Source organism: Desemzia sp. AGC72 (assembly GCF_057334175.1).
Genome location: NZ_JBHFIG010000021.1, coordinates 403,700 through 460,105, shown reverse-complemented (window position 1 = coordinate 460,105; position 56,406 = coordinate 403,700). Strand labels below are relative to the sequence as shown.

The following is a 56,406-nucleotide window of genomic DNA, read 5'->3' as shown; positions in this document are numbered from 1 at the left end:
AAATTCTGCGTGAAATAATGTGAAAGACACTCCGGAGGGACAGTAGTGAAAAGCTGCTGCGTCACGAGCGTTAATCGTAAAGGAAAGCTACACAGCTTTCAAAACAAGGTGGTACCACGTGCTGACAAGTTCACTCGTCCTTATTTTGCTCATGGCAGAATAAGGACGAGTTTTTTTTGTATAAAAAAGTGATTTATATAAGAGGAGAGAGAAATATGGGATTCCAAAAACCAAAAGGAACAGCTGATTTATTACCAGAAAATACAAAACAATGGCAATATGTAGAGGATACATTTAGAGCCGTATTTGCAGATTACCAATTCGAAGAAATCCGCACACCGATTTTTGAGAGCAAAGATTTATTTTCAAGGGGTGTTGGAGAGACCAGTGATATCGTTTCGAAAGAGATGTATATCTTTAAAGACAAAGGAGACAGAGAATTAGCTTTACGTCCTGAAGGAACGGCATCAGTTGCTAGAGCATTTGTCGAAAACAAGTTATTCGGTCCAGAACACGCTAAGCCTTATAAAGTTTATTATCAAGGACCAATGTTCCGTTACGAACGTCCTCAAAGCGGGAGAATGCGACAATTCCACCAAATGGGTGTGGAAGTGTTCGGCAGTAAAAATCCAGCAACTGATGTAGAAACGATTGCATTAGCAATGGATCTGTTCCAAGAATTGGGATTAGAGAGCTTAAAATTAGTCATCAATTCATTAGGAGATTCAGAAAGTCGATTAGCTTATCGCGAAGCGTTGATAGCTTATCTAGAGCCTCACTTTGAAGAATTGAGTGAAGATTCAAAAACTCGATTGCACAAAAATCCATTACGTGTGTTAGACAGCAAAGACAAAAAAGACAAAAAAATCGTAGCGAATGCACCTTCGATTTTAGATTATTTGAATGAAACTTCTAAAAAACATTTTGAAGTCGTTAAAGAAATGTTAGACGCTTTGGAGATTCCATATGTTATCGACAGCAATATGGTACGCGGGTTAGATTATTACAACGATACGATTTTTGAAGTTATGACGGAATCTGAAGCTTTTGGAAGCTTGACAACGATTTGTGCTGGCGGACGATATGACGGCTTAGTAGAAGAAGTCGGCGGACCGGCTACACCTGGTTTTGGATTTGGAATCGGGATGGAACGGTTATTGATGATTCTAGAAGCTGAAAACATCGAACTTCTTGAAGAAGAGGAATTAGACGCTTATGTAATCGGTATTGGAGAAGAAACAAACTTGGAAACATTGAAAGTCGTTCAAGCAATTCGTGCAGCTGGAATGTCTGCTGACCGTGATTACTTGGACCGAAAATTAAAAGCTCAATTCAAAGCAGCCAACAAGAAAAATGCTCGTGTGGTATTGACGCTTGGTCAAAATGAATTGGAACAAGGCGTGATCAACTTTAAAGTCATGAAAACAGGAAAAGAGTCTTCTGTTGAACTGGAAGAAATCTACGACGGCGATTTTGAAAAAATATTCAATTTAAAAGTTGCCGATATGACAGCATTTAACGAATTTTTCAAAAAAGAAGACTAAAATGGACTTAAAGAAGAGAAGAATAGAAGGGTTGATTAAAATGGCTAAACGAACAGTATATTGTGGCAAAGTCACTGAAGAACTAGTTGGAGAAGAAATTGTTTTAAAAGGTTGGGTACAAAAGCGCAGAGATTTAGGTGACTTAATATTTGTTGATTTACGTGACCGCGAAGGAATCGTTCAAATTGTTTTTAACCCTCATTTTTCTAAAGAAGCTTTAGAAATTGCTGAATCTATCCGTAACGAGTATGTGATCGAAGTAAAAGGGACCGTTGTAAAGCGTTCAGCTGGAATGGAAAACGATAAATTACAAACGGGGCGTGTAGAAATCGAAGCGCATCAAGTTGTGGTCTTGAACGAAGCAAAAACAACTCCTTTTTATATCGAAGATGGAGTATCGGTTTCTGATGAAAAAAGAATGGAATACCGTTATCTTGACTTGCGTCGTCCGGAAATGACAAAAAATTTGATTTTACGTCACCAATTGACTAAAACAGTTCGAAACTTTTTAGACAACCAGAACTTTATCGACATTGAAACACCTTATTTGACGAAATCAACTCCTGAAGGTGCAAGAGATTATTTAGTTCCTTCTAGAGTACATCCTGGACATTTTTATGCTCTTCCTCAATCACCGCAATTGTTTAAACAATTGTTGATGGGTGCAGGATTTGACCGTTACTACCAAATCGTTCGTTGTTTTAGAGATGAAGATTTGCGTGGAGACCGTCAGCCAGAATTTTCTCAAATCGATATCGAAACGAGTTTCTTAGAGCCTGAAGAAATCCAAACATTTACAGAAGAAATGCTGGCTAAAGTAGTCAAAGAAACAAAAGGAATTGATGTAACTTTACCGTTCCCACGTATGTCTTATGACGATGCTATGAACCGTTACGGAAGCGACAAACCAGACATTCGTTTTGAATTGGAATTGATCGCATTAGACGATGTGGTAAAAGATTCTGGATTTAAAGTGTTCAGTGGAGCAGTAGCAAATGGCGGCATGGTAAAAGCATTGAATGTTAAAGGTGCAGCTGAAAACTATTCTCGTAAAGATATTGATGCTTTAGGGGAGTTTGTCGGTATTTATGGAGCTAAAGGTCTTGCGTGGTTGAAAGTCGACGAAGAAGGATTAAAAGGACCGATTGCTAAATTCTTTAAGGAAGACGCAGAAGCTTTGATGGAACGTACTCAAGCTGAACCAGGCGACTTATTATTGTTTGTAGCAGATAAAGCATCTGTTGTGTATGACGCTTTAGGAGCGTTACGTGTGAAATTAGGAAAAGAATTGAACTTGATCGATCAAAGTCAATTTGCTTTCTTATGGATCGTTGACTGGCCGTTAGTAGAATATGATGAAAATGAAGACCGTTATACAGCTGTTCACCATCCATTTACTATGCCTGAAGCAGATACAGTACAATTCTTGGGAGATCAGCCAGAAAAAGTAAGAGCTATTGCTTACGATATCGTATTGAATGGTTACGAACTGGGTGGAGGATCTATTCGTATCCACAAACGAGACATTCAAGAAAAAATGTTTAAAACATTAGGGTTCACCAAAGAACAAGCAGAAGAGCAATTTGGATTCTTGTTAGATGCTTTGGAATACGGATTCCCACCGCATGGAGGAATTGCATTAGGGTTAGACCGTTTTGCTATGTTGTTAGCTGGGGAAGAAAATATCCGTGAAGTAATTGCATTCCCTAAAAATGGTCGTGCAGTTGACCCGATGGCTAAAGCACCTAGCATTGTAGAAGTGAAACAATTAGACGAACTGTCTATTCAAACCACTCAAATCGAATCAGACGAAGAAGCAGCTGGAGAATAAAACGAAGTTCTTTTTCGTAGAAAGTCTTTATGGTAGAAATAAGTGTTTAGAAAAGGCAGGAGAATAAAATGGTTTTGATTGGATCACACGTTTCAATGAAAGGGAAAGAGATGTTGCTGGGAGCTGCTCAAGAAGCGGCTAGCTACAATGCCTCTACTTTTATGATTTATACAGGAGCACCTCAAAATACGCGTCGTAAAGCTTTGGATGAAATGAATATTCCAGCTGGAGAAGCCTTTTGCAAAGAAAATGGCCTCTCTGATATTGTTGTTCATGCTCCGTATATCATCAACTTAGGCAACACTATAAAACCTGAAAACTTCGGGTTTGCTGTCGAGTTTTTAAGAGCAGAAATCGTGAGAGCAGAAGCTCTAGGAGCTACTCAAATCACTATGCATCCAGGAGCTCATGTCGGAGCAGGAGCAGAAGCCGCTATCCAACAAATCGTCAAAGGGCTGAATGAAGTACTACATCCTGGACAAACAGCACAAATTGCATTAGAAACGATGGCTGGTAAAGGAACTGAAATCGGGCGTTCATTTGATGAAATCGCTAAAATCATCGATGGGGTCACATTGAATGAAAAACTGTCCGTTACCTTGGATACGTGCCATACAAATGATGCAGGGTATAATGTGAAAGAAGACTTCGATGGCGTTTTGAATGAATTTGACCACATTATCGGATTAGACCGATTGAAAGTCGTTCATGTCAATGATTCTAAAAATCCAATGGGCAGCCACAAAGACCGCCATGAAAATATTGGTTTTGGAACGATTGGATTTGAAGCATTGAACAAAATTGTACATCATGAAGCGTTGACAAAAGTACCGAAAATTTTGGAAACACCTTTTGTTGGAGAAGACAAAAAGAACAAAAAAGCACCTTATGGACATGAAATCAATATGTTCCGTAAACAAGAATTCAATCCAAACGTACTGGATGACATCTTGAACGAAAGAGCATACTAGATTTTCGAAAAATAAAATGATGAAAAAACTCAGACCGTTGTCTCAGCTGCAATTAAAAGCTGGAAACAATAGACTGAGTTTTTTTGTGTTTACTTATACAATTAACCTGTTGTCAATTGTATTCTTCTAAGTGATTGTGTTTCTTTTTATCTAATTTCAACGTGCTGACGATGATCGCAGCTGTTTCTTCAATAGAACGTTTCTCTACATTGATGACGAGACAGCCTAATTTTTCATACAAATCATTGGAGAATTGCAATTCTCTTTCAATGCGTTCTTTATTGGAATAAGGTGTTTCTGGATTCAATCCATAAGAAATCATTCGTTCTTGTCGGATAGAGTTGATCATATCTAAGTTATTTGTCAAACCTACAATTTTTTTAGGATCTACTTGCCACAATTGCTCAGGAATATGAGATTCAGGAACAAGGGGTAAATTAGCTACTTTGTAGTTCAAGTTGGCTAAGAACATACTTAACGGTGTTTTAGATGTTCTGGAGATTCCCAGCAGCACAATATCTGCTTCCAAAAAGCCTTTAGGATCTCTTCCGTCATCGTACATAACAGCAAATTCTATTGCTTTGATGCGATCAAAATAAGTTTCATCCATTTCGTGTAAAGCACCTGGTTTATTTAAGGGTTTTACACCTGATCTTCTTTGGATTTCTCTCATAATGGGACTCAATAGGTCAACACAGTAAATGTTGTGTTCTGCACAATAATCAGAAGCTATTTTTGTCAAATCATCCGATACCAATGTGTGAAGTACCATTGCATCTTCAGCAGCCGCTTTTTCAAGAATCGAAAGTAATGTATCTTCACCTCTGATAAAAGGGTACCCGTGTAACTTGATGTCGGCTGAAGGGAATTGAGACATGGCTGCTTTCCCTAATGAGTTAGCTGTACCTCCTACCGAATCTGAAACGATATAAATATTTACTGGATGGTCATTTTCCATATCCATCTCTCCTTATTCTGTTTACTATAGAAGTAAGCCTTATTTTCTATTCTCTTTCAGTATAACGGATAAACGGGATAAAGCACAGAAAGAACTTGATTTACTAGAAGAGAGTGGTATAATTTAAATCGAAACGAGTACGTTTTAAAGGAGGCAAGTATCCTGTGAATGAAGTAGAAAACGCTATTGGAATTTTAAAAGACCATGGGTACAAATATACGGACAAAAGAGAACGTATATTAAGCTATTTTAACAAAGAAAATCGTTACATTACTGCTAAAGAAGTACAGCAGACTTTAAAAGTTAAATACCCTAATATCAGTTACGACACGATTTACCGTAACCTATATACATTTGTAGAATTAGATATTGTAGAGGAAACAGAATTAAACGGAGAAAAACTATTCCGTTTGAACTGTTCTCATTCTGGCCATCATCATCATTTCATTTGTACAGTATGCGGAAAAACCAAACGAATTGAAATGTGTCCAATGAACTTCTTTGAAGATCAATTAAACGGCTGTCAAATAAACTCTCATCGATTTGAAATTTTTGGGCAATGTGAGCAATGCTTACAAGCCAGTTAAAGAGCATGCGAAAATAAAAGTGTTTTTTTATTGAATATAGTTAAAGTCATATTGACGTAGCGAAAACGTTTAGATATAATGTAGTAGGACAGTTTGTTAATTATGCATTTTGTGCATATGAAATAACGGTTACTTAAATAGCACGGAGGGGGGTAATTGAATATGTCAAAAACAGTCGTTAAGAACAATGAATCTCTTGATGATGCTCTTCGTCGCTTCAAACGTTCCGTTTCTAAAACAGGTACTATGCAAGAAGCTCGCAAACGGGAATTTTATGAAAAACCTAGCGTAAGACGTAAGAAAAAATCTGAAGCAGCTAGAAAACGCAAGCATTAATCCTTGCAAGTATTTAGAATTGAGGTTGAAGAAGCGTGACTCTATTAACTACGATCAATGAAGATGTTAAATCAGCAATGAAAGCCAGAGATAAAGAAAAGCTTTCTGTATTGCGTATGTTGAAGTCTGCATTGCAAAACGAACAAATCAAAAAAGGCATGGAATTGAATGAGGAAGAAGAATTGTCTGTTCTTTCTCGTGAAATGAAGCAAAGAAGAGATTCATTAACGGAATTCAAAAACGCAGATCGTCAAGATTTGGTTGAGAAATTGGAAAATGAGATCGTCATTGTGGAAAGTTACATGCCTAAACAGTTAACTGAAGAAGAACTTCAATCAATCGTTCAAGAAGTAATTGCTTCTGTGAACGCAACATCCACCAGCGACTTTGGTAAAGTTATGGGTGCTATAATGCCCAGAGTTAAAGGCAAAGCTGATGGCAATGCAGTAAATCGAATCGTGAAAGAACAACTTTCTTAAAAAAGTTTATACTAGCGATTTTTAAAAGATGGTTTCGAATATTCATTCGAAGCCATCTTTTTTTGTGCTAATAATTCTATTATTTATCTTTGAAAAGGTTTTCTTTCTTATGAAGACTGATCTAGAGGTTATAAAGATAAAACTAGCAAAAAAAAGCAGCTTTTCCAATCAAAATATAAAAACATTCGTTAGAATCTCTTGATATAGTTGTTAGATACCTTCTTTTTACCGTTAAAATATGCTATGATTTGTATAAATAAAAAAAAGGAAGTGTTTGCCGATTGTCTGAACTTACAAATGAAACTCGTATACTAGAACTAAAAAATCCTGATAAAGCCATTAATCTTTTCGGTTCACAAGATAGAAATTTGACATTGATCGAAGAATCTATGAATGTGGTCATCAATACTCGTGGAGATAAGTTAGAGATTGTAGGATCTAAAGAAAACGTAGATTTAGTAAGTGAAATGTTTATCCAGTTGCAAGAATTATTGAAGACAGGTATACAGATCGGACAATCCGATATCGTTACAGCTGTAAAAATGGCTAACCGAGGCAATTTATCAAAGTTTATCAGTATGTATGAAGAAGAAATCGGTAGAGATCATGATGGCAAACCAATTCGGATAAAAACATTTGGACAACGGCAATACGTCCATTCGATCCAAAAAAATGACGTAGTTTTCGGCGTCGGACCTGCTGGTACAGGGAAGACCTACCTTGCAGTTGTCATGGCAGTTTCTGCATTGAAAAAAGGAGACGTCAAACGGATCATTATCAGTCGCCCAGCCGTGGAAGCTGGAGAAAGTTTAGGTTTTTTACCGGGAGACTTGAAAGAAAAAGTCGATCCTTACTTGAGACCAATCTATGATGCTATGTACAGTATTTTCGGTGCTGAGCATACAACTCGTTTGATGGATCGCGGAGTCATTGAGATTGCTCCTCTAGCTTATATGAGAGGGAGAACATTGGATGATGCGTTTGTTATTTTAGATGAAGCCCAAAACACAACCGTTCCACAAATGAAGATGTTCTTGACTCGTTTAGGATTTGGATCAAAAATGATTGTCAATGGCGATGTCACTCAAATCGACTTGCCTAGAGGAACGACAAGCGGTCTAGTGCATGCTGAACGGGTTTTGCGTTCTGTTAAGGGAATTAAATTCAGTATCTTCGACGCTGCAGATGTTGTGCGTCATCCTGTAGTAGCGAGTATTATTGAAGCCTACAGCGAAGAAAAGAAAGAATCATTGATCAATCAAGATATAGAAACTAAGAAACAATAAACAACAGAGGAGAATACACATGATGAAAGTGTTCACTATAGTGAAAAACAAATTAGGAAGTTTTTTTATTCCTTTGATCATGTTGTTGTTCTCCTCTATTTTGTTTGTCTTAATGTACTCAGGATTAAAGCCGGATGTGTTGGACATTCAGTTGTATGAAGTAGCAGATACAACGATACGAGCAAATTCAACCGTTGAAGATACTGCTCAAACAGAGATCAATCAAAAAATTGCCGCAGAAAACGTTGCACCTGTTTACAGTTTCAATTCGGAGTTAAAAAGTAAACAGCTGTCAAAGGTCCAGCTGTTGTTTGTTGCTATTGAAGAGATCCAAAAGCAAGAAAAAGCACGGGCAACTAAACCCGAAGATACTGACGAAGAAAATGATCCTGTTACTGTGGTAGAGGAAGAACCATTTACGACAGAAGAAAAGTACAGTCTCTTTCAAGAAAAAACCAACAATTTAGAACAAGCTACCAAAGAATTCATAGCTGAAATACCTGAATGGATCATTATAGAATTGTTGAATACACCCTCGGATACGTTGACTAATCTAAGTGATATAGTCACTACGATTACTTCTGAAAAAATGTCTGAGCCAATACGAACCGATCAAGTAAAAGAAACGATTGAAGATGCACAGGACACGATCCAATACAGCGACCTCGGTAGTTCCTATCAGCGAATAGGGTATCTGATTGTGGATCAAGCTATTGTTGAAAATAATATTTATAATGATCAAGCAACTGAACAAGCTAGACAGCAGGCTATGGATAATGTGCAGCCGGTAATGATCTTGCAAGGGCAAGTGATCGTCCAAGAAGGGCATGTGGTAGATAGTACAGATATCCACCAATTAGAATTGTTAGGTATGCTGGATGACGAACCGTCATATCAAATGTTGTACAGTTTAGTTGTTTTATTAGCAGCTCAGATCATAGGGATTTATTACATTACAAAGATTGAAATAACTTCGTCTGAAAAGATGACGAAGATTGTCGTGCTGTATAGTTTATTGGTTGTTGTCAGCGTAGCAATGATGAAAGGTTTGCAGCTTCTGCAGTTAGCAGGTATCAAAAATGTTGCCTTTCTTTATCCAGCAGCATTAGCTCCCATGCTGGCAAATGCATTTCTATCCAGTCGTTTCAGTTATTTTTTAAACAGCTTCCTGCCTGTTTTTTCTATTTTTGTTTTTGCAGACTACAAAGGCACCACCAGTGCATTGATCATTGCTGTAGTTTACAGCTTGAATGGACTATTTGGTGCATTCATGAGACAGAAAAAAGAGCAGAAAATATCTGGCAACTTACTTTGGTTAATGATAATAGGAAATGGTATAGTAATGTTGTCGATGGTCCTTTATCTAAACCAGCCTGTATTTACTGTCCAAACGCTTATGATGATCATTTATTCGATTCTAGGCGGAATCTTGTCTTATGTATTTTCAATCATGTTGATCCCTTATATTGATGTTTATTATGATGATAAGGCTGTACTAATCATGAATGAACTATCTAATCCGAATCAGCCTTTATTGAAATTATTGCTCACAAAAGCTCCTGGAACGTATCACCATAGCTTGATGGTGGCTAACCTAAGTTCCAACGCCGTAAGTGCAATTGGCGGGGACTCTTTATACACACGTGTAGCTTGTTATTATCATGATGTCGGAAAGCTGATGCATCCATTGTTTTTTGTAGAGAACCTTCCGAGCGGTATGGAAAATCCTCATAAATTATTGTCACCATACGAAAGCAGAGACATCATCTTAAGACATGTTTCTGAAGGTGTGAGAATATTAAAAGAAGCCAATATGCCTCAGTCGATCATTGATATTTGTGCGCAGCACCATGGAACAACATTGGTAAAATATTTTTACGCGGAAGCTAAAAAATCAGATCCAGACGTTAAAGAAAGCGACTTTCGATATCCAGGTCCTAAACCCCAATCAAGAGAAGCAGCGATTATCAACATTGCAGACAGCGCTGAAGCGGCTTGTCGTTCGATGTCTAATCCGACAAAAAAATCGATTGAAGATTTCTTGCATTCTCTGATTGCAGAGCGCTTTAAAGAAGGCCAATTTAGCGAATGTTCAATCACTATGGAAGAGCTGCACATTGTTGAAAATTCTTTAGTGGAAAGTTTAGTAGGGACGTTCCATAGTCGGATCGAGTACCCACAGTTTGAATCTACTAATGAAAAATCTTAAAGAAAAAAGGTAACTGAGAAATTTAAGGAGTTGGTCAAGTTTTATGGAATTAGATTTATTTGATGAAACAAATACGGTGTCTTCAGAAAAAACAGAACTAGTACGCACGTTATTGGAATTTGCTGCAAAAAAGTTAGAGCTGCCGGAAAACACTGAGGTCTCTGTCACTTTTGTCACGAACGAAAGAATCCAAGAAATCAATCGCGAATATCGGGACAAAGATCAGCCTACAGATGTCATCAGTTTTGCTTTAGAAGATGAGATGGATGATGAACCGGATCTCTTTTTAGGCGATTTTGAAGGAATGATTCCGAAAAATATCGGGGACATTATTATTTCAATCGACAGAACAAAAGAACAAGCTATCCAATATGGACACTCATTTCAAAGAGAACTCGGTTTTCTTGCCTTACATGGATTTTTACATCTAAACGGTTACGATCATATGGAACCGGAAGATGAAAAAGAAATGTTCGGGCTGCAAAATGAAATACTAAAGGAGTATGGTCTTGGACGAGAATAAAAAAAGCACTAAAAACCGAAGATACATTGATTCTTTTAAATATGCCTTTATAGGAGTCACCACTGTATTTCGTGAGGAACGAAATATGCGTACACATGTAATGTTAGGTTTTACAGCTATTTTATTGAGTCTTTTTTGCAATCTTACTACGATAGAATGGCTTTGGATGTTGCTGTGTGTGTTTCTAGTCTTTGTGATGGAAATTTGGAATACAGTCATTGAAAATGTCGTAGATTTAGTAGTAGACCATCATTTTCACCCCATAGCTAAAAAAGCTAAAGATATGGCAGCGGCAGCGGTATTATTGACGTCATTATTTTCTCTGATTGTTGGCGGAGTCATTTTGTTGCCTAAGATTTTTAGTTGGTTTTTATAAAATTATGTTTAATCCTATAAAAAATACTTATTCAAGGAGCTATTATTTCATGAAACCAAATGACACTGTAATTGAAACACTTATCCATGATGCAAATGCTATGTTGAACCGTGCGTACGTCCCTTATTCTCAATTTCCAGTAGGGGCTGCTTTAGTTACTAAAGAGGGAGAAATTTTTTCTGGCTGCAATATTGAAAATGCCTCTTATGGACTTTCCAACTGTGCTGAAAGAACGACTATTTTTAAAGCTGTATCTGAAGGAAAAAAAGAATTCGACTATTTAGTAGTAACTGGTGATACTGAAGGACCGATTTCTCCATGCGGCGCATGTCGTCAAGTGATGGCTGAATTCTGTCATCCTGATATGCCGGTTTTACTAACCAATAAACAAGGACATAAACACGAAACCACCATCAAAGAATTATTACCAGGTGCATTTCGATCGGAGGATATGGATTAATGAGTAAAAAAAATTATAAATCAGGTTTTGTTTCTATCGTAGGGAGACCTAATGTAGGAAAATCAACATTTTTAAATCGAGTTGTGGGTCAAAAAATCGCGATCATGAGTGATAAAGCTCAAACCACTAGAAATAAGATCCAAGGTATCTACACAACAAAAGAAGAGCAAATTATTTTCATCGATACGCCAGGAATCCATAAGCCAAGACACCGTCTTGGAGACTTCATGGTAGATTCTGCATTGAGTTCTTTCAAAGGTGTGGAAGTCATTCTCTTAATGGTCAATGCGACTGAAAAACGTGGTCCTGGAGATAATTTCATTATTGAGAAATTAAAAGACAGCTCAACCCCTGTATTTTTAGTTATCAATAAAATCGATGAAGTTCATCCAGATAAATTATTAGCGATCATTGAAGACTATAAAACCACTATGGATTATGCAGAAATCGTTCCAATTTCTGCAAAAGAAGGAAATAATGTTCAAACGCTATTGGCACAAGTCAAAAAATACCTACCTGAAGGACCACAATTCTACCCAGAAGACCAAGTCACAGACCATCCTGAATACTTTATCATTTCTGAATTGATTCGTGAAAAAGTATTGGAATTGACTCGTGAAGAAATACCGCATTCTGTAGCAGTAGTGGTAGAAGGTATTGAACGCAATGAGAACGACAAAGTACAAGTTCACGCAGCGGTCATTGTAGAACGTTCTTCTCAAAAAGGGATCATTATCGGTAAAGGCGGTAAAATGCTGAAAGATATCGGAATCCGTGCAAGAAAAGACATCGAAATACTACTTGGAGACAAAATCTATTTGGATTTATGGGTAAAAGTGCAAAAAGATTGGCGAGACCGTCAAACTAATTTACAAGATTATGGATATAGAAAAGACGACTATTAAATTGAGTTAAAAGGGAGTGGATGAATTGTCTCAAATTGAAGAATTTGAAGGCATCGTTTTGTCTGTTAAAAAACATCGGGAGCAAGACCATTTAGTAAAAATCTTTACAGATCGGTTCGGCAAGTTGATGTTTTTTACTCGAGGGACAGGTAAGAGAAACAACAAGCTAAAAACAGCCATCCTCCCTTTTACAAAAGCAACTTATATTGGAGACGTTCGAACAACGGGGCTCTGTTTTTTGAACGATGCCAAAGACCAACAGCAGTATCAAAGTATGCAAACAGATATCTTTTTAAATGCTTATGCCACTTATTTGCTGAATCTAACGGATGTAGCATTAGAAGACAGACAACCCAATCCTGCTTTGTACCACAAATTAGCGGCCAGTTTACATGAAATCGATGAAGGATCTGATCCCGAGATCATCATGAATATTTTTGAAATCCAGCTGCTGCCTTATTTTGGGGTAGCTCCTGAACTAAGAGGATGCAGAGTCTGCGGGAATACGGAAGGGCCTTTTGATTATTCTCAGACATACGGAGGACTATTGTGTCAAAATCACTGGCATATGGATGAACACCGGTACCATGCGACCCAAAGAAGCATTTACTTCATTCGTCTATTTTCCAGAGTTTCTTTAGACCAGATTGGTTCTATCAGTGTGAAAGAAGAGACAAAAAAAGAGATACAATACGTAATCGACCAAATTTACGATGATTCTGTTGGGATCAAATTAAAAAGCAAAGGCTTCATCAAAAAAATGGATGAGTGGGGCAGCGTATTGAAAGATGCCCGCAACCCTGAAAAAAATGACAGAAATGATTGACAATGAGTTAGCAAAGAAGCTATTATAATAAAGAATTGAAGAAACAGCGTTGAAGGAAGAAGTAAAAATCTGAACCTTGTTTAAAGCGATTTTGGGATAGTGCGAGCCAAATAACAAGAAGATTTTGAAAGGCATCTGGAGCTGAGACCAACAAAGATGCTAGTAGTGTTTCGATAACAATACTAGAATTAGGGTGGAACCGCGGTTAGTGTATATAATCGTCCCTATGCTTAACGAACAGTGTTGAGCATAGGGGCTTTTTTTATTTCAAAAAAATTCTAGGAGTGATTCAAAAGATGAAAAAAGACAGTTTAACTTTTCAAGAGATCATTTTGACGTTGCAAAATTTTTGGTCTGATAAAGGTTGTATGCTGATGCAAGCTTACGATACAGAAAAAGGTGCCGGAACGATGAGCCCTTATACATTCTTGCGTGCTATCGGTCCAGAACCATGGAACGCTGCTTATGTTGAGCCTTCAAGAAGACCAGCAGACGGTCGTTATGGAGAGAATCCAAACCGTTTGTTCCAACATCACCAATTCCAAGTCGTGATGAAACCATCTCCTGAAAACATCCAGGAATTGTATTTGGAAAGTTTGGAATTATTAGGCATCAATCCATTAGAACATGATATTCGTTTTGTAGAAGACAACTGGGAAAATCCTTCTATGGGATGTGCAGGACTAGGTTGGGAAGTGTGGTTGGATGGAATGGAAATCACACAATTTACTTACTTCCAACAAGTGGGCGGATTAGAATGCAAGCCTGTAACCAGCGAAATCACATATGGTCTAGAGCGATTAGCTTCTTACATCCAAGAAGTAGACAGTGTATACGACATTCAGTGGACTCAAGGTGTAAAATATGGTGAAATCTTTATTCAACCAGAATATGAGCACTCTCAATATGCGTTTAACAACAGCAATCAAGAGATGCTGCTGCATTTCTTTGAAGAGTATGAAAAAGAAGCTCAAAAACAAATCGAAGCCGGATTGGTACATCCAGCTTATGATTACGTTCTTAAATGCAGTCACACATTCAACTTGTTAGATGCACGAGGAGCAGTTTCGGTAACAGAGAGAGCTGGCTACTTGGCTCGTATTCGTAACATGGCTCGTTCGATTGCAAAAGCATTCGTCAATGAGCGTGAAAAATTGGGATTCCCATTATTGAAAGAAGATATTACAGTGGAGGGAGCTGAATAAGATGAGTCACAATGTATTGCTTGAAATCGGATTAGAAGAAATGCCCGCTAACGTGATCACTCAAAGCCGCATCCAATTAATGGAGCGCGTGGAAAAATTTCTGACAGAAAACCGCTTATCTTTTAGACAAGTTAAATCTTATTCTACACCGCGCCGTTTGGCCGTTTTGATTCACGATGTAGCTGAAAAACAAGAAGACCAAGAAGTAACAGCGAAAGGTCCAGCGAAGAAAATTGCTTTAGACAGCGAAGGAAACTGGTCAAAAGCAGCTCAAGGATTTGTTAGAGGTCAAGGAGTAACACCAGAAGATATTTATTTCAAAGAGTTGAAAGGTGTAGAATACGTTCACGTAGACAAATTCATTCCTGGAAAATCTGCTATGGATATTCTTCCGCAATTGTCTGAAGTAGTAACTTCAATGACTTTCCCGGTAAGTATGCACTGGGCAGATCATTCTTTAAAATACATCCGTCCTATTCATTGGATCGCTGCTATGGCAGATGAGAAAGTGATTCCTTTCAAAGTATTGGATGTAGAAACATCAAATACCAGCCGCGGACATCGTTTCTTAGGTGAGGATGTTGTCTTCGAAACGGCATTGGACTACGAAGCAGCTCTAAGTGAGCAATTTGTGGTAGCTGACAACGAAAAACGTACTGCTTTGATCGTTAGTCAAATCAATGCGTTAGCTGAAAAACACCAATGGACGGTTCCATTAGACGAAGAGTTACTAGAAGAGATCACTAATATCGTAGAATACCCAACGGCTTTCTACGGAACATTTGATGAATCTTACTTAGCTATTCCAAATGAAGTCTTGATGACTTCGATGAAAGATCATCAACGTTATTTCTACGTGATGAATCAAGAAAAAGATATCTTGCCGTACTTTATTTCTGTACGTAATGGGAATGCGAACCACATCGAAAACGTAGCAAAAGGAAATGAAAAAGTATTAGTCGCTCGTTTAGATGATGCTCAATTCTTCTTTGAAGAAGACAAAAAAATGTCTATTGATGCATGTCTAGAAAAATTAAAATCTGTCACGTTCCACGAAAAAATCGGTTCATTGTATGAAAAAATGCAACGTACTGGATTATTCGCTGAAGTGATCGGAAAACAAATCGGGTTGACTGAACAAGAAATGACCGACCTAAAAAGAGCAGCAGAGATTTATAAATTTGATTTGGTAACGAACATGGTAGATGAGTTCCCTGAACTTCAAGGAATCATGGGCGAGAAATATGCCTTATTATTTGGTGAGACACCAGCAGTTGCTCAGGCGATTCGTGAGCATTACCAACCGATCTCTAGTGAAGGTGCATTGCCAACTAGTCATGTAGGAGCTGTTTTGGCTGTTGCGGACAAATTAGACAGTGTGATGAGTTTGTTTGCTGCTGGAGTTGTTCCAACAGGTTCAAACGATCCATTTGGTTTAAGAAGACAAGCTTATGGTATGATTCGTATCGTTGTCGATAAACAATGGTCATTCCCAGTCCGTACGATTTGGGCAAACATTTCTTCTCAATTGAATGAAAGACCTGAATTGGTGCTGAGCGGATACGCTGAGACACAAACTGAAGCATTAAGCTTCATCAAAGGAAGAATCCGTCAATTATTGATGAGTCTTCAATTGAATTATGGGGTAGTAGATGCTGCTTTAGGTTCTACTCAAGACGATATTTTGCAAATCATTGAGATCGCCCAAGTATTAGAAGCTGAAAGCCAATTAGAATCCTTTAAATCAACCATCGAAGCTGTTCAACGAGCAATCAATTTGGCTGAAAAAGCTTCTGATGAAACTTCTATCCAAACTGATAAATTTGAAACAGCTAGTGAAAAGAATTTATACGATGCTGTTCTTTCTGTTAAAGAACAATATGGTGATTTCACTGTAAGAGAACGCTATGCTGCTCTGTCTAACTTGGCGCCTTCGATCCATGAATTCTTTGAAGAAAACATGGTCATGGCAGAAGACGAAACAGTACGGAATAACCGTTTGTCTGTGCTTCGTGAGATCGCACAATTTGCGTTATCTTTTGCTGATTTAGACAAATTAGTGATCAAGTAAGTTGAATTACCTGCTCCATTAGGAAGAGTCATTTCTAGTGGAGTCCTTTTTTAACTGTCGTACTTGAATAAGGAAAAGGAGCTGTTCATATGTCTCATAAAGTGAAAATGAAACGAGTATATGAAGCTGTATCGTCGACAGACGGGTATCGGATTTTGGTAGACCGTATTTGGCCTCGAGGGATAAAAAAAGAAGCAGCAACTGTTGACGAGTGGAACAAAGATATCGCACCTACTACAGAAGCGCGGAAATCTTTCCAGCATGATCCGGATAAGTTTGATTCTTTCAAAGAGAAGTACCTTCAAGAATTAGACGCCAATCCAGAAGCACCGACTTTTATTCAACAACTAAACGACTGTTTAAAAACACAAGATGTGACATTGGTGTATGCTGCAAAAGATGAAGTGTATAATCATGTGGTGATCTTGAAAGAATACATTGAGAAAAAACTATAGCGACTAGGGATCGTTCATTAGGGGGACAACATGTTAAAACGATTTTTTGATTACTATCGACCATATAAAACGCTTTTTACCATCGATTTCATTTCCGCTGTAGTAGTAGCTGTTTTGGAGTTGGCATTTCCGATGGTTGTTAGTCAAGTAACAGATGAACTGCTGCCGACTGCTAATTGGACTTTGATCGTTGCAGCATCTATTGCCATGCTATTGTTGTACTTTGTCACGACCTCACTGCAGTTCGTAGTGACTTACTATGGGCATAAATTGGGGACGAATATTGAGACCGATATGCGTAGAGATTTGTATTCTCATTTGCAGCGCCAATCTTTTCGATATTTTGACAATCGCGAGACAGGCCAGTTGATCACAAGACTGACTTCTGATCTTTTTGAGATCGCAGAAGTCGCTCACCATGGCCCGGAAGATATTTTTATTACAATTTTCACTTTAACAGGTGCATTCTATATGATGCTTCAGATCCATACCGGATTAGCGATCGCGACCATTATCTTGGTTCCGTTTATTGCATTGGCATTAGCGTTTTTCAATAAGCGCATGACGAAAGTCAATACAGATATTTACAACAGCTTAGGGAACTTCAGTGCCGGTATTGAAGCTGCTGTTGGCGGTATCCGTGTGGTTCAAGCCTTTGCAAATGAAGCTCACGAAAGTTCTCTATTTGAAGGACTGAACCAATCGTACCGAAAGTCTAAAATTTTGTTTTTCAAAATGCTGGGCATCAGTCATGCCTACAATTACTTACTGATTCGTTTGATTAGTTTGTTCGCATTGTTCTTTGGCGCGTATTACACGATTCAAGGAGAAATCAGTTACGGAGACTTCATCGGTTTTATTTTATTAGCGAATGTCTTCGTTAGACCGATAGAGAAAGTAAACAATATGATTGAAAGTTATCCTAAAGGTATTGCCGGATTTAAGAGATTTTCTGAAGAATTGGATCTGGAACCGGATATCAAAGATAAACTAGGGGCAGTAGAAGTAAGTGGTCTTACAGGGAGTATTGAATACAAAAATGTGTCCTTTACTTACGAAGGCACAACTCCTGTATTAGATGGAATCAATTTAACGATTCATCCTGGAGAAACTGTTGCTTTTGTCGGACCGAGTGGGGCTGGAAAATCAACGATCTGTAACTTGCTGCCGCGATTTTACGAGATCGACTCAGGTGAAATCACGATTGATGGATACAATATCCAAGACATCTCGTTAGATTCTTTGCGTAATCAAATTGGTGTCGTCCAACAAGATGTGTTTCTATTCCCGGGAACGATTCGGGAAAATGTTCGTTATGGTAATTTAGAGGCTACAGATGGAGAAGTACGTCGAGCCATTCGTCTCGCTCATTTAGAAAGTGTGGTTCAAAATATGCCTGAAGGTCTCGACAGTATTGTTGGTGAAAGAGGCGTAAAACTTTCTGGAGGTCAAAAACAACGACTATCTATAGCACGAATGTTTTTAAAGAATCCGCCGATTTTGATTTTGGATGAAGCTACTTCAGCCTTGGATACAGAAACAGAAAAAGTGATCCAAGAGTCCTTGAATTCGTTAGCAGAAGGACGCACAACATTGATTATTGCCCATCGTTTAGCAACGATCAAACATGCGACTCGTATTGTGGTAGTCAATGAAGATGGGATTGCTGAAGAAGGAAATCATGAAGAGCTGATGGCATTGAATGGTGTCTATCGCAATCTTCACGACGCGCAATTTGCTGCGTAAACTACAAAATATAAAAGGATCCTCCATTGTATTGTGGAGGATCCTTTTTGTATAATGAATATATTAAGTACAAAAAGGATGGATAAGATTATGGATGCTGCTCAAAGAAGAGAATCGATCATTGCAACATTAAGACAAGAAAGTGAACCGTTCAGTGCGTCAAAGATGGCTAAACAATTTGGTGTCAGCAGACAAGTTATTGTAGGGGACGTTTCTTTATTGCGTGCTTCAGGAGTGGATATTATTGCTACACCACGTGGTTATGTATTAGATGCTGCTGTCCGTTCAAAAAATACGCACCGGAAATATACGGGCACCATAGCTTGTCAGCATACTGGCGACCAAACGAAACAGGAATTGTATGCCGTGGTCGACAAAGGCGGAGAATTGTTAGATGTCATTGTAGAACATCCAATTTACGGAGAGTTGGCCGGTCGGTTGAACATTGCTTCCCGAAAAGACGCAGACCGATTTACGAAACGGATGCTAGAAACTGAAACAGGATTGCTTTCGGACTTAACCAACGGAATCCATTTACATACCATTGCGTGTGAAGACAGCGAAACGTTTGAAGAAATTAAAGAAGAGCTGAAGCGATTAAATATTTTATACGTAAGCTGATTTTATGTTGACATTTCTTGGATAACTTATATAATTGTTTTACAAGTGTCAAGACACCTGTAAAACACATGTGAGGATTGTGAACAAATGAAAACAAAAACAAATCAGACGTTAAAACTAGCATTAACAGCTATATTGATCGCTATTGGGATTTTAATTCCGATGATCAGCCCAGTAAAAATCATTCTAGAACCAGCTTCATTTACTTTAGCGAGCCATGTCGCTATATTTATTGCAATGTTTATCTCTCCAGGGGTGGCATTTACTGTGGCTTTAGGAACGACTATGGGATTCTTTTTAGGTGGCTTCCCGATCGTTGTAACATTAAGGGCATTGACGCACGTAATATTTGTAGTTCTTGGTTCTCAACTATTGAAAAAGCGCCCATCTTTATTGAATAATAAAGGGCAATCGCTTCTTTTTTCATTAGGTATCGGTATTGTTCATGCTGTGAGTGAAATCGCAGTAGTTTCATTGTTTTATTTCGGAGGGAACATGACAGAAGGTTATTACGCACAAGGATTTATGTCTTCAGTATTATTGTTGGTGGGATTAGGCACAGTCGTACACAGTATGATCGATTTCACTATTGCTCAAGTCATTTGGTTAGGACTTGAAAAACGAATTAATATCGGTAAAAAAGTAGCTTCTATTCAATAAATAGAGAAAACATAAAGTAGATAAAAAGATCAGTTGATCTACTTTATGTTTTTTATTTATTATTCGCTGATACGATCTACAATTTGTTTTGCTTTAAGTAACGTCAACCCTTTTTCTTCGCGTAAGTATTTTACAGTACCGATCATTCCTAGAGAATCAATCCGACTTTTTGCTAAGTTGATCAAATCTTCATCACTTTCAGTAGAGTATTGCTTTTCAATAATAGCGCGTAAAGAGCTCAATTCCCTTGACTGACTGTAAAGCAGCAGAACTAAACTGATATTTAGCAATATAGAAAAAATAAAGAACCAATTGTATTCCATAAAAATACCTCCAAAAAATAGCGTTCGTTTTGTAATCATCATATTATCATAAAAGATAAGAATAAGCAGCTTAAACAAGGCTAGAGTTTAGAAGACTGATAATTATTTTGACTTTGTAATTTAGCGGCTTACATGCTATAATACATTATGTATTGTTGCGTGTAATAATAAATGAAAAATAATTGAGTCGCACTTATTTGATGAGTGCGACTCTTAGATACTTTTACTGTTTAATTTAGGAGACAACAGTCTTGAATGGATTGAGGTGGAGTATTTGGCAGTAAGGATTCCTGAAGAGACAATTAATGAGATTCGACAAAAAACCAATATTACGGATGTCGTCAGTCAGTATGTGCAGTTGAAAAAACAAGGAAAAAACTTGTTTGGCTTTTGCCCATTCCATGAAGAACGTACACCATCGTTTTCCGTTACAGAAGAAAAACAAATCTATCATTGTTTTAGTTGCGGGCGCGGAGGAAACGTTTATTCTTTTTTAATGGAAGTAGACGGATTGTCATTTCCTGAAGCGGTCATTAAAACAGCTGAGTTGGCTAATTTGCCTATAGATGATGAGTTGATGTCGCAGCAGAACGGTTTTCAAGCAGCAGGCGACTCTAAAAAAGATCAACTGATTCAGATGCATGAAGATAGTGTGGAATTTTATCACCATATCTTAGTCAACACGACTGCTGGTGAAGAAGCGTTACAATATTTACTTGATCGCGGATTGACCATAGAGACGATTGAAACCTTTAAAATCGGTTTTTCACCTAAGGAACGAACGATTTTACTGCAGTATTTGCAGGGTAAGAAATATACAGAGCAGCAATTGGAAGAATCCGGACTCTTTATTACCAGAGAAAATGGAGAAAAAATGGACCGGTTTTCCAATCGGATTTTATTCCCGGTAGAAAACCAGCAAGGAAAAGTCGTTGCTTTATCTGGCCGCTTATTCAAAGCGACTGAAAACCCACATTTTAATGAACCTAAATACCTGAATAGTCCAGAAACGTATTTGTTCAATAAGCGTAAAGTGCTGTTCAACTATAAGCGGGCGCGTTCAACGATTCGAAAAGAAAAAGAAGCTATTCTATTTGAAGGATTCATGGATGTCATTTCGGCTTATCAAGCCGGTGTGACAAATGCCTTGGCTACCATGGGAACCAGCTTAACAAATGAACAGATCCATATGCTGGATCGTATCACAGATAAAATTGTAGTAGCTTATGATGGAGATAATGCCGGCATTGAAGCAACTAAAAGGGCTACGGACCTTTTGACGGAAGAAACTCATTTTGATGTAGAAGTAGTCAGTTTTCCAGAAGGTCTGGATCCTGATGACTATATCAAGCAAAAGTCTCCAGAATCATTTGTTGAATTTGTCCGTCATGGACGAGATACGTTATTCAACTTCAAGATGCGCTATTATCGGAAATCGCTCAATTTAAACAATGAGAGCGAACGGTTGGGGTATATTGAAAAAATTCTCAATGAGATGCTGACAATTCCTTCAGCAGTAGAACGAGAAGTGTATCTGAAGCAGTTGTCTGAAGAGTTCGATCTGACTCTCGAGACACTGAAAGAGCAGTTCCAACAGACGTTCTATGCGTACCAAAGCAAGAAAAACAAAGGGAAACAAGCAGAACAGCAAGAGCCTCCTAGAAGAGTGGTCGCTCCTCAAGTTCAACAGCAAAGACGAACGATTGGGCCGATTGAACGGGCAGAAAGGTTATTGCTGAATCGCCTGTTCCATTTTGAAGCTGCTTGGGTACAGCTGAAAAGCATCGATGAACACTTTCACTTTATTCACGATGAGTACCAAATGCTGTATGTGCTGTTTGAGAGTTTTAAAGAGCAGACAGACAATCAAGGAACCGTAGAAGCTTTTATGGATTTCGTAAAGGAACCTGAATTAAGAAACCATATTGCGGAACTTGAATTGATGTTTGTGAGTGAAGAGATGTCTAACCAGGAAATTATCGACTGTGTAGATGTTATTTCTAGAAAATCCACTTTAGAAAATCAGCTCAAAGAAAAGCAGCAGCAAATAAAAGAAGCTTCCAGACAAGGTAACCGAGATCAGTTGCGTATCCTAATGAAGGAAGTCGTGGATCTATCTCGCTTATTGAAAAACAAGTGAGATATGGTAAGATCATAATTAATGGATTTAAGTATTTTTTAAATCATTCAGTTGGAAAAGGGGAGGCATTTTTTGATGGCAGAAAAACAAACTGCAAATAAAGAAACGTATGAACAAGCGGTAAAAAGAGTTATCAGCGGGTACAAGGCAAAAGGGATTATCAAGTACAATGAATTAGCTGATCAAATTGCAACGCCTTTCAGTTTAGACGCTACAGATATGGATAATTTAATCCAACGCGTTGAAGATGCTGGAATTGGTGTTGTTGGAGAAGATGGAAATCCTACTGAACGACAACTGAAAAAAGAAGAAGAGGAAGAAAAACCAGAAGATCTGACAGCTCCTCCAGGCGTTAAGATCAATGATCCTGTTCGCATGTATTTAAAAGAAATCGGTCGTGTAGATCTATTATCTGCCGGCGAAGAAGTTTCTTTAGCTAAACGAATCGAAGAAGGAGATCCTGAAGCCAAACAAAGTTTGGCTGAAGCCAACTTGCGTTTAGTAGTAAGTATTGCAAAACGTTATGTAGGACGTGGAATGCAATTCTTAGACTTGATTCAAGAAGGTAATATGGGATTGATGAAAGCCGTTGAAAAATTCGACTATACAAAAGGGTTTAAATTCTCTACGTATGCAACTTGGTGGATCAGACAAGCGATCACTCGCGCGATCGCTGACCAAGCGAGAACGATCCGTATTCCGGTTCATATGGTTGAAACCATCAACAAATTAGTACGTATCCAACGTCAATTATTACAAGATTTGGGAAGAGATCCTACACCAGAAGAAATCGGTGCTGAAATGGACTTGCCAACTGAAAAAGTACGTGAAATCTTAAAAATCTCTCAAGAGCCTGTTTCATTAGAAACGCCTATTGGTGAAGAAGATGATTCTCATTTAGGAGACTTCATCGAAGACCACGACGCAACTAGTCCTGAAGATAATGCTTCTTACGAATTGTTGAAAGAACAATTAGAGGATGTATTGGATACTTTAACAGACCGTGAAGAAAACGTATTGCGTTTACGTTTTGGTTTAGATGATGGCCGTACAAGAACACTTGAAGAAGTAGGTAAAGTCTTCGGTGTTACTCGTGAGCGTATCCGTCAAATCGAAGCAAAAGCTCTACGCAAATTGCGCCACCCAAGCAGATCTAAACAATTGAAAGATTTCTTGGAATAAAAGATAAATTATAAAGACACTTGCCACTTGGTGAGTGTCTTTTTTTGTGTTGAAAAATAAATTCCTTCCGGAATCAGGGATGCTGGGTAAAAGCCATGGGAACGCCTGGAGCCAAAAAACGTCTCCAGACTTGCAAGCTTTCAAAGTCAGCGTAAGGGCTGAAGTGCAAACGCTGGCTAATTCACATTGCATCCTTTACATGGCTACCAGCACACCTGATTCCTACAGGAATTTCTAGTTTTGAGGAATAGAGGAGGTTGGAGTGGGTATTCACTGTAAAAATTAAAAAAATTGACTTTACGTGACATTTGATTGATTTTTTAAACCAAAAAGGAATGCAAATTCGATTTGCGTTCCTTATATAAGGTAAAACTACCATTAAGGTAACAAAAGTTGATTTCGCGTTACCTATTTGTGCGCATAATTAGCACAAAGGTAACGCAAAAAATTATTGAAGTGTCAAAAGGTTGTGCTAAGTAAAGTTAGATGCCTTAGTATGGTGAAATTATAAAGAGCATGCATTTTTTGATTCATTAACTGATTTGATAAAGCATGTGATTTATTTAGATTCGTAGTGTAGAATGATATTATAATGAGATGTTACTGAGTTTTTTTATTTATTTTTTTAATTTTTTATGTTTTTCAGAAGTATGATTGATGGTATTAATAATACTTCTCTTTCTTAGCTATAAAATAAAATACTACAGTAGTCAATTTAATTAGTGGACAGCACTTCGTGGAAGGGAGTCTTTTATGATCTTAAATACACATGTAAATGGAGAAGGAGAACCGTTGATTTTGTTCCATTCATTTGGAAATACGAGGGATTCTATGTATGAGGAAGTCATGGAGTTTTTTTAGACAAAGGTTACAAAGTTCTGCGACCTGATTTAAGGGGGCATGGAAGATCTGTGGGAGAGATAAAGAATTATTTTAGTTATGCAGCAGGTGATGTGAAAGATACGTTGGATTCTTCCGGAATTGAAAAGTGTCATATCGCAGGTGTCTCCTATGGACGGGTTGTAGCTCTATTGTTTGCACAAAAATATCCTGAATATGTTAAATCTTTATCTGTAGCTGGAGTTTTTCCGATGAAATCTGAAGATTGGGGCAAAATTGAGAAAGAAGAAGCTAGGTGGTTTAAAGTTCTTCAGTCCAATAGCGAAATGGCTTCAGTTTTAAATGAGATGCGTGGCAACAGACATTGGAAAAAATTGTTTCAAGCCGCCATTGACGATGAACTTCCTTACCCCTTTAAACATAAGTGTACCCATGATTTGTATTAGTGGGGTATCTTCACAACATGAAATAGCTAATGCTGTAAATTTCAAAAATATAAATCCTGATATTCACATTGCTATTATTCCTTTTGCAGGGCATATCGTTTCTGGGGTACAGCCTTTACTATACTCTCATATACTACATGAGTTTATCTGTCGAGTAAGTAGTAACGAAGCCGTCATGTTATAAGTATTTTATTAAAAAACGTTTTTAGCCTAATATAGTTTAAGGTCACTTAACGAAACATGATTACCAAATAAAATGAGATAGGGGTAAGGCTATGCGGAAATTTAAAGATTTAGAATTTGAAGATCAACTACGGTTTTATCGATGGTTTTTCCAAAATCCTATGTTTGTTATTCTAGTATTCTTAATCGTATATGAAATAAATTATGTTGTTATATGTTATTTGTTTACAACAACCATCATTGGAGATTTAATCTTTTTTGGAATCCTAGATGACCAAAAAGGTTACAGTTATGTTGACTTGATACTAGATGCGTGCTGCTTATTTATAGCAACTTTTTTCGCAACTTCCTTGGCAGCTCCACCTCTGATTTCTTTCATTAGTCATATTAACCTTTTACCGGCTACCAATATATTGATCAATTATACAGCCACTGTAATATCGATTCTAGTTTTGTTTTTGCTTTGGTATAGTACGATTCGCATTCAACGGGTAATCAATCCGAATATTGGTACTTGGAAATGGAAACGTTCAGGACTTTTTAATTCAACAAGAAGACTTACGGTGAGATGAAATTCAAACAATATTGATTATGAAGTATTGCTCTAGGATAGAATAGAATGACTAGAGAAAAATAAAAAAATACCACAGAAAAAAACAGAATCGGAAATTTTGATGAGAGCAATGCATTTCGGCTGAATAAGCGTGACTATTGCCACTGCTATTGTAGGTGTTTTTAGACTTATTAATAACGAATCAATTGCTGACTTACTGGTCATTATTGCATTAATCGCATTAGGAATATTGCTAGCGACATTGGTAAGTGAATATAAAGTATATTAATAAAATTCTTGAATACATTCAAGCCAAATAGAAACTTGAAAAGAAAGGAGTGTGTGGAACTGTATGGAAAACATCCTTCTTTATCCAGTTCAAGAGAGCAAAGATTTATTGAAGATGATGGAAATCCAAAAAGAAGCATTCAAACGATTATACTTAAAATACAGAGACACAGAAACATCGCCTTATAAAGAAACCTTGCAGGATATCGAAAGAAAATTTGCTATGGCGAATAGTCGGTACTATCTTATTCAAGTAAATTTCATTAATGTAGGATTTATTAGGATTATTACGGATACGAATAAGTCAGTAGCTCGAATTTCTCCAATAGCTATATTGCCTCAGTTTGAAAATAACGGGTACGGAAAACGAGCAATATGTGAAATTGAAAATAGATTCCCGACCATAAAAGAATGGAATGTTGATATTGTAAAACAAGAAACAAAGTTAATTAATTTTTATTTAGATTTAGGCTATGTATACTTAGATAAAGAAGATATCATTCATGAAGGTATGTACATTTCTTGTTTTAAAAAAACATTCAATAGTAATTTGAGTCATTTTTTATTAGGTATCTTTAAAAATTTAGGTGGAGGAGGAACTTTAGTGAAAAAGCCTAATTACAATAACAGCATTGAGAATAATAAAAGAAACGAATTTAAAGCGAATATAAAGAAACATTTCAAAGCTAAATTAGAACAAATGCTTAAGGAAAACTTGAGAGTTGTGCCTAAAGTAGCCATAATATTTTCTAGTGCAAATATAATAGGTCAATACCTCGTTAATCGGGAAATCGATCTCAAATCAGTTTTGCTTTCAGCAGCCATGTTTGCTGTTTTGGCTTTATTAGGATTTTTTTCTAAAAGCTCCAAAAAAGAAAAAACAAAAATTGAACAGTAGTTTTATACTACTGTATCCTATCAAACAGGGGTGAGACTATGTCAGTAACAATCAAACGTAAGACTGGTTTGTCAGGCTTAGCATCAAAAATGTCTATTAAGGTTAATGGAGAAAAGGTCACGAAAATTGCTAATGAAGAAGTGGTGGATATTGACATCGATGCTGAAAGCACATTACTGAGAGTGACCCAATTCGGGACTCGAAGCAACCAAATCGAAGTAAAAGATGGAGACGTTGTTGAAATCAACACAACAAAAATCTATTACATCATATTCTTATTTCCTTTTATTTCTCTCATCGTAAGCAATTCTCTCCAAGATCAACCTTATACGCTAAACACTTTTTTAATGCTATTCCTAGGCATGTTGCTTATTTTATTCTTATTTGAAGGTTATCATTTGAAAAAAATAGATAATAAATCGAGTGAGAAAATTATACCTCAATCATAACTATCTTGTACATATGAAAAAAACGATACTGCAAATAAACCAACAGCATCATTCTGTTGGTTTATTTGCATTTCTGCATTTACTCAGTCATTGATTCTGCTAAAGAATAAAGATCGTCATGAGTATTGTTTGAGAAGACTTTGAAGTATTCTATTCCATTGGAATCTTGAATGATTGTATCACTTAATTTTGTGTACTCTTGACTATAACCATAAGCAGAAACAATATAAGTATCTCCGTTTACTTCAATAGTGACATCTTCATAAGTAGCAATACCTTCTACTAAACCCATTTCCAACCAACGTCCATGTATTTCACTTATTTCTTCATCTTCCATGTCTAAGGTAATATTAGCCTCATAATTCCGGTTGTTCCAAAGAACCAGGCTTTTTTCGTCAAATGACAGAATAGATTGTTGTAATTCGTCGAGTGGAGTGTAATTCATCTCCCACGTAGAATTCAATAGGTCATTTGGCTTCAAGCCTTCTTGATTTATATGTGCATTCAATTGGCTATGCTGGTACTGTTTGATGCCATAAATAATACTTGTACTGGTTACGATTAGAAGAAACACAGCTAAAATGATGCTGGTGATTTTTCTTCGTTCACTTTTCTTTACTTTTTCGGAAATATCTTTGATCACTTGCGAATCCTCCTTTAACAAATCGTCGAGAGGAGTGGCAAACAATTCACTGATTGTCACTAGAGTCTCTATATCAGGATAAGTTCTGCCGACTTCCCAACTAGAAATCGTTTGCCTTGAAACAAACAAAAGGTCTGCTAATTCCATTTGAGTTAAGTTAGCTTCTTGTCTTTTTTGTTTCAATCTTTTTCCGATGTCCAATTCTATTCCTCCTTTTTTCAAGTGTACTTTACTGTTGTTTTTCCGGCTAGCAACAAGTTGAAGATTGATTAAAAATGTTTGGTTTAGTCATGCTACACTTTGTAGCGCCTATAAATCAAAACTTTTCGAAGCTTTGGAATAACTATTATTTTAAACGAAATCAGGAATATCTAATTTTAAAAAATCTATCTAAATTATATCATAGAATATTAATACTGCTTTAATGCTATAACAATTTAGGAAATATATTTTATACTGCTAAACTTTCAAAATAAATTGTATAAAAAAAACAGAAAGATTGATGTAACAAAGATCCTATTGAAATTAAATTGAAAAATCCATGTTCATTATTAATAGACAACCCCGAAAATGACGTTGACATTTTCAGAAAACAACTACATAATCAATAAGAACTAATTCAGCGTTTTAATACAGTCCTGTGAGGCTGACAAGGAAGAATTATGCAAACGGATATTCTACACTTTTGTACATAAAAGCGGAGGGTCCTTTGTCATATTCATGACAAAGGGCTCTTTTTTTTGGACATAAATCCTGAATAGTCAATCAAAGGAGGAGTTATTATGCAACGAATCATCATTGACACCGATACCGCTGGAGATGACGTAAACGCCCTATTGACAGCTCTTCATTACTTCAAAGTTGAAGGGGTCACTATTGCTGGAGGAAATGTAGCATTTGACCAAGAAGTAGAAAATGCTCTTTACACCATTCAAGTGGCAAATCCTGGGTATAGAGTACCGGTCTATAAAGGTCACAACAGTCCAATGCTGTCATTTGCGCAACAAGAGCATAAAACTGTTGAAAATATTCATGGCAATTACGGGATGGGCGATGCGGAATTTGAAAAGGCAGAACAGAGACCTGAAGAACAGCATGCTGTTGATTTTATCATTGAGACAGTAAAAGCCAATCCAGGTGAAATTACTTTGTTGGCTATTGCACCATTGACAAATATTGCTATGGCTTTGAAAAAAGACCCCACAATAGCAGCAGATATTCCACACCTGTATGTTATGGGCGGCACTAACAATTCCCTAGGGAACATCACGCCTTCTGCGGAGTATAATTTTTACGTTGATCCTGAAGCCGCACGAATCGTTCTGCATGCTGGTATCCCAATCACCATGATTAGCTGGGATATATGTACCAAGTATTCGGTGATGTATGAGGATGATTTAAACGAAATCGAAGCTTTAAACACAAAAGGTTCTCGATTCTTTATGGAAATCAACAATTTCGTGCGCAGAGCCAATAAAGCGACACACAACATTGACGGGTCGACTCATCCGGATGCTATATTAGTTGCGGTAGCAGCCAATGAAGCTCTAATGACTCAATCTAATCATTACTATGTCGATATTGAAACGGCCGGGGAATTAACTCGAGGCTACAGTTTAGTCGATACCAATAACGTGACAGGCAATGCGCCTAATGTGCGAGTATGCGAGGCAGTCGATCGTGCAGGATTTAAAGTCGCTTTAATCGAAGTTTTAAGTGCATTAGTGTAAAAAAAGTGAAACAAACCAAAAACCTCTTTGATTGGTTTTAAAAAATGATTTAACAATATTCGTTGGAGCAAGAAAGGTTGATAAAAAGTGTCAGTAATAAATGTATTATGGGGTATTTTGGGAGTTATCACAGTATTAGGATTAGGATTTATTTTAAGTGTAGACCGGAGAAACATTCAAATCCGGACAGTTCTTGGTGCTTTAGCGATTCAATTTGTCTTTGCTTTTATCACCTTAAAATCTGAAGCAGGAAGAGCTGCTTTGCTTTGGGTCAGTGAAGCTTTAGGTGGAGTAGTTGGCTATGCCAATGAAGGAATAAAATTTTTGTTCGGTCCATTAGTAGGTGGGGGAGCAGTCTTTGCTCTTGAAGTATTGACCATCATCATTTTCTTTTCAGCACTAATTTCTATTTTTTATTATTATGGTATCATGCAAAAAATTATTGATATTTTAGGCGGATCTCTATCTAAGTTTTTAAAAACTACTAAAGTAGAGTCCTTATCTGCTGCAGCAAATATTTTCTTAGGGCAGACAGAAGCACCACTTGTGGTAAAACCTTACTTAAGTTCTATCACCGAATCAGAACTTTTTGCGATCATGGTCGGAGGGTTCGGTTCTGTTTCTGGGACAGTTCTAGTCGGTTATTCTCTTTTGGGAATCCCATTGGAATACTTATTGGCAGCTAGTTTTATGTCTGCTCCATCAGCACTATTGCTGTCTAAAATAGTTTATCCACTTTCAAAAGAAACTTTAGTGCAAATGGAACAAAATGAATTAGATGTTGATTTTGAAGAAGATCCTGAAGAAAAAGCTACGAATGTGATTGATGCCGCAGCTTCAGGAGCCATCACTGGTTTGAATATGGCTGTTCAAATTGCTGCAATTCTATTAGCTTTTGTTTCTCTTATTGCTTTACTGAACGGTATGCTTACAGGTGTTGGAAATTGGTTCGGAATCGATAACCTGACAATGGAAAGTATTTTAGGAATTGTCCTTTCGCCATTAGCCTTTCTAATTGGTGTACCTTGGGAAGAAGCCACTACAGCAGCCCAGTTCATTGGTCAAAAAGTGGTCGTGAATGAATTTGTAGCTTTCAGCGGTGTAGGTCAAATTATGGATACTATTTCAGAAAAAACATTGATGATCTTAAGCTTTGGGTTGGCTGGATTTGCAAATATCGGAGCCATTGCTTCTCAAATCGGAGGACTAGGAGCACTAGCACCGAATAGAAGAAAGGATATCTCTCGTTTAGGTGTACGTGCGATGATCACTGGTACCTTGGTATCATTATTGAATGCTGCAATAGCTGGAATGTTCATTTAATTTATAGCAAAGCCAAATCTATTTATACAATAGGTTTGGCTTTTTTTGTATGGTAAAATTAATCATAGCTTAGTAATTAAGTACATATTATATTAAGATGAATTAATTCAAACTTAATTTCATAGAAAAAGGAGTGGCAAGGAAAAAATGTTTCGCATATTTACAAAAAAACAGAGAGTTACTTTTTTGGCAACGTCCGTCATTGTCAGCTTGTTTAGTTTAGTATGGTTTAGCATTCAAACAAGTGCGGTAAGTATGTTGCTGTTGATTATAGCTATCATCAGTTTGATCAGCCAACTTATACTGATAAAAAAAGGACATTACAAAACTTAAGATAAGGAAGAGGTCTAGTATGTGGTACAAAGAAATATTTGAGCAGTTAGAAGCGCTAAGAAATCCGGTTCGCGCAGCGCAAATGGAATCTTATATGCGGAATCAATTTCCTTTTCTAGGGATACCGGCTGCTCCTCGAAAAGCTGTTTATCAACAAGCGTTTCGAAACGCTCTAAAAGAAAAGAGGATTGATTTTGATTTTGTAGAAACTTGTTTTTCTAAACCAGAAAGAGAATTCCATTACGCTGGCGTCGACTATCTTTTAACCATTCAATCGCTTCTTACACCTCAGCACTTGCCGAAAATCAAAGAATACATTCAGACGAAATCTTGGTGGGACACAGTAGATGGGCTTGATGGGGTAGTAGGTTATTTGGTACTACGCTATCCTATGTTGATAGACACAATGATTGAATGGAGTTTAGAAGACAACATTTGGATGCGGAGAGTCGCCATTGATCACCAGTTATTGTTCAAAGAGAAAACAGACACAGATTTATTAGCTACAATCATCAAAAACAACTTGAATGATACTGAGTTCTTTATCAATAAAGCTATTGGATGGAGTCTACGGGATTACAGCAAAACGGATCCTGAATGGGTGACGCATTTTATTCAAGAAAATCGGGCGTCTATGTCTACATTGAGCATTCGGGAAGGTAGTAAGTATCTATAGTAATCCTGGAACTATTTTTCTCATAAAACAGGAAGCGGTTGAATTACTATAGGATAAAAAGGAGTGAACTCATTAGTGGAAATTAGAAATTATATACACAGTGATGAAAAAGAATGGGTTTATACAAAAGCTCTAAGTTATTTGTTTTCGCCTTTTTTTGATGATATTAGCAAAACAAAAGACACGTTTGACAATGAGTTGTACCAATCAAGTATAGAGTTAGTGGCGATAGAAGATAATCACGTCTTTTAGAGTAAAGAATTAACGTTTTTTAAGATTTGTTGCACTTATGTGAAAAATCGGTACAATAGAAATTAAAAAAATCCTTGGTATATACTTTTGTATTTTAATGCTTGAATAAACTATTAGATAGAGATAGTTAAAGTAAAAGTATAATTAAACTGAAATAACTGTTAATTCTTACAGAGGGATATATCTGGTACAATACAAAGAAGCTTCAATATACAAGAACTGTCTTTAGTAAAGAAAGAAGTACAGTATTCATTATAAATGGCTTGTCAATTTAATCTCCAAATAATGTTATCACAAAAATAAATAGATTATTATAAAAACTAAAGAAAAAAAAACCTTGATTTAACAAGGTTCTAGACACATAACTTTATATCATTTCATGTATAAAAAAATTAATGATAAACTCATCTAAACAACTATTAAATTATAATGAAATAGTTAATACGTTTAAATTCAGAAAGATTTTAATTTACATAGTTGTATTACGATTTACTAAAGATTATATAGAGAGGATAATTTTATAATGAATAAATTTAATAATACTGAATATAAAATTTTAGTTACGGATTTGATTGGTGATATATTTTATGTTGAAACTTCTTTTAGAGGTAAAATTTCTTTCATCAGACAGTATGCAGAAGTAATTATGCGAAAATTATTAGATTTGGATCAACAAAAAAGAGTAACTTTAGGACAAAACGATATTAAAATTAAACTAAGTACGTTGAATAACCATCATTTTATCGAAAATGCATCAAAAGTTATCAATAAACATGGAAGTAATTCCACTCATACTCAATTTATAGATGACGTATCAAGAGATGATTTTGATACTATGGTGGATAAGCTATTTGATATGTTAGCTTTTTTACTTATAAATTATTTTGAAAAACATGAATTTGGTTCAAAAAATGAAGTAATGTCTTCATTTTCCTTACTTCCTCCAATAATTAGATATAAAGTTTTAATTTTTTTATATGAAAAGTATCCTAATAATATTTCGATTATAGACAAATTAGTTTTAGTAATCATAAAAGCATATAACGTTGATGAAGCAATTAGATGGGTTGAAGAAAAAAAAGATATACTAATAAAAATGGAACTTAAATCAGAAAAAGAGTTTAATGAAATGGCAGAAAAACGAGGTATAGAATGGGCTATATTATTACAAAGCATTGGACATTCTAATATGTACGACTTATGCAAAGATAAAATTTCTAAAGTAGGTAATGCTATTGCCTTGAACGGTACTCTATATTCTGACTTTGAGAGTGCCCTGTCATACTATCAAAAAAATGGAATATTATTGAGCAATGAACCAGAACTAGAAGAATTTAATGATATTATGAATTTTTTGTACCTTGGAAGAAAAGAAAAATTAAAAGAATTATCTACTGAAAAAAAACCGTATGTTGTTACTGACTTTATTTTTTAAATTGATTTAGCGCTTTAATTACTACTTAAATAAAACTTTAAAAAGCATTCTTTATCAAATTAAACATAACACAAATTAAGAAACTATCCGCCGGATAACTAAATAATACAGAGGAGGTATATGTCATGAGTGAAAATATAGAAAAACAAGATAGTATAGAGCAAAAAAGTTTGAGTTTTGTAAAGAATAATTTACATAAAGAAGCTTGTTTTGGCTTATCAGATCAGCAATTTATCCAACTAAAAAGATGGCTAGAGAGTGCCCGATTGAACACATATAGCACTAAATTTCCAGACATTTTATTTGATAACGGATTTATAGAGCACTTTGGAGTTACTTCTTCTTCTGAGAATAAAAAGGGAGCTCAGCAAATACGAGAATCAAACATTTTTAAAAAAAATAGCGAGGTCAATTTTTTAAAAAACTTAGACAATAATGAACAAGACGAATTAGTAAGTAACTCTTATTGTCGGCCGTTTGAACAACACTCCTATATAAATATCAAAAATTCGATACAAAAAAACTGGTTAAAGCATATAGAAAGTTACGATAAAAGTATGGATTCATTTGAACACCGTATTTTTTTACTTCAATATTTAGATGCTAATATTGAGACAGCAATAACAAAAAAAATGAGTGTTCAAAAATATTCGATTCATATAGGATAAGTGCAGATAAAAGTTTACTAGAGTGGATTTATAAATTCAAAGAAAAGATAGACTATTTAATCCTAATCAACCCAATATCTTTCTCTTTAGAAGTCATTAAAATAAAAAACATTCCAGAACTTCTTGATAAAGAAATAGAAGGTATATATGCACCTACCATCGGCTTTGAATCTCACAAATTTCACGGTGTAAAATTCCCTTTCTAGTCTATATAGACTAGAAAGGAATACTCTTTATTTAGATAGTGAAATTTAAAAATCAAATTAATTATAAAAATAGAACCTTGATTAAACAAGATTCTTAATACATATTTTTAAGCAATTTCGTGTATTCAAAACAAATTAACGTACTCATTTGAGTGCGTGTCGGAAATTTAAAAGATACGTATTCACGTCGATTAAATATCTAGCATCGGGGGGGTTACTCGGTTGATAATGACGCAAAAGAAATTATTATTTGGTCAGCTTGGACGTACTACGAAAGATAGCAACACACTTTTTTTAAAGTATGTTGCTATCTTTTTATGTCTAAAATGATGAGACAAGAAACTCTTAGCAAAAAAGGGTCCTACATACATGATTTTAGATAGAATCGTGTATGGAAAAAATCAGCAAACCTAATTTAGATTTGCTGATTTTTTATTCTATTCTATTCTAAAAAAGAAAAATTAAAGTAGAAAGGAAATTCATTCTGTAACTAGCCTATGAGTTGTAGATTTCTCTATTTAAGTTTACGATGTCTGAGTGAGTAAAGTCAGGTGAAAAGTTTTCCATTGCTTTATCTCTTAACAAAGGTGCTTTTTCTTTATTTGCTTTTTTTAAGGCGTCTATTAACTCATCTTTTGTTAATTCTGTGCAGTAAGCAGAGTTCCCAGGTTGTTGTCTCCATGACTCACTTAAAGAGCCACTATCTACTGAATCAAAACCTAAATCATTTACTAATCCCATGACTAGTTGTTTTTGTGATAGGTCATCACCAGAAACCGTCATTGCGATACGGCCATTAGTACCTTCTGGGGTTCCTTTATTTTCCAAAGTATAAGCTAATTGATTGTTGATAGCTTTAATGACAGGTCTACCTAACATTTTTGAAACCCAAATACTTTCAACCATTCCATTTTCGACTTCTTCAATTTTACTATCTCTAAATGGATAGTAATTTGACGTGTCTACAACAATTACGTTTTTAGCAACTTGATCGATAATGCTCCGAATGCTCGGCATTACATGAGAAGGGAGAGAAATAATAAGAATATCAATATTTTTTATCACATCTTCTACAATCACGGTCGTTCCTGCAATTTCTTTTCCTGCCATATTCTCTAATCCAAGAGTATCTGAAATTTTAACATCATGACCTTTATTTACTAATTTTTTAGCAATAGTTGCACCTATTGGTCCTGCACCGATTATTCCAATTTTCATTGTGTTCCTCCTAAAATTAATTTTCTTCGCTTATGATCTAATAACAACTATAAAATAGTTCCATTACTTAATCATAAAATTAGCTACACCTTTTTTAGTGTAAATTAATGTTATGAAGAGGTAGTTGCTTATTTTAATCACAAATACTATACTAGACGCATTACTCTAAAAATAGAAGTAGGCAATAAAAAAAGATGTAGTACATTTTTTTGTACTAAAGAGCAGAAATGGGATGTAAGTATGGCTAGAATATGTAAGGACGGATTTGAAAAAGAATTTATTAATGAGCATAGAGATGTTTATGGCATTGCGTATACTCAAAATATCCTTTCTGGACGTTGGAAATATATTATTCTTTGGTTTTTAAAAACTAAAGAAAGACGTTACAGTGAAATCAAAGCTTTTCTATGGGATATATCACAAGGATCGCTTACAAAACAATTGCGTGAATTAGAAGCAGATGGATTAATTAAACGGGAAGTTTTCCCTGAAGTACCTCCACGTGTGGAATATTCATTAACCACAAAAGGACGTGAATTTATTCCAGTAATTGATATTATGGAAAATTTTGGTAAAAAGTACGGTGAGAAATCTCAGTAAAGTAATAGATAGCAGTTATAAAGTTAATGAGAAATGGGGCTAAACAAATGATCAAAATAATTGACAATCAGAAGCTTGAATTACATTATAAAGAGGGATTCGGATCATGGACCTATCACCTTAGACTTCCAGGAACGGCTGACATTAAAGGGAAATGGGGACATTTAAAAGTATCTGGTACAATTGACAATTTTGAAGTCAAAAACATTTATTTGGCTCCAAGGAAAGATGAAGATAAGATTATTTCAATCAATAAGGAAATTAGAGATGCAATTGGGAAAAACGGTGGAGATATAGTAACGGTAACTTTATATTTACATGATTGAATTTATTCATTAAATTCAATCTCTTTTTTTTTAGATATGACTTTTGCGTAAATATGAGCAATCTAACATATGAAATTACATAGATTCATGTATAGAAGAACAGCCTGCTAATAAAAAGAACAGAGAAAATAGTAACGTGATTTTTTTCATGTGAGAGCCTCCGCATCTAGTTTTTGTAAATAAAGATGAATTATAACAAACACTATATTAATTAATAAATCGTTTTTATTTTAAAGTTTTACTAGATAAAAAGTCTGTATCTATCCCCATTGACGCTTTATTATAGTCAACAATACTTGTTTCTTTTCTGGCAGACATTGAGTGGTTAGTGCCATTGACTTCTTTTACAAATTCATCTTCTACAAGCGAGTAGACAAGTATATTTTCTTCATTGACCTTCAGCAGCACCTTTTTACTTGTATAATCTGTCCTCTTTTTTGTATCAATTGCTTTCTTCAAGGAAGAGAGAGAGCTATCATCTGTGTTACCAGAGGATAGTTTTTTCAATTCTATTTCAATTTCTTCTATTTCTTCATCCATTACAGAATTACGGTAATCTTCAGTATAAGTAAGTTCATATACAGTGTGATCCTCTTCAGTATAAGTTTCTATAGATTCAATATCACTCACTAAAAAATCTTCATTTATCAAATCTTCTAAGTAGAGAGGATGGAGAGCACTTTCTTCAGCTACAACATGCCACTCAGGTACTGTCTGTTCTTCAATGTATTCATTTTTTTCATTCACTACGCCAAATCGTTGATACATTTTTCCTTTTGTTTGAATTTCTTCCAAAAGAGTTTGAACGTTACTGCCTAATTGACCTAATTTGGATTTTGTAGACCAGATATCTTCATTTTCTAGCTGAATAAAAGTTCCTTCACCTTGTAACGTAGTGAGCTCCTGTTCTAAATCATTTGAAAAGGTAAATACATACTCTCCATTTTCAAGTTCAGCAGTTTTTTGGCTGGCATTTTCAATAACCGATAAAGCATCTTCTTTCTCTTTAGTAGCTGATGGTGCAGTACAACCGGTCAAAAGCAGAATAGTCAGAACCGAAACTGTTTTTAATGCCGTTACAACCTTCATATTTATCCCTCCAAGGATGATGATATCTACTGTTATTTATTTTGATTAACAAGTGAATTGTATCATCCTTTTTAAGAAAGCGCTTTAAAATTTATGAGAATTTTTATTTTTATGTAACTAAGTAAGCTATAAATGCAGGATACAGAAATTAGATTGAATCATCATAGACTACTCCTGTAAACTAAATTTAAATAATCAGAAAGGAGAACTTACATGAAAATAATTTTAAAAGAAGACAAAAGTTTAACAGAGTCTATTATTGATATTACTTACAATATTTTCGATCAAAGAATAAAAAGGGTAGTGGAGTTAGTAAAAACAAATGGGGTTCAACTGAAGGGAGAAAAAGAGGGCAGTATACACTTGATGCCTAGTTCAGACATTTACCATATTGAAAGCGTCGATAATGTCTCGTTTCTGTATTCCGAACTAGATATTTTTGAAAGCCGAGAAAAATTATACTCTTTAAACAATCAGCTAAAGAATACCTCATTTACCCAAATCAACAAGAGTACTATTTTAAATATGGATTATTTAAAGAGTGTAAGTTCGTTATCTAATTATCGGTTAGAAGCCCAACTGGATAACGGTGAAAAAATAATTATCAGTCGACATTATATGAAGAATGTAAAACAATATTTAGAAATCCAATGAAGGGTGGGTTAGCCATGAAACAATTTTTTTCCGCAAATTTAAACAACATGACCTTTATTTTCTCATTTATTATCTTAATGAATGCCATACTTGGTAATTTAGGAGACTTTAATAAGCTAATCTTGTATTTAGCAGCTGTCACTTTAATTCTCACTATTCTTTCGTACGGCATCTCCTATATTGATTTTCATTTAGAATGGACCTATCATATTGTTCAATTGAGTTTTCTATTTAGTGCATTTCTACTAATGGGATATATAACGAAACTAATATCATTTTCTCTCGAGAATATCTTAGTGAATGGTATTGTATTCTCAATCGTATACTTTTTAACTGTCAGACTAAGAAAACAGCAGCTCAATCAATTGTCGGATGCCATAAATGAACAATTAGGAGATAGAAAGTAATTATTTCAATAGATGACTAGTTGCTTACTATAGAAAAATAGTAGGCAATTAGTTATTTTATTATTAATATTTTTTGATTTAAATATATTTTAGAGGAGAAAATCAAGAGTATAAAATATTTTATGTAAATAACTCGTCCTTGTGCAAAATAATGAGTTACTCATTAAAAACATTGAAGATAATTTCTGAAAATCTTTATAGCTTCTGTTTTCAAAATTTTGATTATATGTTTCAAAGATGGATACCAGGAAAAACTTTAATGTTTCTTCATTTTGAAACTGCTTTTAGACGGATGTATGTTTCGATTTACTTATTTTGTATGTCTAACTTAATTTGATAAACGAAATCTTTATTGTTTACAAAATGATTTTTTTGGATTATCATTGACTAGTCAATCGTTGACGCGTCAACAATACCCTGGAAAGGAGGTATATTTTGAATCTTAGAGAATTTAGTGGTCTTCTTTATCAGATAAAGATTGCTAACCAAGAAATGACATCCAGATTTGAGGAAGTAACAGGATTTAGCTTGACCAGATATGAATTAATGATGCTTCTTAATGAAACAGGAAAATGCTCACAAAAGCAAATACAGCATAAGCTACGAATAGATAGTGCTGCTGTAACGAGACATTTAAAAGTTCTAGAAGAAAAAGAATATGTAATTCGAGAAAGAAATAAAGAAAATAATCGAGAAATTTTCGTAGAAATTACTGAGAAAGCAAAAAAAGATCTTGAAATCTGTGAAAAAGAACATGATGAACTACAAAATCCTTTATATCATCTACTTAGTTCGGCAGAAGGAGAACAGTTACAACTATTGCTTAAAAAATTAATCAAACAAGAAGAGGTTTAAAAATGACATTAAATAATGATTTTTCAGATATCGCTTATAATAGAAAATCTATCAGATTGTACGATGAGAGTGTCAAAATTTCTAAAGAAGAAATGCTTGAAATGATCCAGAAATCAACTGTAGCACCGTCGTCAGTAAATATGCAGCCTTGGCGTTTCGTAGTCGTCGAGAGTGCTGAAGAAAAACAAAAATTGAAACCATTAATTCGTTTCAATACAAGACAAAATGACACATCTTCAGCAATGATACTTATATTTGGAGATATGGAATGTTATGAGTATGGGGAAGCGATTTATAATCAGGCAGTAATTGAAGGTAAAATGTCTCCAAAAGTGAGAGATGAGCAATTAGATGCAATCATCCCTTATTACAAAAATTTCACTAGAGAAGAAATGAATGATGTCGTAAAAATTGATTCTAGTTTAGCTGCTATGCAATTTATGTTAGTTGCACGTGCTCATGGATATGATACGAACCCTATTGGTGGATTTGAAGCCGATGAATTAGCAGAAGCATTTGGCTTGAATAAAGAACGTTATGTACCTGTCATGATTCTATCCATTGGTAAAGCATTAGAGGAAGGATACAATTCTATTCGACTAGATGCAAAAGAATTTACTACTTTTAAATAAGAGAGGACGTTTATCAAATGAAAGTTATTAATGCCTCATTTTTTATCAAAGGGAATCAACGCGAGAATTTTCTATCAGACACCAAAGAATTAATTTCAGAAACTAGAAAAGAAGAAGGCTGTTTAGCCTACAATCTTTACGAATCATTAGAAGAAAGAAATACATTCATTATGGTAGAAAATTGGAAGGATCAATTTGCAATTGATATCCATAATCAAAATCCTTTACTACAAAATTTTTTTAGTAAAGTAGCTGATTACAGCATAAAAGCACCAGAATTAAGAATTTTCGAATTAGAAGACTAAATGATGACTATATGGTCTATTATTTTAACAGTAGTCGTTGCTATTGAGTTTTTTTATATCATGTATATCCAAACAATTATTACAACTTCTAGCAAGACAAGTTCTATATTCAATATTGATCAGAAAGAATTAAGTCAAAAGTCACTTAATGTGTTACTCAAAAACCAAGGAATATATAATGGATTAATTGGATTAGGATTGCTCTATGGTGCATTTTTATCGACGAATTCTCTTGAAGTCACAAGATTACTATTAATTTACATTATAATTGTTGCTTCATATGGTAGTGTCACAAGTAGTAAAAAAATTATTTTTACACAAGGTGGCCCAGCTCTAGTAGCCTTAATTTCAACACTCTTCTAATTTTATAATTATGCTGCTGTGAAAGCTCTAGTGTAAAAAATTCCGTATTATAAATATACAATATACCGCGATGTAGTCCCTTAATATAAACTAAAACTAGTTAACTTGGGATTGGTTTCAAAGGTAATAAAAAAGAGGATTAAATAGAAGACTAAGAAGCTGATTCCAGTGCTGTACTGGTGTCAGTTTTTTTTATTTCCATTACCCCCTTCATTAAGTGTAGTATTGTATATAGTTTTATCAATATAAGTCTTTAATTCTATTAAATTACTGTAATTATTCTAAGAAAATTTATCTTTAAACTAACCAAATGGCTAATCCTATTATGCAGATAGTTCGCCTTTAAAAGTATGTACACAGCAGATAGAAGCAGCGGCAACACCAAAGTCACTTTTCTTAACAATTAAACAAACATATGTAATTTATATATCTTTTTAGTCAAAACACGAGTATAGTTGAGTTAATAAAAAAGGTGTTTTTAAATTTAATCTTTTGAAAATAAGGATAAGAATGAATTTTACAGCAAGTGGTAGTTACTACTGTAGTCATGAGGAGATGATTATTATAAAACGTATAAATGTAATCGCTATTTTTTTAGGAGGTATTCTTTTGTTTACATTAGGACATTTTTCTACATACACGTTTGAGGAGCCCGGTCCGAACTTAAGAGGAAATTATCAAGCCGGTGGAGGTGCTGCTTACGGACCTGGGAGTTATCAATTGATTTTTCATGAGGGAAAGCTTTACGAGTACTTTGATGACGAGTACACAGATACCGGAGAATATGTAGAAATTGAAGACAAAGTTTATGCATTAACCAGTGAAACGATAGAAGATTATATTGTCCTGCAAGAGGATGACAGTTTTTATTTTCAGCCTGAAATAGGTGCAGACAAACCAGTTTATCACATGATTTCGGTCAGTAAGGTACCAACCTTTAATACTATGGATTACACTTCCGATACGGACTAACTTTCATAAGTTTGTTGTGCTACTATTGTAGTAGTTATTATAGGAGGAGGCAGACAAAGTGTTTTTTGAACTTTTATTGATAGTAGGAGTGTTAACGATCCCGATTTGGGGAGTTGTCTTTTGCCTTAATCTGATTTCCATTATAGAAAAAATTCAGTATAAAAAAGATTTTACAAAAAATAAAGTATGGTTTACTATCTCATTTGTTATTATGGTCTCAACCATTACGTATGGTCTTGTAGCAAGTAGTTGATCAACACCAGCATGGATTCATCATTTTATTTTCTTACATATTCATTGTGTTTGTCTGATTCAAATTCCCTTCTTCTTAAAAGGGGGCTAAGTTTCTTAAAGTGATGTATAGCGCTTGTATTTAAAATAAAAGAGAAGAGGGATATACATGAAAAAGGGATACTTATTGGTCGGTTCAATTGGATTAATTTTGTTGAGTTACTTGGGGAGTATGTTATTCGATTATTCTTTTTATGCAGCCGTTCAGTGGATCGCTGGAGCTTTGACAATCGTGGCGATCATTTTATCAGGCGCTTTAGCAAATGGCGACCGGGTAAGGTCTAATTATGCAACTAATCAAGAACGGACGAAAACAGGCATTTTTACTGGATGGAATATTTTAATTTTTGCGATTCCGTTTTATTTAGTCATGATGTATATTGAGTTGTTTTAGGGAAGTCAACAGTATAAGAGAAGTTCATTAGAGAGCAGCAGTCATTCTGGGACTGTTGCTCTTTTAATTTAGTAAGTATTTTACTGTATTTTTTTGAAGACCATGAACAACTCAATGAAGAAAAATCTTTTATTGAGAAATGAAAAAAGGTTATACTTTTTATAAAAACTGTATGTTATAATTGTCTAAATGTAAAATATAGTTGTCATTAAAAGGAGCAGATATATGGCTAAAAACATTCGATTAAAGACAGCTCGTACACAAAAAGACCTCTCCCAAGAACAACTAGCAGATGCAGTGGATGTCACTAGGCAGACGATCAGTGCTATTGAAAGAGGAGATTATAATCCAACGATCAACTTATGCATCAAGATTTGCAAAGTACTGGGTGTAACATTAAATGATTTATTCTGGGAGGAATAATAGTGAAAAAATATGATGAATATCAAATTTTCATGAAGTACAAGTGCGCTAACCATTCTTTTAATCTTCTTACTGGTCTACTGTTGGTGAATGCTTTCTTAGGAGTGCGATTAGGTTCCCGATGGGAATGGGGAACAATGAAAGAGGTAGAGGTTTTAGTCATCGTGCTTATTTCTTCGGTATTTAATACCATCATTAGTGTTTATCACAATGCCTGGTACACAAAATAGAATGAAAAACGAGGGTATATGTGGACCTTTTTGATTGGAGGGGTTTTAAATCTAATACTTACTATAATGTATTATATTTCTGAGCCCAATAGTCTTTTGATTGATGGCAAAATTGGATTTGAAGTTTTCAAACTAATGCCTGCTTTATTAGGGTTATCCGTTTCTATTCCTTATTTCATTCGTGAAGGCAAAGAAAAATGGATGGAAAAGAACGAGTAATAATCACTCACCTGGAGGGGGAATAAAGATGAAGGATTACGATGAGTATCAAAAAATAATGCGATATAAATATGGATACTATTCCTTTATATTGCTGTTAGTTCTTTTAATGCTTGATGATTTTATCTTAAACGATTTTTTGAGTTTTCAATGGGCTGAAACTCAAGAATTAGAGACGTTATTTATCATGGGACTAGTTCTACTAATTTTCAACGGGTTTACTATTTATCACAATGCTCATTTTAGTAGAAAAGAGAATGCGAAGTGGTATTTATTATTGGATATTTTAACAGGGATAATTTACACGACAATGTTTTTTCCAATTCCTACTAGTAATCCAAAAAATCTATTGATCAATGGGAAATTAACATACAGTTCTTTTTTCATTCTGATAGGACTAACTTTTTTTATTAGACCTGTTGTTTATATAATCAGGAAAGGACTCGAGAAACTGAGAGATAAAGAGTAACTTAGAAAAACAGTTACTCTATTTTCAAGTGTTGAACGTCAAGTCACTTTTCTTAAAAGCGTTTATACAATCATTTTAAATTCGTATCAATTTTGGGAGGGTAATTGAATGTCCATTAAAATCATCAGAAATACCGGATTTACGGGTATGGCAGTTCGTTTTGCTATAAAAGTAAATGGGAAAAAAGTTGCTAAAATTTCTCATCAGGAATCTTTGGAATTACAGTTTGTAGAGAAAGACGCGTTGCTAAAAGTATCGCAACTTGGGATTACAAGTAACGAGCTAAAAGTTAGTGATGGCGATATCATTGAAATTAAAACTGGAAAATGGACTTATATTGGCATCTTTCTATTGTTTTTCAGCATATTCCTAAGTTCGTTGAATGTGCACCCTATATATGAAATAGCCGCCCTAGTTGCCGCTATTACGATAATAATTCTCACTCTTTCTTTCCTTAACGGTTTTAAATTGAGAAAAACAAATCAATGAAAAATAATTTTTTATTGAATACATATAAAAAACAATCATTCAAATTATGAATGGTTGTTTTTGGTTTTGTTTGTGTGGGCATTTAATTTGCATAGGTTACCATTCAAACACTTTTAATAAATTTAGTTTTTTATATAAATTGTTATTTTACTTTCTTTCAACTAAGGTATAATGGTGTTGTGAACGTTATCACAGAAAGTGGTGTTCAAGATGAGTAATAGAGACCATCAAAGTAAATACGATAAAGAGAATAACATTTCCAGTTCTATGTATGACAGAGTAAATGTAAGTCAGACATCGGGTAATACAAATACTAATCGTACTACTGGCAGCATGAACAACAGTGACGAAAAAACACCAGATCCTTCTTCATTTTCTACCACACTGTTTAATTATATATTTCGCTTAGTATTTACTTTAGGTTACATTTTTATTGGACTATGGGTCTTTAAGGATTACTTTTATGGAGAGGGCATTGATCAATTGCTGCCTTCAGTAATTTTACTATTTGCTTCAATCATTTTAGGCTTTATCTCTACAAAAATGATTCAAAAAGCAGTTTATAATAATAAATAGAATGGAGTGTCGATTGATGAAAAATCTTTTGAAACGATTCTGGAATCATATGACTCAACTTAGCTCAGTCATATGGGCATTCATGTATTCTTTTTTTACCTATTTTATAAGCAGCCCCAGCACAAAATACTTAAGTTTTGTTTTTCTGGCTATTGCCACTGTTTTTTTAGTAGGAATGATTTATCAAAAGAAAAAGAATCCTACTATTTAGAGGAGGGAATGAAATGCCCGAACAGCAGTGGAGTAAGATAAGAAAAAGGTTAGAAAATTTAATCTGTGAATCCTTAAGAGGGCGCGTTAAATTCACGGTAACAAATTATCGAAAGACTCATGATCAAATGGGGAGAGCTTTCATTTCTGTCGACAAAAATGAAGTGTTCAATATGTGTACTTTAACCTCAAATAATGCGCTTTTTGAAAAAGAAGAAGAACTTCTGAATGATCTCCAACTGAAATATGACGTGTTTAATGAAGAACAAAACTTCAGTATTCAAGATAAAGCTCATGAAATAATCACGACAGAAGGAACTTTTGCTCAATATGATTTTTTTGAAGCTGTAGAACAATATCTCAATTCTTCTATTGAAGTATCCTTGCAGTCAAATCATATCATCATTAAGATATTATCTTTGATTGATCGAAGAGTTGGGAAAAGAACGTTAATAAGAATAAAAGAATCTATTCAACAAGAACATAAGATAGTTCAGTTTTTTTATAAATTGAGGTGTGAAGCAGAGAGAATTGGTTAATGGAGAATATATTCACTCGAGTACTCATAAAAGACGAAATGAACAGCATTTTGGTTTTACAAGGCAGAGAGGATATCTAGAACTTTCCAGGTGGAAAATTAGAGTTAGGGGAGTCACCTAAGGAATGCGCCGTAAGAGAAGTCCAAGAAGAAACCGGGATAAGAGTTCTTCGCCTTACTGAACTATTTCATAAAGACTTAGTTTTTGATGGCATACCATGGATGGGACATTTTTATGTTGCAGATTTAGTCAGCGGTGTTCCAACCATGAATGAACCAGATAAGATAAAAGGAATATGCTTCATAAACAGTCTTGATGTAGTTAAATTTCCTACAGAGCTAGTTCCAATCAATACTTTATTACTTGAAAATCCTTTATTGTACATGAGTCCAACAGTTTGGAACTAATATTTTGATTATTTAATCTTAATAACTCAAATAGGGGAAAATCATGAAGAACTACTATACTAAGAAAAAGCATAAAAATACTTTTGGTTTTGTTTTTTTGTATACTAGTGATTTTTGCAGTTGGAAGCATCTTTACATATTTTTCACTGTCATTTGATACACTCAAAAATCCAGAACAGCATGAAGAAGACAACGTTTCAGTAAGTAAATCGGATAGTACGAATTCAGAAAATTTTACGGATCCTGTATCTCAAGAAAAGGTTACTCTGATTACTGAACCAGGTTTCGATGCATGGATTCGCAAAGTTTCAAAAATTCAACTACCAGACTATCAATTAGATCCCGAATTGAGTAATTTAGGAAACTCAGTTACGGTTATAGATAAAAAATTATCTTTTAATAAAAGAGAATTTTTGACTTCTGATGGTGAACTCTCTTCAGGTTCAGATAAAGCAACGGAAAAAACCCTTACTTATGTAAACGGCACTAAGTATTTCACTATTTCTTTTATGCGCAATGAAGAAAACATCACCAATGATTTTCAAGGTTCGGACTGGTTATATTTCAGTCAAGACAACGTTTATTGTGTTCCATTTGTTATGACTTATAAAAATATGATTGTTTTAACGACTCTTCAAGACACAGCTTCACCTGTTGATTACGGTGAAGCAATTGATCTAAGTATATTGATAGTAGAAAAACTTGAACAAATTGAACAGTTTTAACCCAAGTTTTGATCCATCATTTAATATCTGGAAGATTGATCAAAAGTATTCTCAAGAGAGAGGCGTTTGAGTAATTTTGATATCTTGAGAAATTGCTGCAAAAGTATACAAATTAAAAGGAGATACGATGATGGAAAAAGAACTGATTGAGGTTTCCATAGTCTACAAAGATAATTTTAGGGAGACATACAGAATAAACCGCGACGAATTCAATATCGCTGATAGAGAAGTTAGGAACGAGAACCTTACTGAATTTCATATAGGAGAAAAAGTTTTTGTTAAAGAAGAGATTGCTCTAGTAGCTACTGATAATTGCACGATTCAATTTTATTGATGTAGAGCTCAGCTCTGTTAAAAATCGGTCATAGCCTATTTTTAACAACAAATACATGAACTTAAGTCAGTGGCTTTGAATTTATGATAAGAAAGGGTTATATGAATGTACAAAGCAGAGAAGTATCATCAACATATTGGAGTATACGGAGTTCATATAACTGAAGATAAGCTGTTTTGTATACGAAAAAATGCAGGACCTTATCAGAATCGATACGATTTGCCTGGTGGCAGTCAAGAGGACGGGGAAGGGTTGACGGAAACATTAACGAGAGAAGTTTTAGAAGAAACCGGACATAAAGTTTCGAAGTACGTAAACAATCGGATTTATGATAGTTTTGTTAAAAGTTCTCCTGAGTATACAACTCATCATATTTTTGCACTTTATGATATTCAATTATCTGAAAATGAAGGAAGTATTCCTGAAATAGTAGAAGATGGAAAAAATGATTCTAACGGTATAGAGTGGGTTCCTATAACAGAGTTAAATGCTGAGAATTCATCTCCCTTAATATTGAAAGTTTTGGACGAGGTACAAAAAGATAAAAAGGTATTAGAAAAAAGCATTTTTTTATCTTGGGAAGTAAAAGATAATTTTTAAATGTGAAGTAATCAAAAAATCTTACCCCTTAGTGTATAGGAGGACCCTATGGCAAATGGCATAATTAATATCGTTTTTAGTTTATTGATTTTAACCAAAATAATCGCATTGCTTGGATTTTTGATAAATAATGTCTCCTTTAAACTCACTTCTTTTTGGATTCCTGTAGAGATATTGGATAGATTAAACTGTTTCTCAAAAGAAAAACAGCAAAAAATAAAACGTATAATTTGTACTAGCCTTTTAATAGATATAGGTATTAGTTTATTAATGATCGTGATATTTCCAAAAGATATGACCACTGTAACATTACTCTTGTCGCTAGCTCTTTATTTGAATGGTATCGGTTTAGATAAGTACGCTCGGTCTATAACAGAAAAGTAAAGAATTTATCTGCACCTTAAATAGGACCCTTCTTAAAAAACACTCAATTTATTGAGCAAAATAACAAGGTTTATAGGCTGGATTTTAAACTAAAAATAGGGAGATGAAAATGTCTATGAAAAAAACAACTTTTTATGGTTTGTTTGCCTTCATACCAGCAATTTTAATGATTGGTTACCGATACTTTTTACAGGTAACAGAAGAAGCTTTTTTGAGAGGTAAGTTTATTTCAGAACCCTATGTTCAGGTGCTTTATACCTTAATTCCTACTTTCTTGGTTATGTTGCTAATCTTTATCGCGTTATATTCAGTAAAATACATGAGAGAAATGAATTTTCGTTTGATTGCTTTTGTTTGTTTCGCAATCTATTTGACATTGTCTGTCTCTCATTTATTCACACCAATTTTGATAGAAACTGTTTCAGGGATTAGATATCTTTTACAAGATTTTCCTAAATATGCGGGGTTTTATGGTGGGATTTTTGTATACTCTATATTCCATAAAAAATAAAGTTGATTAAAGAAACGTTATTTCTATTGAAAGGGAGGTGTTCATTTGGCAGAAGAAGTTGTTTATTTTGAAGTATTGAATGAGAAAGATTTACTAGAAGCGTTTCAACGCAAAGAAGACTACATATTGATTAAAGGTGAATACAATCAGGAAGTAAAAAGATTAGTAGACACCAAGTTGTCTGATGAGGAGCTATTAGGGCTTGAATTAGGTTCTTCAGGACTAATCTATATGTTTTCAGAATTGGTTTATAAATTATTAAACGCATTCAGCGATGAGCCAGAAACAAAGAGAACATTAGAATATGCTATTAGACAGTACAATGCAAAATTCGATGAAAAAAAGAGAATTATTTTGTATTTAAGACAGCTTGACTATTGATAAAACACATATATAGTAACAAATGAATGGAAAATGGAACTTTTTTATACTGAGATATAAGTTTAGTCTTATGTGAAATTACGAATGCTAGTGCAGCTGGATCATATAGAATAACACAAAACAATTTTCCTAAAATCGATGTTTGGGGAGAACTGTTTTTGTTGATAATGTGATGCGTATCAATAGCCATATAAAAATTATCTTGTTATCCTTATTTATGTAATCATAAAAAAGGGAGATGACTTTTGATGGAAAATTCACACTTAACAGATCCACGTAACAAGTATTATGCGGATAAATTTCCGGAACAAGAACAAAATACTCCGGCATTACAAAGTAAGATGGAGCCTAGACCAGACTGCGGTGAAGAATCGTATAAAGGGTATAACCGACTTGAAGGACGCAACGCTTTAATTACAGGAGGCGACTCAGGTATGGGACGAGCAGCTGCTATAGCTTATGCTCGAGAAGGTGCCAATGTGGCGATTCAATTCTTCCCAGGTGAAGAAGAAGACGCTAATGAAGTAAAAGAATTGATCGAAAAAGAAGGCAGAAAAGTATTACTATTGCCCTATGACTTGCGTGAAGATGGCGCAGCAACAGAAATCGTTGAAAAAACGGTTGAGGCTTTTGGCGGCTTAGATATATTAGTATTGAACGCTGCTCAGCAAATTGCTCGCCCTTCATTAAGCGATTTATCGATGAAACAAGTCCACGATACTTTCAAAGTAAATATCATTAGTATGTTTGAATCTGTAAAAGCTGCAGAAGAACATTTAAAACCAGGAAGTGCGATCATCACTACAACTTCCGTTCAATCATTTAATCCAAGCGAACCATTAATGGACTATGCGGCTACAAAAGGAGCAATCAGCAACTTTACAGTTTCCTTGTCTTCTTACTTTGCATCAAAAGGCGTGCGCGTCAATGGTGTAGCACCTGGTCCAATTTGGACACCGCTGCAATTGGACAATGGAAAACTAGAAGGGCAAGTTCCTGAATTTGGACAAAACAGCCCACTTGGACGTGCAGGACAACCTGTCGAATTAGCTCCAGTCTACGTTTTACTGGCATCAGATGAAGGAAGTTATATCACGGGTCAAATCTATGGTGTAACTGGTGGACAACCGATCGATTTATAAATTGAACATTTATTAGTGAAGAACCTGAAACAGTTTTGTTTCAGGTTCTTTTTTATGTATCGTTTGAAAATTTCTATATTATATTGCAACTAACTATAGTAAAAGGAGACAATGAGGTTTAAAATGATGGTAATAAATTACGATTATTATTTATACATATCAGCATACAGAAAAATTAATGATATTTCATAAATGGAGGTCACATGATGTCATTTAAAACGACTGTTCAAACAATACTCAATTTTTTAGCACTCGATATTATTTTTAATCCAATTGCAAATGCAGTTATTCCTATTAATGGAATAGGTGTCTTCTTGAGCTTTACTTATTGGGGAATATTAGCTCTTTTCGCATACATAGTAACTCTTTTCTTGAATAAACAAACACGATGATTCCTATAAAACGTACAAGTTTCATTAGCCAAATTAATCAGAAAAGAGGTTTTTTTAGTGGGAAAGAAAGTTATCAGTTTTATTCTGCGTATATTAATATTGGTTATTTTTTATATCTGGGCTTATGAACATTTATTGGATAGGTCTATGTCTGCTTTGTTTACCGTTATCGGGGTTGTAATAGTACCTGAAATAATTTTATTCTTGTGGAGATGGTTCAAAAAAATACGCGGTACTTCTGACGCAACTAAATAATGAAACGGAGACTATTTTAAAATGAAATCCACAAAACTGTATGTTAGTTTACGAGTAGCAATTTTTGTTTCGATGTTGTTGCTCTTGATTCCATATTCTATGCACAAGATAACTTTCAGTACTTGGCAAGTGTCAGCGTATATCCTGTTAGCTGGAAACTTTACTTTGATTGCTTTGAGACATTATAAAAATCCTGTTCAAGGGGCGAATTTTGCTGTCTTTTTCAATAGTTTAGTAGCTGTCTCTTTCTTAATTGCAGCTTTTTACTGGGCTGTTTTTGTTATTTGAAATAGGCAGGACTTAAGTAAATAAATGCATATCTCATCCAAAGAAAGAGTCGTTAAAAACACTTTAATAAGATTTGAATAAAGGGCCTTTTTTAGATATAATAAATTAAAAGATTAAAGAAATGGAGGAAATCATAAATGTTAAAAACTTTTGACATGAAAATGAAATCCATTACTGAAGCAAAAAAAGAATTCTCAAAAATTGTAAAAGAAACAAATGAAACGGGCGAACCAACTTTCATTTTTAATCATAATAAACCTGAAGCTGTGATTCTTAGCAATGAGGTATATGAAAAGTTAGTTAATAGTTATAAGGAATTAGAAGAGAAACTTTTTTACACTCAAGTGCAAGGCAGAATCATTGAAGGTCCAGGCAAGCTTATTCCTGCTGAACAAGTTCTTGAGACAGAGCGAGAAACGAATCCATTTGTTACTATGTCTGATAAAGAGCTATTTGACTAATGGCTCAGGTGTATTTTTGGGAAGAAGCTCAAAAAGATTACAAGAAATTAGACGGCATACTAAAACAATGGGTGGACGCAGCTGAAGAGCGGTTAAAAATTCGAGGATCAGAGATTGGCAAGAGTCTTGGAAATACCAACTATGCAAAATTAGCAGGATTTAAAGAATTGAAAAACCAAAAACTGGGTATTCGTCTTATTTTTAAACCCTCTGTAAATGGAAAAATAGAAATAATCGAAATTGTTACTATTGGAAAAAGGGATGAAGAAAAAGTTTTTATTACAGCTGAGAAAAGAAGAGCAAAAAGACAATAACTTTTCAATTATCAACTACCTATAAACAACACTACACCCCTCGTGCCTATCTTATTTAGATAAGTACGAGGGGTGTAGTTTTTAGTATGATTCATATATGTATTTATTTCTGAATTAAATTCCTAAAGGACTTAGTATTTTCTACTTGAATATCTGATCCAAATTGGTTATTTATCTTTTCAATTAAATCCGTTAACCAGGATCCATACGGATAATCCACTTCAAAATCACAGTTCAATTCAAAAAAATCCACTGAATAATCAATATCGTATTTGTAACCAAGTAACCCCTCAGCAAAAGACAATATCCATTCTCTTTGTTTTTCAGTTAAATCGTCTAATACACCAACTTTTACAGAAAAGAAATTGTCTGAAGACTCGAAGGAATCATCAAATATAGCTTTTCCATAAGACTCAGGAGTACGATTTTTTGTATCGGTTATTAGGAAGTAAGCAATCGTTTCAGAATCTTCATCAAAACGATAAAACTCATGCTTCTCCGTTAAAAAGTATCTTGAAAAATTCAATACAACACCTCTTTTATAGATAATTCCGCAATTTTGGTTTCCAACGAATGAATATCATTGTTTTATTGCCTTTTCGTTATTTTATCCGTTTAAATGACACTAATCAATAGTCTTAGATTTTATAATCGGTTTAAGGCCATCATATAATACTCGTCCACATGTTTATTCGTAAAGGATATCTAACTAAAAAATCATACTTATCTAAGTAATTTCACTGAAAAACTGCTATACTGAAAAGGAACGAAAGTATGAGTGAGGAGCAATTACATGTTATCATTTGAAGAAAAAAAGGCTATTTTTGATAGCTACCCAGAACTAACAGCTACACCTGTATCCATGAATCGAGTGAATTACCATTTTGAAGGAAGTGCTATTGCCAAAACGATGGTCGTACGTTTCTTACACCCAAATGGCAATGCCTTGATTTATGCAGGGTACATGCCTAAAGAAGAAACGGAAAAAGAAGGGTATATTTCTGTTTTAGAAGCTTCTGAAGCTGAAATAAGAGATTTAGTAGATAAAGCTTTAGAATATTTGAAGAAAAAAGAAAACGGCTATGAAGTGGGATACCAAGAATTATGGACCAATCATTACGGCGAAAAATTGATTTTGCAGTATGATCACCCTATGTGGGCTGTACTCGTTGAGAACGGACAAATCGAAGGCATCTTCAAATCTAAAGAGGCAGCTGAAGGCTACTTGATGGATGAAGGATTCTTGGAAGATTAATTTAAAGAAACTGTACGTGGAGGAACGTTGTTGATATGGATGAAAAAAATTTGTCTTTGCGTCTGGAAAAAGTCGCAAACTATGTCAGAAGAAATGATCGTTTAGCAGACATCGGTTCAGACCATGCTTATTTGCCTAGTGCATTAGTCTTGAATGGAACGATTGAATATGCGATTGCAGGAGAAGTAGTGGATGGACCTTATCAATCTGCTAAATCGCATGTTTCTGAATTGGGATTTGAAAATAAAATCGATGTTCGTTTTGGAGACGGATTGGACGTCGTAGAGTTGGAAGATAACATCACAGCCATTTCGATTTGCGGAATGGGCGGCAGCTTGATTGCGTCTATTTTAGATAAAGGTTTCAACGCCGGGAAATTGAGTGGAAAAGAACGTTTATTGCTGCAGCCGAATGTTGGAGAATATACTTTGCGCAAATGGTTGGTCGAACATGATTACAAAATCGTTGCTGAAGACTTATTGGAAGAAAATCATAAACTGTATGAGATTATGGTTGCTGAAAAGAGCGATCAGCCTGTAGAGGCAACAGAAGCTGATTTGCAATTCGGATTTTTATTAAAAGAGGATCAAACGCCATTGTTCAAAAAGAAATGGCAACAAGAATTGCAGAAAAATCAGTACATCCAAACCAGTCTTGAGCAATCAAAGTCAGATCAGACAGAAAAACTTAAAATCGTGAGAGAGACAATTCAACAAATAGAGGAGTTGTTAAAGGCATGAGAATAACTGGAAAAGAACTTGTACAAAAATTTGAAGCATTTGCACCGTCTCATTTAGCGGAAGAGGGAGATCCAATCGGCTTGGCAGTTGGGACTTTAGACAAGCCTGTTTCGAAAATTATGGTCACATTAGATGTACGGCCTGAAGTGGTGGCAGAAGCGATTGAAAGCGGAGTGGATTTTATTTTTGCTCATCATCCGCCGATTTTCCGTCCTTTAAAAAATTTGACGAGCGATATTCCGCAAAACAAGATGTTCCATGATTTGATCAAGCATGACATCACGGTTTATGCAGCACACACCAATCTGGACATTACGGAAAACGGTATGAACGACTGGTTGGCAGAAGCAATCGGTTTATCCGACACAGAAGTAATGACAGAAACGACACGAGAATATTATAAGAAATTGGCTGTGATGGTCCCAGCTGAAAACGCTGCTGAAGTACGAGATGCTTTAACAGCTGCTGGAGCTGGACAAATCGGAACGAATTACGTCGATTGTAGCTACACGATTAAAGGTACGGGAAGATTTACGCCGATAAAAGGGGCGGATCCAACCATTGGGGATGTCAACGAAGCCGAAGAAGTGACGGAATTAAAAGTAGAAGTCGTCGTGCCGAATCGTTTAGTGAAATCCGTAGAACAAGCGTTGATCCAAGCTCATCCTTATGAAGAACCGGCTTATGATCTATACACGATCGAAAATTTGTATGACAGTTTTGGGTTAGGCCGTGTAGGAAATCTAGCAGAACCGATGACATTTATTGATTTTGCTCAAAAAATGAAAGAAACGTTCCAAGTAGACGGACTGCGCTATATCACGGATGATGAAAACCAGCTCATCAAACGAGTAGCGGTTTGTGGAGGAGATGGCGGCAAGTTTTATGCCGACGCGCTCAAAAAACAAGCCGATGTCTATATCACAGGAGATGTGTATTACCACGTTGGACACGATATGGAAGCGGACGGCCTTTCTGTTATAGATCCAGGACACCACATTGAACAAATTTGCAAACCGAAGCTGGTTGAGTTGTTCACAGAATGGAAAGAAGAAATGGATTGGGATGTAGAAATCGTTTCTTCCTCTTTAAATACAGATCCGTTTAAATTTTTGTAGACTAGTACTTGCACAAAAGGACTAAAGTAAGAGATAATATTCTAATAAGAATCATCATTACCGTAATGGAAGGAAGTTAATGCACATGTATGAAAATCTAATCCCACGTTTTATCCGCTATGTCAAAATGGAAACTCGCTCAGACGAAACCAGTACAACGATTCCAAGTACGCAGTCACAAGTAGAATTTGCTGAAAAATTGATGGAAGAGTTGAAAGAAATCGGCTTGTCTGATGTTTCTTACAATACTAAAAACGGTTTTGTAACAGCTACAGTTCCAAGTAATGTTGATGAAGACGTTCCTACGATCGGATTTATTGCGCATATGGATACAGCTGATTTCAATGCAGAGAATGTATCTCCGCAATTCCATGAGAACTACGATGGAGAAGCAATCGTTTTAAACGAAGCAGAGAATATCGTGCTTTCTCCAGAAGATTTCCCCAACTTGAAAAATTATGTTGGTCAAACATTGATCACTACAGATGGTACTACTTTACTAGGTTCTGATGACAAATCAGGTATCGCTGAAATCGTGACCGCTATGGAAACATTGATCAACGACGAGAACATCAAACACGGAAAGATCCGTGTAGGATTTGGACCCGATGAAGAAATCGGAATCGGAGCCGACTTATTTGATGTAGAAGAGTTTGACGCTGACTTTGCGTATACGATGGATGGTGGTCCAGTAGGAGAGCTGGAATTTGAAAGTTTTAATGCAGCTTCAGCAATCGTTACAATCCAAGGAAAAAACGTTCATCCAGGTACGGCTAAAGGAAAAATGGTGAATGCCATCAAATTGGCATTGGCTTTTGATGCTAAATTGCCTCAAGATGAAGTTCCAGAGAAAACTGAAGGACGTGAAGGTTTCTATCACTTACTAAACATTTCTGGAGAAGAAGAACAAGCTCAGTTGTCTTACATCATTCGTGATCACGACAGAGCGAAGTTTGAAGAACGCAAATCAACGATTGAGCAGATCGCAAAAGAAATGAACGAGACATTAGACAGTGATCGTATCCAAGTGGTCTTGAAAGATCAATATTACAATATGGGCGAAATCATCGAAAAAGATATGCGTCCGATTGAATTGGCTAAAGAAGCGATGGAATTCTTGAACATCGAGCCTGTTATTGAACCGATTCGTGGCGGAACAGACGGATCAAAAATTTCTTTCATGGGTCTTCCTACACCGAATATCTTTGCCGGTGGAGAAAA

68 protein-coding genes, 4 pseudogenes and 1 other annotated feature (2 of these 73 only partly in view) are annotated in these 56,406 nt (G+C 35.2%); of the genes and pseudogenes, 64 read left to right on the top strand and 8 right to left on the bottom strand.

Annotation, left to right across the window (positions count from 1 at the left end):
- Window positions 1–145 (top strand) — a binding site (T-box leader); it begins 69 nt to the left of the window's first position.
- Window positions 146–215: 70 nt separating this feature from the next.
- The 3 genes from hisS (at window position 216) to ACE025_RS11295 (ending at window position 4,346) form a co-directional block, all read left to right on the top strand.
- Window positions 216–1,544, top strand: a complete 1,329-nt coding sequence (gene hisS, locus ACE025_RS11305) for a histidine--tRNA ligase (RefSeq protein WP_485939850.1) — start codon at window positions 216–218, stop codon at window positions 1,542–1,544.
- A 40-nt stretch (window positions 1,545–1,584) separates the two neighbouring features.
- Complete coding sequence (aspS, locus tag ACE025_RS11300) at window positions 1,585–3,375, top strand: aspartate--tRNA ligase (protein WP_485940105.1); 1,791 nt, start codon at window positions 1,585–1,587, stop codon at window positions 3,373–3,375.
- Window positions 3,376–3,443: 68 nt separating this feature from the next.
- A complete protein-coding gene (locus ACE025_RS11295) occupies window positions 3,444–4,346 on the top strand; it encodes a deoxyribonuclease IV (RefSeq protein WP_485939848.1) in 903 nt (300 codons plus the stop codon).
- Between the two features lie 112 nt (window positions 4,347–4,458).
- Here ACE025_RS11295 and ACE025_RS11290 read toward each other — a convergent pair whose 3' ends face one another.
- Window positions 4,459–5,310, bottom strand: a complete 852-nt coding sequence (locus ACE025_RS11290) for a pyruvate, water dikinase regulatory protein (protein WP_485939846.1) — start codon at window positions 5,308–5,310, stop codon at window positions 4,459–4,461.
- Between the two features lie 158 nt (window positions 5,311–5,468).
- Here ACE025_RS11290 and ACE025_RS11285 point away from each other — a divergent pair, with 158 nt between their 5' ends.
- The 16 genes from ACE025_RS11285 (at window position 5,469) to ACE025_RS11210 (ending at window position 20,049) form a co-directional block, all read left to right on the top strand.
- Window positions 5,469–5,891: a Fur family transcriptional regulator gene (locus tag ACE025_RS11285; protein ID WP_485939844.1), complete on the top strand. Its 423-nt coding sequence runs from the start codon at window positions 5,469–5,471 to the stop codon at window positions 5,889–5,891.
- Between the two features lie 162 nt (window positions 5,892–6,053).
- The gene (gene rpsU, locus ACE025_RS11280) at window positions 6,054–6,227 is read left to right on the top strand and encodes a 30S ribosomal protein S21 (protein ID WP_092479968.1); all 174 of its coding nucleotides are present in this window, start codon (window positions 6,054–6,056) and stop codon (window positions 6,225–6,227) included.
- A gap of 35 nt (window positions 6,228–6,262) precedes the next feature.
- Window positions 6,263–6,706 carry a GatB/YqeY domain-containing protein gene (locus ACE025_RS11275; RefSeq protein WP_485939842.1) on the top strand — a complete coding sequence of 148 codons (444 nt, stop codon included), beginning with the start codon at window positions 6,263–6,265 and terminating at the stop codon, window positions 6,704–6,706.
- A gap of 281 nt (window positions 6,707–6,987) precedes the next feature.
- Window positions 6,988–7,992 (top strand): PhoH family protein, encoded by a 1,005-nt coding sequence (locus ACE025_RS11270; protein WP_485939841.1) that lies wholly within the window; start codon window positions 6,988–6,990, stop codon window positions 7,990–7,992.
- Between the two features lie 19 nt (window positions 7,993–8,011).
- Complete coding sequence (locus tag ACE025_RS11265) at window positions 8,012–10,201, top strand: HD family phosphohydrolase (protein ID WP_485939839.1); 2,190 nt, start codon at window positions 8,012–8,014, stop codon at window positions 10,199–10,201.
- Window positions 10,202–10,244: 43 nt separating this feature from the next.
- The gene (gene ybeY, locus ACE025_RS11260; RefSeq protein ID WP_485939837.1) at window positions 10,245–10,724 is read left to right on the top strand and encodes an rRNA maturation RNase YbeY; all 480 of its coding nucleotides are present in this window, start codon (window positions 10,245–10,247) and stop codon (window positions 10,722–10,724) included.
- Window positions 10,705–11,100: a diacylglycerol kinase family protein gene (locus ACE025_RS11255; RefSeq protein WP_485939835.1), complete on the top strand. Its 396-nt coding sequence runs from the start codon at window positions 10,705–10,707 to the stop codon at window positions 11,098–11,100. Before ybeY ends, ACE025_RS11255 begins: the two co-directional genes overlap by 20 nt.
- A 49-nt stretch (window positions 11,101–11,149) precedes the next feature.
- On the top strand, window positions 11,150–11,560 hold the full coding sequence (locus ACE025_RS11250; RefSeq protein ID WP_485939833.1) for a cytidine deaminase: 411 nt from the start codon (window positions 11,150–11,152) through the stop codon (window positions 11,558–11,560).
- A complete protein-coding gene (era, locus tag ACE025_RS11245; RefSeq protein WP_485939831.1) occupies window positions 11,560–12,465 on the top strand; it encodes a GTPase Era in 906 nt (301 codons plus the stop codon). Before ACE025_RS11250 ends, era begins: the two co-directional genes overlap by 1 nt.
- A 25-nt stretch (window positions 12,466–12,490) precedes the next feature.
- The gene (recO, locus tag ACE025_RS11240) at window positions 12,491–13,291 is read left to right on the top strand and encodes a DNA repair protein RecO (protein WP_485939829.1); all 801 of its coding nucleotides are present in this window, start codon (window positions 12,491–12,493) and stop codon (window positions 13,289–13,291) included.
- 296 nt (window positions 13,292–13,587) lie between these two features.
- Window positions 13,588–14,496: a glycine--tRNA ligase subunit alpha gene (glyQ, locus tag ACE025_RS11235; RefSeq protein ID WP_485939827.1), complete on the top strand. Its 909-nt coding sequence runs from the start codon at window positions 13,588–13,590 to the stop codon at window positions 14,494–14,496.
- 1 nt (window position 14,497) lies between these two features.
- Window positions 14,498–16,567, top strand: a complete 2,070-nt coding sequence (glyS, locus tag ACE025_RS11230) for a glycine--tRNA ligase subunit beta (RefSeq protein WP_485939825.1) — start codon at window positions 14,498–14,500, stop codon at window positions 16,565–16,567.
- A gap of 89 nt (window positions 16,568–16,656) precedes the next feature.
- Entirely contained in the window at window positions 16,657–17,022 is a 366-nt protein-coding gene (locus ACE025_RS11225; RefSeq protein ID WP_485939823.1) for a DUF488 domain-containing protein, read from the top strand.
- A 30-nt stretch (window positions 17,023–17,052) separates the two neighbouring features.
- Window positions 17,053–18,768, top strand: coding sequence for an ABC transporter ATP-binding protein (locus ACE025_RS11220; protein ID WP_485939821.1), 1,716 nt, complete (start codon window positions 17,053–17,055; stop codon window positions 18,766–18,768).
- Between the two features lie 90 nt (window positions 18,769–18,858).
- A complete protein-coding gene (locus ACE025_RS11215; protein ID WP_485940103.1) occupies window positions 18,859–19,389 on the top strand; it encodes a 3H domain-containing protein in 531 nt (176 codons plus the stop codon).
- 87 nt (window positions 19,390–19,476) lie between these two features.
- Window positions 19,477–20,049, top strand: a complete 573-nt coding sequence (locus ACE025_RS11210; RefSeq protein ID WP_485939819.1) for a hypothetical protein — start codon at window positions 19,477–19,479, stop codon at window positions 20,047–20,049.
- A gap of 59 nt (window positions 20,050–20,108) precedes the next feature.
- Here the strand turns inward: ACE025_RS11210 and ACE025_RS11205 are convergent, their stop codons facing one another.
- Window positions 20,109–20,372 (bottom strand): hypothetical protein, encoded by a 264-nt coding sequence (locus ACE025_RS11205; protein WP_485939818.1) that lies wholly within the window; start codon window positions 20,370–20,372, stop codon window positions 20,109–20,111.
- 274 nt (window positions 20,373–20,646) lie between these two features.
- Here ACE025_RS11205 and dnaG point away from each other — a divergent pair, with 274 nt between their 5' ends.
- From dnaG to ACE025_RS11175, 6 genes and pseudogenes are all read left to right on the top strand, one after another.
- Window positions 20,647–22,512: a DNA primase gene (dnaG, locus tag ACE025_RS11200; RefSeq protein WP_485939817.1), complete on the top strand. Its 1,866-nt coding sequence runs from the start codon at window positions 20,647–20,649 to the stop codon at window positions 22,510–22,512.
- A gap of 75 nt (window positions 22,513–22,587) precedes the next feature.
- On the top strand, window positions 22,588–23,694 hold the full coding sequence (gene rpoD, locus ACE025_RS11195; protein WP_485939815.1) for an RNA polymerase sigma factor RpoD: 1,107 nt from the start codon (window positions 22,588–22,590) through the stop codon (window positions 23,692–23,694).
- Window positions 23,695–24,563: 869 nt separating this feature from the next.
- A pseudogene (locus ACE025_RS11190) lies at window positions 24,564–24,980 on the top strand (alpha/beta fold hydrolase); the annotation flags it as partial.
- A gap of 275 nt (window positions 24,981–25,255) precedes the next feature.
- Window positions 25,256–25,735: a hypothetical protein gene (locus ACE025_RS11185; protein WP_485939813.1), complete on the top strand. Its 480-nt coding sequence runs from the start codon at window positions 25,256–25,258 to the stop codon at window positions 25,733–25,735.
- Window positions 25,736–26,068: 333 nt separating this feature from the next.
- Window positions 26,069–26,902, top strand: coding sequence for a GNAT family N-acetyltransferase (locus tag ACE025_RS11180; RefSeq protein ID WP_485939811.1), 834 nt, complete (start codon window positions 26,069–26,071; stop codon window positions 26,900–26,902).
- Window positions 26,903–26,940: 38 nt separating this feature from the next.
- On the top strand, window positions 26,941–27,351 hold the full coding sequence (locus ACE025_RS11175) for a hypothetical protein (RefSeq protein WP_485939809.1): 411 nt from the start codon (window positions 26,941–26,943) through the stop codon (window positions 27,349–27,351).
- A gap of 79 nt (window positions 27,352–27,430) precedes the next feature.
- On the opposite strand, the gene ACE025_RS11170 is transcribed toward ACE025_RS11175, so the two are convergent.
- The gene (locus ACE025_RS11170) at window positions 27,431–28,195 is read right to left on the bottom strand and encodes a helix-turn-helix transcriptional regulator (RefSeq protein ID WP_485939808.1); all 765 of its coding nucleotides are present in this window, start codon (window positions 28,193–28,195) and stop codon (window positions 27,431–27,433) included.
- A 581-nt stretch (window positions 28,196–28,776) separates the two neighbouring features.
- Here ACE025_RS11170 and ACE025_RS11165 point away from each other — a divergent pair.
- From ACE025_RS11165 to ACE025_RS11140, 6 genes and pseudogenes are all read left to right on the top strand, one after another.
- Window positions 28,777–29,724, top strand: a complete 948-nt coding sequence (locus tag ACE025_RS11165) for a nucleoside hydrolase (protein WP_485939806.1) — start codon at window positions 28,777–28,779, stop codon at window positions 29,722–29,724.
- A gap of 87 nt (window positions 29,725–29,811) precedes the next feature.
- Window positions 29,812–31,047: a NupC/NupG family nucleoside CNT transporter gene (locus ACE025_RS11160; RefSeq protein WP_485939804.1), complete on the top strand. Its 1,236-nt coding sequence runs from the start codon at window positions 29,812–29,814 to the stop codon at window positions 31,045–31,047.
- A 352-nt stretch (window positions 31,048–31,399) separates the two neighbouring features.
- Complete coding sequence (locus ACE025_RS11155) at window positions 31,400–32,056, top strand: DNA alkylation repair protein (RefSeq protein WP_485939803.1); 657 nt, start codon at window positions 31,400–31,402, stop codon at window positions 32,054–32,056.
- A gap of 75 nt (window positions 32,057–32,131) precedes the next feature.
- Window positions 32,132–32,302 (top strand): annotated as a pseudogene (locus ACE025_RS11150) (GNAT family N-acetyltransferase); the annotation flags it as partial.
- A 529-nt stretch (window positions 32,303–32,831) separates the two neighbouring features.
- Entirely contained in the window at window positions 32,832–33,743 is a 912-nt protein-coding gene (locus tag ACE025_RS11145) for a hypothetical protein (RefSeq protein WP_485939801.1), read from the top strand.
- Between the two features lie 125 nt (window positions 33,744–33,868).
- Window positions 33,869–34,411, top strand: coding sequence for a hypothetical protein (locus tag ACE025_RS11140; RefSeq protein WP_485939799.1), 543 nt, complete (start codon window positions 33,869–33,871; stop codon window positions 34,409–34,411).
- Between the two features lie 701 nt (window positions 34,412–35,112).
- On the opposite strand, the gene ACE025_RS11135 is transcribed toward ACE025_RS11140, so the two are convergent.
- A complete protein-coding gene (locus tag ACE025_RS11135) occupies window positions 35,113–35,835 on the bottom strand; it encodes an NADPH-dependent F420 reductase (protein WP_485939797.1) in 723 nt (240 codons plus the stop codon).
- A 240-nt stretch (window positions 35,836–36,075) separates the two neighbouring features.
- Here ACE025_RS11135 and ACE025_RS11130 point away from each other — a divergent pair, with 240 nt between their 5' ends.
- On the top strand, window positions 36,076–36,435 hold the full coding sequence (locus ACE025_RS11130) for a winged helix-turn-helix transcriptional regulator (protein WP_485939795.1): 360 nt from the start codon (window positions 36,076–36,078) through the stop codon (window positions 36,433–36,435).
- A gap of 47 nt (window positions 36,436–36,482) precedes the next feature.
- Window positions 36,483–36,761 carry a DUF1905 domain-containing protein gene (locus tag ACE025_RS11125; protein WP_485939794.1) on the top strand — a complete coding sequence of 93 codons (279 nt, stop codon included), beginning with the start codon at window positions 36,483–36,485 and terminating at the stop codon, window positions 36,759–36,761.
- Window positions 36,762–36,836: 75 nt separating this feature from the next.
- Here ACE025_RS11125 and ACE025_RS11120 read toward each other — a convergent pair whose 3' ends face one another.
- Both ACE025_RS11120 and ACE025_RS11115 read right to left on the bottom strand, forming a co-directional pair.
- Window positions 36,837–36,911 carry a lipoprotein gene (locus tag ACE025_RS11120; protein WP_485940101.1) on the bottom strand — a complete coding sequence of 25 codons (75 nt, stop codon included), beginning with the start codon at window positions 36,909–36,911 and terminating at the stop codon, window positions 36,837–36,839.
- A gap of 75 nt (window positions 36,912–36,986) precedes the next feature.
- Window positions 36,987–37,850 carry a hypothetical protein gene (locus ACE025_RS11115; protein ID WP_485939792.1) on the bottom strand — a complete coding sequence of 288 codons (864 nt, stop codon included), beginning with the start codon at window positions 37,848–37,850 and terminating at the stop codon, window positions 36,987–36,989.
- 213 nt (window positions 37,851–38,063) lie between these two features.
- Here ACE025_RS11115 and ACE025_RS11110 point away from each other — a divergent pair, with 213 nt between their 5' ends.
- Window positions 38,064–38,504, top strand: coding sequence for a LytTR family DNA-binding domain-containing protein (locus ACE025_RS11110; RefSeq protein ID WP_485939790.1), 441 nt, complete (start codon window positions 38,064–38,066; stop codon window positions 38,502–38,504).
- 496 nt (window positions 38,505–39,000) lie between these two features.
- Here the strand turns inward: ACE025_RS11110 and ACE025_RS11105 are convergent.
- Window positions 39,001–39,195 (bottom strand): annotated as a pseudogene (locus ACE025_RS11105) (hypothetical protein); the annotation flags it as partial.
- A 151-nt stretch (window positions 39,196–39,346) separates the two neighbouring features.
- On the opposite strand from ACE025_RS11105, the gene ACE025_RS11100 reads away from it, so the two are divergent.
- The 26 genes and pseudogenes from ACE025_RS11100 to ACE025_RS10975 all read left to right on the top strand — a co-directional run bounded on the left by ACE025_RS11100 (window position 39,347) and on the right by ACE025_RS10975 (window position 52,072).
- Window positions 39,347–39,766, top strand: coding sequence for a MarR family winged helix-turn-helix transcriptional regulator (locus ACE025_RS11100; protein ID WP_485939788.1), 420 nt, complete (start codon window positions 39,347–39,349; stop codon window positions 39,764–39,766).
- 2 nt (window positions 39,767–39,768) lie between these two features.
- On the top strand, window positions 39,769–40,398 hold the full coding sequence (locus tag ACE025_RS11095; protein ID WP_485939786.1) for a nitroreductase family protein: 630 nt from the start codon (window positions 39,769–39,771) through the stop codon (window positions 40,396–40,398).
- Window positions 40,399–40,415: 17 nt separating this feature from the next.
- On the top strand, window positions 40,416–40,703 hold the full coding sequence (locus tag ACE025_RS11090) for a putative quinol monooxygenase (RefSeq protein ID WP_485939784.1): 288 nt from the start codon (window positions 40,416–40,418) through the stop codon (window positions 40,701–40,703).
- A 3-nt stretch (window positions 40,704–40,706) separates the two neighbouring features.
- Entirely contained in the window at window positions 40,707–41,066 is a 360-nt protein-coding gene (locus ACE025_RS11085; RefSeq protein WP_485939783.1) for a DUF1304 domain-containing protein, read from the top strand.
- A 609-nt stretch (window positions 41,067–41,675) separates the two neighbouring features.
- Window positions 41,676–42,038 (top strand): hypothetical protein, encoded by a 363-nt coding sequence (locus tag ACE025_RS11080; protein WP_485939781.1) that lies wholly within the window; start codon window positions 41,676–41,678, stop codon window positions 42,036–42,038.
- Window positions 42,039–42,096: 58 nt separating this feature from the next.
- The gene (locus ACE025_RS11075; protein ID WP_092480010.1) at window positions 42,097–42,291 is read left to right on the top strand and encodes a hypothetical protein; all 195 of its coding nucleotides are present in this window, start codon (window positions 42,097–42,099) and stop codon (window positions 42,289–42,291) included.
- 147 nt (window positions 42,292–42,438) lie between these two features.
- Window positions 42,439–42,723: a DUF5316 family protein gene (locus ACE025_RS11070; RefSeq protein WP_485939780.1), complete on the top strand. Its 285-nt coding sequence runs from the start codon at window positions 42,439–42,441 to the stop codon at window positions 42,721–42,723.
- Window positions 42,724–42,948: 225 nt separating this feature from the next.
- The gene (locus ACE025_RS11065) at window positions 42,949–43,146 is read left to right on the top strand and encodes a helix-turn-helix transcriptional regulator (RefSeq protein WP_092480012.1); all 198 of its coding nucleotides are present in this window, start codon (window positions 42,949–42,951) and stop codon (window positions 43,144–43,146) included.
- Between the two features lie 32 nt (window positions 43,147–43,178).
- On the top strand, window positions 43,179–43,376 hold the full coding sequence (locus ACE025_RS11060) for a hypothetical protein (RefSeq protein WP_485939778.1): 198 nt from the start codon (window positions 43,179–43,181) through the stop codon (window positions 43,374–43,376).
- Window positions 43,377–43,442: 66 nt separating this feature from the next.
- Complete coding sequence (locus ACE025_RS11055) at window positions 43,443–43,595, top strand: hypothetical protein (protein WP_485939777.1); 153 nt, start codon at window positions 43,443–43,445, stop codon at window positions 43,593–43,595.
- Between the two features lie 28 nt (window positions 43,596–43,623).
- Entirely contained in the window at window positions 43,624–44,064 is a 441-nt protein-coding gene (locus tag ACE025_RS11050; RefSeq protein ID WP_485939776.1) for a hypothetical protein, read from the top strand.
- Window positions 44,065–44,172: 108 nt separating this feature from the next.
- A complete protein-coding gene (locus ACE025_RS11045; RefSeq protein ID WP_485939774.1) occupies window positions 44,173–44,553 on the top strand; it encodes a hypothetical protein in 381 nt (126 codons plus the stop codon).
- Between the two features lie 210 nt (window positions 44,554–44,763).
- Window positions 44,764–45,129 (top strand): hypothetical protein, encoded by a 366-nt coding sequence (locus tag ACE025_RS11040; RefSeq protein WP_485939772.1) that lies wholly within the window; start codon window positions 44,764–44,766, stop codon window positions 45,127–45,129.
- A 224-nt stretch (window positions 45,130–45,353) separates the two neighbouring features.
- A complete protein-coding gene (locus ACE025_RS11035) occupies window positions 45,354–45,878 on the top strand; it encodes an SF0329 family protein (protein WP_485939770.1) in 525 nt (174 codons plus the stop codon).
- A 95-nt stretch (window positions 45,879–45,973) separates the two neighbouring features.
- Window positions 45,974–46,285 (top strand): annotated as a pseudogene (locus tag ACE025_RS11030) (NUDIX hydrolase); the annotation flags it as partial.
- A gap of 107 nt (window positions 46,286–46,392) precedes the next feature.
- Entirely contained in the window at window positions 46,393–47,010 is a 618-nt protein-coding gene (locus ACE025_RS11025; RefSeq protein ID WP_485939769.1) for a hypothetical protein, read from the top strand.
- 130 nt (window positions 47,011–47,140) lie between these two features.
- On the top strand, window positions 47,141–47,344 hold the full coding sequence (locus ACE025_RS11020; RefSeq protein WP_485939768.1) for a hypothetical protein: 204 nt from the start codon (window positions 47,141–47,143) through the stop codon (window positions 47,342–47,344).
- A gap of 105 nt (window positions 47,345–47,449) precedes the next feature.
- On the top strand, window positions 47,450–47,944 hold the full coding sequence (locus ACE025_RS11015; RefSeq protein ID WP_485939767.1) for an NUDIX hydrolase: 495 nt from the start codon (window positions 47,450–47,452) through the stop codon (window positions 47,942–47,944).
- Window positions 47,945–47,992: 48 nt separating this feature from the next.
- A complete protein-coding gene (locus ACE025_RS11010; protein ID WP_485939765.1) occupies window positions 47,993–48,328 on the top strand; it encodes a hypothetical protein in 336 nt (111 codons plus the stop codon).
- Window positions 48,329–48,443: 115 nt separating this feature from the next.
- Window positions 48,444–48,839: a hypothetical protein gene (locus tag ACE025_RS11005; protein ID WP_485939764.1), complete on the top strand. Its 396-nt coding sequence runs from the start codon at window positions 48,444–48,446 to the stop codon at window positions 48,837–48,839.
- 45 nt (window positions 48,840–48,884) lie between these two features.
- On the top strand, window positions 48,885–49,220 hold the full coding sequence (locus tag ACE025_RS11000; RefSeq protein ID WP_485939762.1) for a hypothetical protein: 336 nt from the start codon (window positions 48,885–48,887) through the stop codon (window positions 49,218–49,220).
- A 248-nt stretch (window positions 49,221–49,468) separates the two neighbouring features.
- Window positions 49,469–50,362, top strand: coding sequence for an SDR family oxidoreductase (locus ACE025_RS10995; RefSeq protein ID WP_485939760.1), 894 nt, complete (start codon window positions 49,469–49,471; stop codon window positions 50,360–50,362).
- A 206-nt stretch (window positions 50,363–50,568) separates the two neighbouring features.
- Window positions 50,569–50,754 carry a hypothetical protein gene (locus ACE025_RS10990; protein WP_485939758.1) on the top strand — a complete coding sequence of 62 codons (186 nt, stop codon included), beginning with the start codon at window positions 50,569–50,571 and terminating at the stop codon, window positions 50,752–50,754.
- A 276-nt stretch (window positions 50,755–51,030) separates the two neighbouring features.
- A complete protein-coding gene (locus ACE025_RS10985; protein ID WP_485939756.1) occupies window positions 51,031–51,297 on the top strand; it encodes a hypothetical protein in 267 nt (88 codons plus the stop codon).
- Between the two features lie 137 nt (window positions 51,298–51,434).
- Window positions 51,435–51,758, top strand: coding sequence for a type II toxin-antitoxin system Phd/YefM family antitoxin (locus tag ACE025_RS10980; RefSeq protein WP_485939754.1), 324 nt, complete (start codon window positions 51,435–51,437; stop codon window positions 51,756–51,758).
- Entirely contained in the window at window positions 51,758–52,072 is a 315-nt protein-coding gene (locus ACE025_RS10975) for a hypothetical protein (RefSeq protein ID WP_485939753.1), read from the top strand. The genes ACE025_RS10980 and ACE025_RS10975 overlap by 1 nt, the downstream gene beginning before the upstream one ends.
- Window positions 52,073–52,175: 103 nt before the next feature.
- On the opposite strand, the gene ACE025_RS10970 is transcribed toward ACE025_RS10975, so the two are convergent.
- On the bottom strand, window positions 52,176–52,598 hold the full coding sequence (locus tag ACE025_RS10970; RefSeq protein ID WP_485939752.1) for a hypothetical protein: 423 nt from the start codon (window positions 52,596–52,598) through the stop codon (window positions 52,176–52,178).
- Between the two features lie 267 nt (window positions 52,599–52,865).
- On the opposite strand from ACE025_RS10970, the gene ACE025_RS10965 reads away from it, so the two are divergent.
- The 4 genes from ACE025_RS10965 to pepT form a co-directional block, all read left to right on the top strand.
- Window positions 52,866–53,327: a hypothetical protein gene (locus tag ACE025_RS10965; protein ID WP_350457568.1), complete on the top strand. Its 462-nt coding sequence runs from the start codon at window positions 52,866–52,868 to the stop codon at window positions 53,325–53,327.
- Window positions 53,328–53,362: 35 nt separating this feature from the next.
- The gene (locus ACE025_RS10960) at window positions 53,363–54,067 is read left to right on the top strand and encodes a tRNA (adenine(22)-N(1))-methyltransferase (RefSeq protein ID WP_485939749.1); all 705 of its coding nucleotides are present in this window, start codon (window positions 53,363–53,365) and stop codon (window positions 54,065–54,067) included.
- On the top strand, window positions 54,064–55,185 hold the full coding sequence (locus ACE025_RS10955; protein WP_485939747.1) for a Nif3-like dinuclear metal center hexameric protein: 1,122 nt from the start codon (window positions 54,064–54,066) through the stop codon (window positions 55,183–55,185). Before ACE025_RS10960 ends, ACE025_RS10955 begins: the two co-directional genes overlap by 4 nt.
- An 85-nt stretch (window positions 55,186–55,270) precedes the next feature.
- Window positions 55,271–56,406 carry the 5' portion of a peptidase T gene (pepT, locus tag ACE025_RS10950; RefSeq protein ID WP_485939745.1) on the top strand. Its footprint extends 100 nt past the window's final position, so the window shows 1,136 of its 1,236 coding nt (coding positions 1–1,136); its start codon is at window positions 55,271–55,273; its stop codon lies off the right edge, out of view.

Excerpts from the sequence above, each read along its gene's own strand:
- ACE025_RS11130 (WP_485939795.1), top strand. The coding sequence starts at position 36,076 with ATGGCTAGAATATGTAAGGACGGATTTGAAAAAGAATTTATTAATGAG.
- ACE025_RS11060 (WP_485939778.1), top strand. The coding sequence starts at position 43,179 with ATGAAGTACAAGTGCGCTAACCATTCTTTTAATCTTCTTACTGGTCTA.
- ACE025_RS11020 (WP_485939768.1), top strand. The coding sequence starts at position 47,141 with ATGGAAAAAGAACTGATTGAGGTTTCCATAGTCTACAAAGATAATTTT.
- ACE025_RS11175 (WP_485939809.1), top strand. The coding sequence starts at position 26,941 with ATGTCAGTAACAATCAAACGTAAGACTGGTTTGTCAGGCTTAGCATCA.
- ACE025_RS10980 (WP_485939754.1), top strand. The coding sequence starts at position 51,435 with ATGTTAAAAACTTTTGACATGAAAATGAAATCCATTACTGAAGCAAAA.
- ACE025_RS11040 (WP_485939772.1), top strand. The coding sequence starts at position 44,764 with ATGAGTAATAGAGACCATCAAAGTAAATACGATAAAGAGAATAACATT.
- ACE025_RS11185 (WP_485939813.1), top strand. The coding sequence starts at position 25,256 with ATGCGGAAATTTAAAGATTTAGAATTTGAAGATCAACTACGGTTTTAT.
- ACE025_RS11135 (WP_485939797.1), bottom strand. The coding sequence starts at position 35,835 with ATGAAAATTGGAATAATCGGTGCAGGACCAATAGGTGCAACTATTGCT.
- aspS (WP_485940105.1), top strand. The coding sequence starts at position 1,585 with ATGGCTAAACGAACAGTATATTGTGGCAAAGTCACTGAAGAACTAGTT.
- ACE025_RS11145 (WP_485939801.1), top strand. The coding sequence starts at position 32,832 with ATGAATAAATTTAATAATACTGAATATAAAATTTTAGTTACGGATTTG.
- ACE025_RS10995 (WP_485939760.1), top strand. The coding sequence starts at position 49,469 with ATGGAAAATTCACACTTAACAGATCCACGTAACAAGTATTATGCGGAT.
- ACE025_RS11210 (WP_485939819.1), top strand. The coding sequence starts at position 19,477 with ATGAAAACAAAAACAAATCAGACGTTAAAACTAGCATTAACAGCTATA.
- ACE025_RS11005 (WP_485939764.1), top strand. The coding sequence starts at position 48,444 with ATGAAAAAAACAACTTTTTATGGTTTGTTTGCCTTCATACCAGCAATT.
- era (WP_485939831.1), top strand. The coding sequence starts at position 11,560 with ATGAGTAAAAAAAATTATAAATCAGGTTTTGTTTCTATCGTAGGGAGA.
- ACE025_RS10955 (WP_485939747.1), top strand. The coding sequence starts at position 54,064 with ATGAGAATAACTGGAAAAGAACTTGTACAAAAATTTGAAGCATTTGCA.
- ACE025_RS11140 (WP_485939799.1), top strand. The coding sequence starts at position 33,869 with ATGAGTGAAAATATAGAAAAACAAGATAGTATAGAGCAAAAAAGTTTG.
- ACE025_RS11050 (WP_485939776.1), top strand. The coding sequence starts at position 43,624 with ATGAAGGATTACGATGAGTATCAAAAAATAATGCGATATAAATATGGA.
- ACE025_RS11045 (WP_485939774.1), top strand. The coding sequence starts at position 44,173 with ATGTCCATTAAAATCATCAGAAATACCGGATTTACGGGTATGGCAGTT.
- ACE025_RS11095 (WP_485939786.1), top strand. The coding sequence starts at position 39,769 with ATGACATTAAATAATGATTTTTCAGATATCGCTTATAATAGAAAATCT.
- ACE025_RS11085 (WP_485939783.1), top strand. The coding sequence starts at position 40,707 with ATGACTATATGGTCTATTATTTTAACAGTAGTCGTTGCTATTGAGTTT.
- ACE025_RS11065 (WP_092480012.1), top strand. The coding sequence starts at position 42,949 with ATGGCTAAAAACATTCGATTAAAGACAGCTCGTACACAAAAAGACCTC.
- ACE025_RS10965 (WP_350457568.1), top strand. The coding sequence starts at position 52,866 with ATGTTATCATTTGAAGAAAAAAAGGCTATTTTTGATAGCTACCCAGAA.
- ACE025_RS10960 (WP_485939749.1), top strand. The coding sequence starts at position 53,363 with ATGGATGAAAAAAATTTGTCTTTGCGTCTGGAAAAAGTCGCAAACTAT.
- ACE025_RS11035 (WP_485939770.1), top strand. The coding sequence starts at position 45,354 with ATGCCCGAACAGCAGTGGAGTAAGATAAGAAAAAGGTTAGAAAATTTA.
- rpoD (WP_485939815.1), top strand. The coding sequence starts at position 22,588 with ATGGCAGAAAAACAAACTGCAAATAAAGAAACGTATGAACAAGCGGTA.
- ACE025_RS11215 (WP_485940103.1), top strand. The coding sequence starts at position 18,859 with ATGGATGCTGCTCAAAGAAGAGAATCGATCATTGCAACATTAAGACAA.
- ACE025_RS10985 (WP_485939756.1), top strand. The coding sequence starts at position 51,031 with ATGAAATCCACAAAACTGTATGTTAGTTTACGAGTAGCAATTTTTGTT.
- ACE025_RS11070 (WP_485939780.1), top strand. The coding sequence starts at position 42,439 with ATGAAAAAGGGATACTTATTGGTCGGTTCAATTGGATTAATTTTGTTG.
- ACE025_RS10990 (WP_485939758.1), top strand. The coding sequence starts at position 50,569 with ATGTCATTTAAAACGACTGTTCAAACAATACTCAATTTTTTAGCACTC.
- ACE025_RS11115 (WP_485939792.1), bottom strand. The coding sequence starts at position 37,850 with ATGAAGGTTGTAACGGCATTAAAAACAGTTTCGGTTCTGACTATTCTG.
- hisS (WP_485939850.1), top strand. The coding sequence starts at position 216 with ATGGGATTCCAAAAACCAAAAGGAACAGCTGATTTATTACCAGAAAAT.
- ACE025_RS11010 (WP_485939765.1), top strand. The coding sequence starts at position 47,993 with ATGGCAAATGGCATAATTAATATCGTTTTTAGTTTATTGATTTTAACC.
- ACE025_RS11015 (WP_485939767.1), top strand. The coding sequence starts at position 47,450 with ATGTACAAAGCAGAGAAGTATCATCAACATATTGGAGTATACGGAGTT.
- ACE025_RS11295 (WP_485939848.1), top strand. The coding sequence starts at position 3,444 with ATGGTTTTGATTGGATCACACGTTTCAATGAAAGGGAAAGAGATGTTG.
- ACE025_RS10975 (WP_485939753.1), top strand. The coding sequence starts at position 51,758 with ATGGCTCAGGTGTATTTTTGGGAAGAAGCTCAAAAAGATTACAAGAAA.
- ACE025_RS11205 (WP_485939818.1), bottom strand. The coding sequence starts at position 20,372 with ATGGAATACAATTGGTTCTTTATTTTTTCTATATTGCTAAATATCAGT.
- ACE025_RS11255 (WP_485939835.1), top strand. The coding sequence starts at position 10,705 with ATGGTCTTGGACGAGAATAAAAAAAGCACTAAAAACCGAAGATACATT.
- ACE025_RS11110 (WP_485939790.1), top strand. The coding sequence starts at position 38,064 with ATGAAAATAATTTTAAAAGAAGACAAAAGTTTAACAGAGTCTATTATT.
- ybeY (WP_485939837.1), top strand. The coding sequence starts at position 10,245 with ATGGAATTAGATTTATTTGATGAAACAAATACGGTGTCTTCAGAAAAA.
- ACE025_RS11290 (WP_485939846.1), bottom strand. The coding sequence starts at position 5,310 with ATGGATATGGAAAATGACCATCCAGTAAATATTTATATCGTTTCAGAT.
- rpsU (WP_092479968.1), top strand. The coding sequence starts at position 6,054 with ATGTCAAAAACAGTCGTTAAGAACAATGAATCTCTTGATGATGCTCTT.
- glyQ (WP_485939827.1), top strand. The coding sequence starts at position 13,588 with ATGAAAAAAGACAGTTTAACTTTTCAAGAGATCATTTTGACGTTGCAA.
- ACE025_RS11265 (WP_485939839.1), top strand. The coding sequence starts at position 8,012 with ATGATGAAAGTGTTCACTATAGTGAAAAACAAATTAGGAAGTTTTTTT.
- ACE025_RS11250 (WP_485939833.1), top strand. The coding sequence starts at position 11,150 with ATGAAACCAAATGACACTGTAATTGAAACACTTATCCATGATGCAAAT.
- ACE025_RS11090 (WP_485939784.1), top strand. The coding sequence starts at position 40,416 with ATGAAAGTTATTAATGCCTCATTTTTTATCAAAGGGAATCAACGCGAG.
- ACE025_RS11055 (WP_485939777.1), top strand. The coding sequence starts at position 43,443 with ATGTATTATATTTCTGAGCCCAATAGTCTTTTGATTGATGGCAAAATT.
- ACE025_RS11155 (WP_485939803.1), top strand. The coding sequence starts at position 31,400 with ATGTGGTACAAAGAAATATTTGAGCAGTTAGAAGCGCTAAGAAATCCG.
- ACE025_RS11180 (WP_485939811.1), top strand. The coding sequence starts at position 26,069 with ATGGAAAACATCCTTCTTTATCCAGTTCAAGAGAGCAAAGATTTATTG.
- ACE025_RS11220 (WP_485939821.1), top strand. The coding sequence starts at position 17,053 with ATGTTAAAACGATTTTTTGATTACTATCGACCATATAAAACGCTTTTT.
- ACE025_RS11125 (WP_485939794.1), top strand. The coding sequence starts at position 36,483 with ATGATCAAAATAATTGACAATCAGAAGCTTGAATTACATTATAAAGAG.
- ACE025_RS11225 (WP_485939823.1), top strand. The coding sequence starts at position 16,657 with ATGTCTCATAAAGTGAAAATGAAACGAGTATATGAAGCTGTATCGTCG.
- glyS (WP_485939825.1), top strand. The coding sequence starts at position 14,498 with ATGAGTCACAATGTATTGCTTGAAATCGGATTAGAAGAAATGCCCGCT.
- ACE025_RS11165 (WP_485939806.1), top strand. The coding sequence starts at position 28,777 with ATGCAACGAATCATCATTGACACCGATACCGCTGGAGATGACGTAAAC.